Below are 56,524 nucleotides of genomic sequence, written 5' to 3'. Positions count from 1 at the left end.
ACGGCCGTGAGGGTGACGGTGCCTTCCAGCAGGTAGAACACCCTGTCCACCATGAGCTTGGTGCCGCGCGGAACGGCGATTTCCCGGCTGAAGCGCAGAAGATGGTTCCTGCATGTCTCCATGTCGGGGAGCGGCACCTTTGCGCCGCAGTCGGGCAGCGTGCCGAGGGGGCTTCTGCCGTTGGGGGAAGGTATGGTCATGGAAGCGCTCTTCATGATGCGGTGTCCTTTCCTCAGAGCATATGGCGTTTGAAAAGAGCTTTTTTTCAGGCGTTGCACAGACCATAGACGATGTGCACGCCGGGTTCTCCACGCCGCAGGCAGGTGCCTTTCTGCCGGGAATGCTCCGCCGGGCAGGTGCGGAATCCGGGAAAAGCGCTCGGAAGCAGCAGGAAGAGAACGATTCTTTCAAGGATTCCATCGGCGGGATATTTTGTCAATTGCCCGTTTTTTGTTGGGGCAAGGGCGTTTTCAGGCTTTTTTGCCGCGCTTTCGGCACAAAAAAAGGGCGGCTTTTATAAAAGCCGCCCTTTGTATCATGCGGGCCTACTTTTCGTCCCAGGCTTCTATGCCGCGCCTGTCGGGGAGCAGCGCGGGATGGAAGACGGGATCGGGCACGCCCGCCTTTTTCTGATCGGAGTAATCTTTAAGGGCGATGAAGGCGTTTCTGCCGAGCAGGGCGATGGCCACGAGGTTCACAATGGCCATGAGCGCCATGAACAGGTCCGCCAGGTTCCACACGAAGGGCAGGTCGGCCACGGAACCGAAGGCCACCATGGCCACCACGAGCACGCGGAACACAAGCAGCAGGCCGGGCCGGGTGCTGAAGAACTGGATGTTGCTTTCCCCGTAGTAGTAGTTGCCCGCAATGGAGCTGAAGGCGAAGAGGAAGACCATGAAGGAAAGCAGCACGCCCGCCACGCTGCCCATGTGGGAGGCAAGGGCCATCTGCACAAGTTCGATGCCGGTCTTGCCCGTGTCGGCATAGCCGTCGTACAGGAGCACGATGCAGGCCGAGGCCGTGCACACGAGCAGCGTATCCACGAACACGCCGAGAGCCTGCACAAGGCCCTGCTTCACGGGATGGGAGACAAAGGCCGTGGCCGCGGCGTTGGGCACGGAACCCATGCCCGCCTCATTGGAGAAGAGTCCGCGCTTGGCGCCGGTGAGTATGGCCGCGCCTATGCCGCCTATGGCCGCATCGGGGGAGAAGGCCTGGGAAACGATGGTGGCGAACATGGCGGGGATGGCGGTGATGTTCAGAATGACGATGATGAGGGCGATGAAGAGGTAGAGCGTGGCCATGACGGGCACAAGCCAGCTGCTCAGGTGGGCGATGCGCTTCAGCCCGCCGAAGATGACGATGGCGGAAAGGATGGTGATGCAGGCCCCGCCGAGGGCGCGGTCGAGCCCGAAGGTGGATTCAAGGGAAAGGGTGATGGTGTTGGCCTGCACGGAGTTGAAGCACAGGCCGAAGGTGACGGAAATGAGCACGGCGAACAGGGCCGCCGCACTTTTGCTGCCGAGGCAGTTGCGGATGTAGTAGGCGGGCCCGCCGCGGAAACCGAAGGTCCTGGGATCGCGCACCTTGTATATCTGGGCCAGGGTGCTTTCCACAAAGCCCGAGGCCGCGCCGATGACGGCGATGACCCACATCCAGAAGATGGCCCCCGGCCCGCCCGTGACGATGGCAATGGCAATGCCCGCAATGTTGCCCACGCCCACGCGCGAGGCCGTGCTGATGCAGAAGGCCTGGAAGGAGCTGATGTGCGCCTTGCCGCCCTCATGGCTCACGCCTTCCCTCAGCAGGCGCAGCATTTCCCCGAACAGGCGCAGCTGCACGAAGCCCGTGCGCAGGGAAAACCACAGCCCGAGGGCGATGAGCATGACAACGAGAACATAGGACCAGAGGATGTCGTTGGAAACGGTTATTGCTTTTGCCAGAAATTCCATGCGCGGGCCTTTGGTTTCGGGTGGAAGGGACGATGATTCGTGCAATGGTTCACGAAGGAGGGCAAAATGTCAACCTCCCTGCCCGAGACGGGGCGGAACACGCGCGTTTTTGTCTTTCCGGCCCGGGCTACAGGGCCATGAGGAGCGTGCCGAGGCTGATGAGCGCGGCCCCTGCGGCCGCCTTCATGGTGAGGTGCTCCTGCAGGAAGATGACGGCAAGCACGATGGTGAACACGATGCTCATCTTGTCCACAGGGGCCACCCTGGACACGTCGCCCATCTGCAGGGCCTTGAAGTAGCACAGCCACGAAGCTCCGGTGGCAAGGCCGGAGAGGATGAGAAATACCCATGTTCTGGCGCTCACGGCCGCGGGCGAGAACTTCGCCCCGCAGACAAAGGCCATGCCGCATGCCATGAAGAAGACCACCAGCGTGCGTATGGCGGTGCCGACATTGGAATCCACGCCTTCGATGCCGACTTTGGCCAGAAGCGAGGTGAGCGCCGCGAACACGGCGGAAAGGAGCGCGAGGATGAGCCACATGTTGTTTGTTTCCTTTCGCATGAGAATGCCCTGAGTGTTTTGCCCTGAGACAGGCCGGAAGGGGAGGCGTCCCATACGTTCGGGCTTCCTCAGCGGGGCGCGGGACGGAACAGGGAAAGACTTGCCCTGTGCCTTTGTTCTGTCAACCTTTTTCCGCCCCGCCGGGAAGCCGTCATGGTGAGGTTGCTCAGGCGCTCAGAGGGATACGGTTTCCTCCTCCTGCCCGGGGGCGAGGTTTTCCTCCCTGAGGGCTCCCTGGGTGAACATGTCGCTGGCAAGCTGATATTCGGCTATGGCCAGGTTCAGCCGCGTTTCGGCCTCTTCGCCGTGAAGTTCCGGCCCGAGGCCTTCTTTTTGCGTCCAGGCGCATGCGGAGGAGCGGCGCACGGGTTCGAGCACGGCGAGTCCCCCTTCATCGAGTCTGCCCAGGGCCTGATAGGTGCTGATCCAGGCCCGGCCTTCCTCGGGGCGCAGGGAAAGAATGCTGCGGCCGAAGAAGGGGGAGCGGTAGCTCCAGCCCAGAACATCGAAGAGCGTGGGGGCTATGTCGGCCTGACTGCACAGGGTGGTCACGGTTTCGGGCGCAATGTTGCCGGGGCTGTAGAGGAAGGCGGGGATGAGGTAGCGCTCCGGCGGAAGGTCGGTGTGGCCCGCCGCGCTTGAGGTGTGGTCGCCGCAGAGCACGAACACGGTGTTGCTGAACCACGGCCGCCTGGAGGCTTCCCGGAAGAATCTGCCGAGGGCGTAGTCGGTATAGGCCACGGCTCCGGCCCGGCCCGAACCGGAGGGCTGGGAAACCCTGCCTTCGGGGTAGGTGAAGGGGCGGTGATTGGAGGTGGTGAGCACGAACTGATAGAAGGGGCGGCCCTGCCGGTAGTCTTCGTCGGCCTCAAGCAGCGCGGTGCGGAAAAGGTCCTCGTCGCACACGCCCCAGGCGTTGGTGAAGGTGATGTCGTCGCTTTTCATGACGGCGCGGTCCACGATGCGGAAGCCGTTGCCGGAGAAGAAGGCGTTCATGTTGTCGAAGTAGCCGAATCCGCCGTAGATGAAGGCGGTGTCGTAGCCGTGGGCCCGGAAGACGGAACCTGTGGAGAACAGTCCTTCGCAGCCGGGGCGGCGCACGATGGAGGAACCGGGCGTGGGCGGCAGGGAAAGGGTGAGGGCCTCGATGCCGCGCACCGTGCGCGTGCCCGTGGCGTACAGGCGGGAGAAGAAGAGGCTCTGGCCGATGATGCGGTTCAGGTTCGGTGTGTTCTCTCCCAGAAGATTGCTTCCGAGACTCTCCACCGCGATCTGCACGACGTTGGGATGCCATGAAGGCCGGGTGGCGGCAATGTCGCGCACGATTCCCGTCTCTTCAGAAAAGTGCGCTCCGCCCGTTTCCCCGCGCACGAGAAGGGAGGCCTTTTCCGCATCCATGACGGGGTAGAATTCGCGGTAATCGAGGGCGTTGTGCCTGTAGGCGGAAAAAAGCGACCACACGCCGTTGGCGGCAAGTTCCCGTTCCACCCTGTCGGGGGAGGAAAGGGGCGCATAGAAGAACGTTGCGCAGGCCATGGCAAGGCAGCCTGCAAGAAGCGCGGGGGAACGCTGCGCGGGCCGGGCCGCCTTTTTCCACAGAAGGAGCATGGCGGGCACGGTGAGCACCGCGGCGCAGGCGGCCACGGCGGAGAGCAGGGGAATGACGGGGTAGGATTCTCTGATGTTCCGTATCACCTCCGTGGTATAGATGAGATAATCCACGGCAATGAAGTTGAAGCGACTGCTGAATTCCCCCCAGAACAGGGTTTCGGCCACGGCGGAGAAGAGAAAGAGGCAGGCGTACAGCCAGAAGGCGAGGGAGGCCAGCGTGCGGCCGACTCTTCCGCCGAACACGTTCTTTTTCAGGAAAATGAGCGCCGCAAGGGGCAGGGTGAGGAGAAAATAGGGGAAAAGGTCGTTGAGCGCGCCCTTGAAATACAGAACCGCCAGCGTTCCGGGTGCGAACGAGGCGTCGAGACTGCGGTGCGCCATGACGAGCAGCACGGTTCTGACGGCGGCATTGACGAGCAGCCAGAGCAGAAGCAGCAGGCCGAGGTAAGAGCCCCGGGCGTTTTTGCGGAAAACCATGGAAGACTCCTTGAAAGTTTTTGCAGCAAAAAAGTAAGGAAAAAACTGCTCCATGCGAAGTCCTGGCGGAGTAACAAAGCGTAACAGCGGGAAAATCGCGCTCCGTGTTCAGAAAATAGTACGCACAGGGAGGAAAAAACGGGCTTATTCTGCGGCATGAAAGAAAACGGTAGAAAATAAGCGCCGCTCTGTCACTGATTTTACATCCGCAGCTTCCTTTTTGTGATAAAACTTATACAGCCGTATCATGAAGAATGTGTAACGAAGCGTAACAGGCTCTGCGGCCGCGTTGCGGCCTCTGTTCCGGGATGTTACAGGAAGAGGAGCCGGAAAAAGAGCTTCCGGGGCGCATGCTGCCGGGAAGACGGCGCCGGCCCCGTGGCCCCCGCGCTTTGCTCAGAACCGTTTTCAGAGGGGGCGTTCTCATGTTTCAGATGCTGATTATCGACGATGACAAGGAGCTGTGCCAGCTTCTGGAGGATTATTTCCGGCCGGAGCACATCACCTGCCGTTTTGCCCACGACGGGCAGAGCGGCCTTGCGGCCATTCTTGAGGAGCGGCCGGACATGGTCATTCTCGACGTCATGCTTCCCGAGAAGAACGGTTTCGAGGTGTTGCGCGCCATACGCAGGGACACCCGTCTTTCCCGCCTGCCCGTCATCATGCTCACGGCGCGGGGTGATTTTTCCGACAGGGTGCGCGGGCTGGACGCCGGGGCGGATGACTACCTGCCCAAGCCCTTCAACCCGCGGGAGCTGCTTTCCCGCGTGCGCGCGGTGATGCGCCGCGCCCAGCCTTCCGCAGGAGAGGGCGGGGGCGACATACGCCTGGAGGAAGGTTCCATGAAGGCCTGGCGTGGGGATGAGGAAATTTCCCTGAGCGGGCAGGAATACCGGGTGCTGCGGGCGCTGCTTTCCTCGCCGGGCAAGGTGATCTCGCGCGATGCGCTGAGCCTTGCGGTGTTCGGGCGCGAGGCCATGCCCATGGAACGCGGGCTGGACATGCAGATAAGCCGCGTGCGCCGCAAGCTCGGGCCGTACCCCGACGGTTCCGAGCGCATACGCAGCATACGCGGCGTGGGCTACATGTATGCGGTGCGCGGGGAGGATCATTCATGAAAAAACTGCGCGGAACGCTTTCCGGCTTCTGGGATTCCCTGCCGCTTTTCCGCAAGATATACATCTGCGGCATCCTGTTCATAGGCTCCTTCGCCATGCTGGGCGAGTTCGGCGAATATGTGGCGAGCGACCTTCTGCAGAGCAGCGGCAATTCCTTCTCCTCCGCGCAGGAAGTGATACTCTGGATGGTGTTCACCTTCATCGTGGCCGCGCTGGAAGCCTATGTGCTCATTTCTTTTCTGAAGAACATCATCGGGCATTTCACCTCGGTGATACACCGCCTTTCCGGCGGCGACCTTGCGGCGCGCGTGTCCCCGGACATGGCGGACAGAAAGGACGAACTCGGCCTGCTGGCCCGGGCCTTCAACAGCATGGCCGAGCAGCGGGAAAAGGAAAGGGTGCGGGAAAGGGCGCTCATTGCCGACGTGTCCCACGAACTGCGTTCCCCGCTCACGCGCCTTTCCGTCACGGTGGAGCTGCTCCGGCGCGAGAATGTTTCCCCGCATCTTCTGGACAGGCTCTGCCTGGAGACCGAACGCATGGATGCGCTCATCGAAAGCATGCTTGCCTATTCCCGCATGGAGGCGCGGCTGCACTGTTCCTCCTTCGATCTGGCCGCACTGGTGCGCGACGTGGCGGAGGATGTGCGCTTCGAGGGCAGTGTGCGCGGCTGCGAGGTGGCGGAGATCATGCCGGAACACCTGCCCTTTGCCGGTGATGCGGAAATGCTCCGGCATGCCGTGGAAAACGTGCTCCGCAACGCGCTGCGCTACACGCCCGACGACGGGCGCATCGTCATCCGCCTCACCGCGCGCAGGCATAGCTGCCTTCTGGTGGTGGAGGACCGCGGCCCCGGCGTGCCGGAAGACGCGCTGGAGCGCATTTTCCGGCCCTTCTTCCGGGTGGATGCCTCGCGCAGAAGAGAAAGCGGCGGCACGGGCATGGGGCTTTCCCTGGCCGAGCGGGCCGCCCATGCCCACGGCGGCAGAATATGGGCGGAAAACAGGGAAGGCGGCGGCCTTGCCGTGAGCATGGAACTGCCGCTCAGGCAGAAACGCGAGGCCGAATGAGACTTTCCGGCCGTTCGGCCCTGCTTCAGAGCGCGGTGTGCCTGCTTCTTCTGGCCCTTTCCCTGTTTCTGGAAAGCGGTACAAATCTCGACATGCTCCTTCAGCGGCGCTGGTTCGACGCGGCAGCAGGCGCGTGGCTCATCGACCCGGCCGCCCATCAGGTGCTGCGCGTGTTCTTCTACGACGGCATGAAGCGGGCCGTGGCCTGCATCGGGCTTGGCTGTGCGGCGCTTTTTCTGTGGGGATATGCTTCCGGCAGAAGCGCATGGATGCGTGCGGGCCTGCTCATGGCCCTTTCCTGCGCGGCCACGCCGCTGCTGGTGGCCGCGCTCAAGGCGTTTACCGGCATACACTGCCCCCGGGAACTCATCGAATTCGGGGGAGCCTTTCCCTACCGGCATTTTTTTCCCCTCGGGGCCGGGACTTCTGGCGGCCGCTGCTTCCCCGGCGGGCATGCCTCCGGCGGCTTTGCCCTCACCATGGTGTTCTTCTGCGTTTCCGGCGGCAGAAAACGTGCGGCGGCGCTTCTTGCCGCCCTTGCCGCAGGCTGGGTCATGGGCCTTTATCAGATGCTGCGCGGCGAACACTTTCTTTCCCATACCGTGGTGAGCATGCTTCTTGCCTGGCAGATGAACATAGGCCTTGTGCTTCTGACCGACCGGCTGCTCATGCCCGCGCTGGAAAGGCGCAGGGCGCGCCGCGCAGGCGGGCCGGAGGCGCCGCCTTCTTGAAAGAGCGGCGCATACCGGTTATTCTGAAAAATGCCGCGCGGGCGTTTTGCCGCGCCTTTTCAAGGAAAGCATGAGGAGACAACATGAGCAAGGTGACGCTTATCTATTTTTCCCCCACGGGCAATACGGAAAAGAGCCTGAAGGCCATGGCCCGCGGGCTGGGCGCGGAAGCGGACATTGTGGACGTGACCGCCGTGACTGACCCCGAACCTGTTCTTTTCCATGCGTCCGACAGGGTGATCTTCGGCGCTCCCGTGTACGGCGGGCGCATTCCTTCCGTGGCGCGGGAACGCCTTTCCCGCTTCCGCGGGGTGCAGACGCCCTGCGTGGTGGTCGTGACCTACGGCAACCGCCATTACGACGACGCGCTTCTGGAACTTGCCGACATGGCCAGGGAACAGGGCTTCGTGGTGGTGGGGGCCGCCGCGCTGGTGGGCCGTCATACCTTCGGCGAAATTCAGGTGGAGCGCCCGGACGGGGCCGACCTTGCCGCCGACGGCGAATTTGCGGCCCGCGCCTTTGCTCTGGGCGCGGAAGTGAAGAACATTCCGGGCAACAGGCCCTACCGCGACGGCGGCAGCGGCGGCAGGTTCCGCCCGCTCACCTCCGAAGCGTGCGTGCACTGCGGCCTGTGCGTGAAGAACTGCCCCGTGCAGGCCATAGACAGGGACTGCGAAACCGTGGCCGACAGCTGCATTTCCTGCTTCCGCTGCATACGCCGCTGTCCGAAGGGCGCAAAGAACATGAATACCGGGGCCTACCTCTCCTTTGCCGCCTCCTTCAGCGAAAAACTGAAGGCCCGGCGCGAGAACGAGTATTACTGCTGAAGCGGCGGCTCGGAGCCGGCAGCTGCATGAAAAAAGGCCCCGCAGGGGGCCTTTTTCCGTGTTTGAGCCATGCCCGGGCCTCAGGCGGAAGCGCCGCCTTCCAGCTCCTTTTCCAGCTCTTCGAGAATATGGCGGAGAAGACGGGTCACGCTGAAGGCCGTGCCCGTTTCCGCATACAGGGAGGTGGCTGTTTTTTCCAGTTCCGGCGGAATGGCCGAAGAGGGCACGTTGACGTTGACCCCTATGCCCACCACGGCCCAGCGGAGTTCCGTATTGTGAAACATGCTCTCCACAAGAATGCCCGCCACCTTGCGGCCGTTGAGGAAAAGGTCGTTGGGCGCGCGCTTTTCCAGCCGTATGCCGCAGCTTTTCTTCACGGCCCGGGCGCAGGCCTCCATGGAGAGAATGGGCAGAAGCGCCAGTTTTTCCGGCGCAAGGGAAGGCCTTGTGATCACCGAGAAGCTGAGACTGCCCGGCAGGCACAGCCAGCGGCTTCCCCGGCTGCCCCGGCCCTCGTTCTGGCGGCGGGCCACCACCACCACGCCCTCGGGCGCGCCGCCCAGAGCCTCCAGCGCCGCCACCTGATTGGTGGAACCCGTTTCCTTGAGCCATATCCAGCTTCTGCGCCCCAGCACCCGGGTGCCGAGGTTTTCGCGCGCATCGTCCGCCGCCCAGGGGTCGGCCCGGGATATGAGCCGGTAGCCCCGGCGCGGCACGGAGGCAATGATGTTTCCCTCTTCGCGCAGAGAGGAAACATGCTTGCTCACCGCCGCCCTGCTGATATGAAACTCGCGGGAAAGCGCTTCCCCGGAAACCCAGCCTTCCTGCTCTTCGCGGGCAAGACTTTCCAGAATGCGGTCCCGCATGGGGATATCTTCCTGCCTCATGCCTGCTCCGTTGTGCTCGCGGTTAATTGTCAACCATATTTGTATAGTTTTAAGGTTGACATATTCTCTTTCTCCGGTGCAAGGTGGCCCTATACCCTACTGACCGGAGGATATGCATGGACACCCTGCTTGAAACCATACTTCGCCGTCTTCCCCAGGCCGGGGAGGGACCGCTTCTTTCCCGCGAAGAGGCGGAAGCGTTCATTTCCCTTCCTTCCTCCTCCACGCTGGACATGATTTCCGTGGCCGGAACGGTGCGCGCCATGCGTGCCCCCGGATTTTTCAACTGCGGCATCATCAACGCCAAATCCGGCCGCTGCCCGGAGAACTGCGCCTTCTGCGCACAGTCAGCACATCACGAAACAGGCTCGCCTGTCTATCCCTTTGTGGGGCGGGAGATACTGCTGCAGAAGGCCGCCGAGGCCGCGCGCCACGGCACGAAGCGTTTCAGCATCGTGGTGAGCGGCACCATGCTGGGCGAGGCGGACGTGGAGCCCTTGTGCCGCGCGGTGGAGAGCATCATTGAAGAAACGGGCATGGCGGTGTGCGGTTCGCTGGGCCTGCTCACGCCGGAGCGCGCCCGCATGTACCGCGAGGCGGGCATGACGCGCTATCACCACAATCTGGAAACGGCGGAGAGCTTTTTCCCGAACATCTGCACCACACACGCCTATGAAAAGGATGTGGCAAGCCTTGCCGCCGCGCGCGAGGCGGGCATGGAAGTGTGTTCCGGCGGCATCATGGGGCTTGGCGAAAGCCCGGTGCAGCGCGTGGAACTGGCCTGCACCCTGGCCGATGCGGGGGTGGATTCCATTCCCATCAATTTTCTCAACGCCATAAAAGGGACGCGCCTTGAGCACATGCCCCGCCTTTCGCCGGAAGAGGCCCTGCGGAGCATTGCGCTTTTCCGCGTCATGCATCCTTCCCGGGATATCCTCATCGCGGGCGGCCGCGGCCATGTGCTCGGCGAGTGGCAGAGCTGGCTGTACGCCGCCGGGGCCAACGGCATGATGACGGGGGACTACCTCACCACCTCCGGCGCGGCCTTTGAGTCCGACCTTGCCATGATGCGAACCCTGGGGGTGGCCTGATGCGCGCCTTCTTCGTCACCGGCACGGATACCGACGCAGGCAAGACGGCGGTGACGGCGGGGCTGCTTCTGGCCCTGTCCCGTCTGGGTACGGAGGCCTTTGCCGTGAAGCCGGTGCAGACGGGCTGCACGGAGAAGGGCGGCGTGCCCGAAGCGCCGGATGTGGCGGCCTGGCGCGCTGCCGGAGGCAGGGGCGAGGCGCTTTTTACCTTCCGCGTGCCCTGTTCCCCGCACCTTGCCGCCCGTCTTGAGGGCGCAAGACTTGAGGTCTCCACCCTTGCCCGGGCCTGCCGGGAGTGCCTTTCCCCCGGACGGGTGACGCTTTTTGAAGGCGCGGGAGGGCTGTATGTTCCCCTGAATGAGGAAGAAAGCATGCTCGACCTCATGCGGGAACTGCACCTGCCCGTGCTTCTGGTGGTGGGCAACCGTCTGGGCTGTCTGAACCACGCCCTGCTTTCTCTGGACGCGCTGGACATGGCCGGGCTTCCGGTGGCGGGCATGGTGCTCTGCCGCACCACGCCGCCTTCCCTTGCGGACGCGGGCACGTCGCCCGAGGCCGAAGCGCTCATTCTCGGCGACAATGCCGCCCGCCTTGCCGAAGAGGGGAAAAAGCGCGGCGTGCCCCTTCTGGCCGACATTCCCTACGACGCCTCCTTTTCTCCCGCCGATGCTGCGTGCATGGACGCGCTTGCCGCACGCCTTGAGGGCGCGGCGCGTCTTCTGGCGCAGGAAGAGGATCACGGGGAGGAGGAAAAGGAGCGGCTTGCCTTCGACCGGGCGCATCTCTGGCATCCCTATACTTCGGCCCTGAACCCTCTGCCCGTGCTCGACGTGGCGGGAGCCTCCGGCGCAAGGCTTTTGCTTGCCGACGGCAGGGAACTGGTCGACGGCATGTCCTCGTGGTGGTGCCGGGTGCACGGTTACGGCAACAGGCGCCTTGTGCAGGCCGTGCAGCGGCAGGCGGCGCGGCTTTCCCACGTCATGTTCGGGGGGCTGACCCATGCGCCTGCGGTGGAGCTGGGCCGCCGCCTGCTCCGGCTTCTTCCTCCGGGCATGGAACATATCTTTCTGGCCGATTCCGGCTCCGTGGCCGTGGAAGTGGCCGTGAAAATGGCCGTGCAGTTCCATCAGTCCGCCGGGCACGGGGAAAAATGCCGTTTTGCGGCCCTTCGCGGGGCCTATCACGGCGATACCCTGGGGGCCATGTCGCTCTGCGATCCCGTCACGGGCATGCACACGCTCTTTTCCGGCATACTGCCGAAGCAGCTTTTTGTGGAAAGGCCCTCCTGCCGCTTCCATGCGCCCTACGATCCTTCCTCCTTCGAGCCCATGGAACGCGCCCTCCGCACCCATGCCCATGAACTGGCGGCCGTGGTGGTGGAACCCGTGGTGCAGGGCGCAGGGGGCATGTGGTTCTACCATCCCTCCTATCTGCGCGATCTGCGCGCGCTGTGCGACGAACTCGGCATCCTGCTCATTGCCGACGAAATAGCCACGGGCTTCGGCCGCACGGGCAGAATGTTTGCCTGCGAATGGGCGGGCATATCGCCCGACATCATGTGCGTGGGCAAGGCGCTCACCGGCGGCATGATGACGCTTTCGGCCGTGGCCGCCACCGGCCGCGTGGCGGAGGGCATTTCCCGGGCCGACGCGGCCCGCGGGGGCGGCGTGTTCATGCACGGGCCCACCTTCATGGGCAACCCGCTGGCCTGCGCCGCCGCCTGCGCAAGTCTCGACGAACTTTGCGCCTCCCCCTGGCAGGATCGCGTACAGGCTCTGGAAAAGCGCCTTGCGCACGGGCTTGAGCCCTGCCGCTCCCTGCCCGGCGTTGCCGACGTGCGCGTGCTCGGGGCCATAGGCGTCATGGAAAGAGAAGAACCGGTGGATGTGGCCGCCTGGCAGGACTTTTTCACGGCAAGGGGCGTGTGGATACGGCCCTTCGGATACACCGTGTACGTCATGCCGCCCTTCATCGCCTCGGAAGAGGAGGTGGACACGCTCACGCGCGCCATGGTCGAGGCGGCGGCCTCTGCCGCCGCTCACGGCGGAACACCGACGCGAGGAGAGTAACGTGCTGATTTTCTGCCTCTATGCGGCGCTTCTTCTCGGTCTCGGCCTGCTGGACGCCCGCCGCAGACGCAGTGTGGCCGACTTTTTCGTCAACGGCCGCTCCTCCGGCGCATGGCATACCGGCTTTTCGCTCATCGCCTCCTGCATCGGCGGTTCGGCCACCATGGGCATGGCAGGGCTTGCGTGGCAGGTGGGCACTCCGGCCTTCTGGTGGCTCGGTTCGGGCGCGTGCGGCCTTGCGCTGCTCACGTTCTTTCTGGCGGAAAAGGTGCGCGCCTCCGGGGCCTACACCATGCCGGAAATGGTGGCCGCATGGCTCGGGCCGCGCGCCCGTACCCTGGTTTCCCTCATCATCGTGCCCGCATGGCTGGCCATTCTTGCGGCGCAGTTCACGGCCATGGGCAAGCTCACCGCGGCCCTGACCGGTCTTTCGCCGGATACGGCGCTCTGGGCGGGCGCGGCAGTCATCACGGCCTATTCCTGCCTCGGCGGGCAGGCTTCCGTCATACGCAGCGATCTTCCCCAGTGCCTGCTTCTGCTTCTGGGAACGGCCGTTGCCGCCGTATGGCTTTTTGTGCACGATGCCGCGCCCCTTTCGGGCCTGCGCATCGAACTTGTCAACGAAGCCTTCGGGCCGGGAAAATTTACCTATTTCATGCTCATCATGGGCGGCAGTTACCTTGTCTGCCCCATGCTCTTCGGCCGCATTCTGAGCGCGCGCGACGCAGGAAGCGCCACAGCCGGCGCCTGGCTTGCCGTGGGCGGCCTTGCCGCATCCGCCGCGCTCATCGTGGTTCTCGGCGTGCTGTGCCGGGGCCTGGTGCCCCATACCGTGGCCCCCGACGATGTGCTTTCCACGGCCATGACCCTCATGCCGCCGTGGGCGGGCATGCTGCTTCTGGTGGCGCTGCTCTCCGCCGTGCTTTCTTCCGCCGATTCGTGCGTGATCACGGCCTCCACCGTGCTCTGCAACGATATTCTGGGGCGGCGCGACGTGCGGCTCTGCCGCGTGGTCACGCTCTGCCTCGGCGCAGGGGGCCTTGCCCTTGCCACGCGCGGGCACGGCATACTCGACCTTCTGCTTATGGCCAACGACATCTATGTCTGCGGCGCGGTGCTGCCGGTGTTTCTGGCCATGCTCATGAAACGCGGCGCGGTGCGCCCCTCCTTTGCCCTGGCGGCCATGCTTGCGGGAGGTGCGGGCGGCCTTGCCTCGGCCATGAGCGGCGAAATAGCCTTCGGCTATGCGGGCATGGCGCTTTCCGTTCTTGCCATGCTCTGCGGGCGCTTCCTGCCCCTGCGTCCCGACGCTTCCCCGGCGCTTCGCTGAAAAAGTCCGTATATGAAAAAGGGCCGCTCCTTCCGGAGCGGCCCCGGGCTTTCATGAGGGCGTGCGGGAGAGAAAGCGCGCTACACGTCAAGCCCGGCGTGGTAGCCCTGATATACGGCGGTGGTGATGGTGGAGGGGCGCACCGCGTCACCGATGACGCGCACGAAGGGTGCGGCGTCGAGGAGCGCGTCATGGTTGCGCGAGCGCTGGCCCACGGCGCAGATCACCGTGCCTGCGGCAATGAGCGTTTCCCTGCCTTCCGCGTCGCGCACAAGGAGTCCTTCCTTCGTGACGGCAAGGCCCGTGCAGGAGGTGTGCACGGTGACGAGTTCCTTCAGCTTGCGCAGAAGGATGGGGCGGTGGCGGATGTTGGCGTCGGGCGCAACCTCGGGCCGCATTTCCACCAGCGTGACCTTTTTCCCTTCCTGCGCGAGGTGAATGGCGCATTCGCAGCCGGCAAGGCCGCCGCCGAGCACCGCCACGGTATCCGCGCATTCGGCGCTTCTTTTATAGTAGTCGTTCACAATGATGACGTTTCCGCCGTCCATGCCCGGAAGCGGCGGCACCACGGGTTCGGAACCGGTGGCGATGATGAGCGCGTCCGCGCCTTCCTTCTCCACATATTCGGGAGTGACAAGGGTGTTCAGGCGCACGTCCACGCCCTCTATTTCCATCTGCCGGGCCAGGGTGAGGCCGAGCTGATACATTTCATGCTTGAAGGGAATGGCCTGTTCGCTCTTCAGAATGCCGCCGAGTTCCGCATCCTTTTCACAGAGAATGACATGATGCCCGCGCTGTGCCGCGGTCACGGCGGCCTTCATGCCGCCGCAGCCGCCGCCGGCCACAATGACCTTCTTTGCACGGCGGGCGGGCAGGGCCGGGGCGTCCTGTTCGCGGCCTATCTGCGGGTTCACGGTGCAGCGGCGCGTGCCCGTGGTGGGGCGTTCGGCCATGCACACAAAGCAGCGCAGGCAGCGCACGATTTCATCGTCGCGCCCTTCCATGACCTTTTCGGGCAGTTCGGGGTCGGCAATGAGGGCGCGGGCCATTTCCACCACGTCCGCCTTGCCGGAGGCGATGATGTCTTCCATCTGCGCCGGGTCGTTCAGCGCGCCCACCGTGGCCACGGGCGTGGAAACGTGCTTCTTGATTTCGGCGGCAAGGTACACGTTGCAGCCGTGTTCGGAAAACATGGGCGGGTGCGTGTCGAAGAAGCCGAACTGGTAGGATCCGGCCGAAACGTGGATGAGGTCGGCTTTGCCGTCCAGAAGCTTTGCAATTTCCACGCCTTCTTCCAGCGTATAGCCGCCCTCGAAAAGCTCGGAACCGCTCATGCGCACCTCGATGGGGAAGCCCGGGCCCACGGCCTTGCGCACGCTGTCCATGACTTCCATGAGCAGGCGGGCGCGGCCTTCGAGACTGCCGCCGTATTCGTCGGTGCGCTTGTTGAAATAGGGCGAGAGAAACTGATTGATGAGCCAGCCGTGCCCGGCATGGATCATGACCATTTCAAAGCCCGCGCGTCTGGCCAGGGCGGCCTTTTCGCCGTAGGAAGCCACGATGGCGGCAATCTGTTCTCTGGTGAGCGCCTTCACCGGCCTGCCGTCGGGGCGCACGCCGTCGCACGGGCCGTACTGGGAAAGGGCGTTCTTCTTTTCCTTGTCCACCAGATAGGTGCCCGCATACTGGCCGGAATGGGAAAGTTCCACGCTGGGAATGGCTCCGTGGCGGCGTATGGCGTCGGCCGTCATGGTGAAGCTCGCCAGGGAACCGGGCGTCTGCAGTTCCAGATGCAGCATGTGCGAGGCGTCGGTTTCCGGGTGCACCACAAGTTCGCTCACCGTGACGTTGGCGCTTCCGCCCCTTGCCCTGTTTTCATAGAAGGCGCGGCTGCCCGGGCCTGCGCAGCAGTCCCAGGTGATGTCCGTGGCGCCGGTGGGCGCGGCGAACATGCGGTTGCGGAAGGTGACGCGGCCGAGCCGGATGGGAGCGGAAAGGTGCGGATATTTTCTTGTCATGATGTTCTCCAGCATGTTTCGCGGTGCGTTCTTGCGGCCTCCCGGAAGATCTGTGGCAGGGAAAAGCCGTGAAAATACTTTTTATCACAAAGGGGGGCTGTGTTGTAAAGTTGAAAACATTGCGCCTTCGTTCGACTACATTGAACATCTCCCCGGAAGGCGCGGCGATGTGCCGTTTTCCGGGGCACGGCCTGCCGGGCCTGAGCGGAGAGGGCAGAAGGCCTGCCCTCTGCCCGCCTCACCGGGAAAAAAGGGCCGCGCTTTTTTGGGAAGATAAGCCGGAAGAAGGGCAGAAACAGCGGAAAGTTCCCCGGGGTCGGAAGCGCACCTCCGCAAAGGCCTGCGCATACCTGTTCAGAATGCCCCCTTTTCGGGGAAAGACCGCCCCTCTCCGGTCAGGCGGCGCAGGGAAGGGAAAAAGGCTGTTTTATGTTGACAATGAAATTCATTTTCAATATAGAAACAAAAAAGGTCGTGTCGCCGCCCATGTCGTGCGGCAGGGCCTTTTTTCCGGCAGCCCCGGCCGTTTTTCTTGTTTCCGGGGGAAATTTTTCAGGAGTTTTCCGCGCCATGAGACCTTCGCACATCATTTCTTCCTTGAAAACGCTTCTTTCCATACGCAGGCCCGTGTTTCTCTGGGGCGCGCCCGGGGTGGGCAAAAGCGAGGTGGTGGCGGAAGTGGCCCGGTCCCTGGGCTATGAACTGCGCGACATACGCGCCGTGCTGCTCGACCCTGTGGATCTCCGGGGCATACCCCGCATCACGGCCGCGGGAGAAACCGAGTGGTGCCCGCCTTCCTTCCTGCCCGATGCACGGAGCGCGCAGAAGGGCATACTGTTTCTCGACGAACTGAACGCCGCGCCGCCTCTGGTGCAGGCCGCCTGCTATCAGCTCATTCTTGACCGGCGCATCGGTGAATACGTTCTGCCCGAAGGCTGGGTGGTGGTGGCTGCAGGCAACCGCGAAAAGGACAGGGCCGTCACCCACCGCATGCCCAGTGCGCTTTCCAACCGCATGGTGCATCTGGAATTCGACGTGAGCCCGGACGACTGGCTGGACTGGGCCTCCCGTGCGGGCATACGGCCGGAAGTGACGGCCTTTGTGCGCTTCCGTCCCGCGCTGCTGCACGATTTCGACCCGCAGCGCTCCTCCCGGGCCTTTGCCTCGCCGCGTTCATGGTCTTTTGTTTCCGACATTCTGAAGGCCGGGCCGGAGAAGGCCGTGGAATACGGTCTGGTGCGCGGGGCCGTGGGCGACGGCGCGGCGGCGGAGTTCATGGGCTTTCTTTCCGTATGGCGCGACCTGCCTTCGGTGGAGGAGGTGCTTGCCGCGCCGGAAACGGCCCGTGTTCCGGCGGAACCGGCGGCGCTCTATGCCGTGAGTGAGGCGCTGGCCTCCGTGCTTTCTTCTGCGGCCATGGAAAAGGCCGTCACCTACCTTGAGCGCCTGCCCGTGGAGTTCGGCGTGCTGTGCCTGCGTCAGGCCGTGTGCCGGGAACCCTCGCTGGTGGAAACGCCGTCCTTTGCCCGGTGGGCGCAGAACCATGCGGATGTGCTGCTGTGAACGGTGAAAGATGCCTTTCCCCTGCGGAGCGGGAAGAGCGTGCGCTCAAGGCGCTGGAAAAAGCCCGTTCCACGCTGGTGCTGGAACATCCGTTTTTCGGCTCCCTTGCGCTTCGCATGCGCCTGTGCTGTGACGGAAGCTGTGCGGATCTCTGGGCCGACGGCCGCACCCTGGCCTGCAATCCCGCCTATGCGCTTGCCGTTTCGGAAAAGGTGCTGCTGGGTTCCCTGACCCACGAGGTGCTGCACATCGCCCTCGGCCATCATGTACGGCGGAAGGGGCGCGACGAGCGGCTGTGGAACCGGGCCTGCAATTATGCGGTCAATGCGGTGCTGCTGGAAGCGGGCTTTTCTCTGCCGGACGGCGCGCTTTTCCGCCCGGAATACGCGGGCAGAAGCGCAGACGACATCTATTCATGGCTTGCCCGCCTTCAGGACGGCCCTTCCCACAGGGCAAAGGTCACGAAGGAGGAGGGGGACGAGATATCCCTTGCGGCGGAGGGCAGTCAGGGCCTCGGCGGGGAAAAGGGGAGGGAGAACAGGGCTTCTTCCGCCGCGCCCCGCAAAGGAGAAAAGGGGAGCGGCACGGAGAAGGGCGGAACCGGCCGGCGAAAGCCCGAAGGCCGGGAACGCGGGGCGGAAGGCTCCTTTTCCGGCGAGGTGCGCGACCATCCGCTGCTGAAGGAGGGGATGGGCGACGAAGCGCGGGAAAAGGCGGAGCAGGAAGCCGACACGGCTCTGGCTCAGGCCTCGCGCGAGGCGCTGCGCATGGGCGATATGCCCGCCTCCCTCACCCGGCTGGTGAAGAAGCGCCTGCATCCCGTGCTTTCGTGGCGGGACATGCTTGCCCGTTTTCTGGAACAGTGCAGCGACAACGACTACACCTGGGCGCAGCCCCACAGGCGCTATGTGCACGAAGGGCTGTACCTGCCCTCGCGCAGGGAGGCGCGCCTTGCGTCCGTGGCCCTTGCCGTGGATGCCTCCGGCTCCGTGGATGCGGAACTTCTCTCGCGCTTCTGCACGGAACTTTCCGGTCTGCTTTCCGATTTCGACGCCACGCTCTTCGTGCTGTATCACGATGTCAGGGTCAACGCCTGCGCCGTGTACACCAGAGCGGACATGCCCTTCACCCCCGTGCCCGTGGGCGGGGGCGGCACCGATTACCGCCCCGTGCCGGAACGGCTGGAGGAAGAGGGCATGCTGCCTTCCTGCCTTCTGTGGTTCACCGATCTGGAATGCGACCGTTTCCCCGAAGAGCCTCCGTATCCGGTGCTCTGGATTGTGCCGGAACAGCCCCGGGTGCTTCCGCCCTTCGGTGAAACGGTGGTCATGCCGCCCGCAGGGTTTCCGGCATGAAAGCCGCTTTTCCGGAAGCTTATTTTCGCGCACACTTCATCGCTTCAGGAGAGCCTATGCACATCACATGGAACATTACCAAGCAGCGGGGCAACCTCCGTCCCCTGCTCACCTACAGCGTGACGCTGGAAGAACATGAAAAGGCCCTGGCCCTGCCGCCCCTTCGCGTGCGCTCCTCCATTCCCGAACCGGAGGAGGCCTGGAGGGAATACTGCTATCCCGGAGAGCTGGAACGGGCGGAAGGCGCAGCCGCAACCTCCTGTTATGAGCTGGAAACGCCTTCCCACAAAGGCAGAACCTGGCCGCAGAGCCTGCGCCTGCCCTGGCGGGCCGACAACGCCTACCCGGAAGTGGAAGCCTCTTTCCTTGCCCTGCGCCGGGCCTTTGAAGCCGTGCTGGCCGAGGCCTGCCGGAGCGAACCCATGAAGGAGCAGGGCGCTCTTTCCTCCTCCGAAGCCTCCCGCTCCTTCGTGGCCCCCGGCGTGCTGGCCGACCGTTTCCTGCGCATGGCGGGAAAAAGTGCGGAACGTGCCGGTTTATAATTGACATTGAAATTCCTTTTCAATACATTCTTTCCGTTGTCCCGGAAAGAAGGGCGGATCTGCTCCCGACGGGGGATCTGCCGGAATGCGGCATAGGCCGCAAAAGAGAGGAGATACGGTATGAACGAGAATCTCAAGTACGGTCTGTTTTTTCTTGGCGGCGTGGCGCTCGGCGCCGTGGGCGCGGTGGCGGTGAGCCGCGGCAAGCTCGATCTGCGTCCCTTTGCCACCGAACTCATGAGCCGCGGCCTGGATGCCAGGGACGCCCTCATGGCCCGCGCCGAAGCCGTGCGTGAAAACGTGGAAGACATGGTGGCCGAGGCCCACGCCGTTTCCGAACAGCGCAAGGCCGAAGCCGGGGAAGCGTAGTGTTCTGAAAAAGGCAGTCCGGCCCGGCGCTTTTTCTGCGGAAAGGGCCGGGGCGTTTTTTTCGAGGGCGGCCGGAGGTCGCCCTTTGTCGCAGAAGCGCCGCCTTGTGTTTCAGGGCGGCGCATCGCCGGGCATGCGGCTGCTTGTGCGGCCGGAGCGTGCCCGCTCCATCCGGGAGATTGCATGAAGTTTGTTCTGGTCCATCGCATTCCGGGCCGCGCCAGGCTGCGCTGTGAGCAGCGTTTCGGGCCGCGCACGGCGGAGGCTCTGGCCGACGGTCTGGACGCCGTCGACGGCGTGGAGGGCGTGCGCGTCAACCCGCGCACCGGGAGCGTGCTGCTTGTCTACCGCGACGAGGGCACGCTTTCCCGTGCCTGCCTTTTTCTGAACGGCGCGCCCTGCACGGCGGAAAAACCCCTTGTCCGGGATACGGGCAGGGCGGAGGGCCGCCCCGGCCTGTTTCCCTTTTTCCGCTATCTTTTTCTGCGGCCGCTTCTGCCCGTGGCCGTGAACATGGTCACGGCCTTTTCCGGCGCGCTGCCCTACCTGCGGCGCTGCGTCGCCTCCCTTTCCCGCGGGAGAATGGATGTGGACGCGCTGGACGGGGCGGCCATTGCCGTTTCCCTGCTCCGGCGCGACTTCCGCACCGTGGGACTGCTCACGCTTCTTCTGGGCTTCGGCGATGCGCTGGAGCGCTATACGCAGAAGAAGTCGCTGGAAAATCTGGCCTCACACCTGGCGCTGCAGGTGGACAGGGTGTGGGTGCAGCGCGACGGGGAGGAGATGCTCATCCCCTTTTCCGAGCTGAAGGCCTCCGACCTTGTCACCGTGCGCGCCGGTTCCGCCGTTCCCGTGGACGGCGTGGTGGTCCGGGGCACGGCGCTCGTGAACGAATCCTCCATGACCGGGGAACCCATGGGCGTCATGCGCACGCAGGGCGCTTCCGTGTACGCGGGCACCGTGGTGGAGGACGGGGAAATCCATGTGCATCCCACGAGCATCGGCAAAGATACGCGCATGCAGCAGATCGTGCGCTTCATCGAAAACAGCGAACAGCTGAAGGCGGGCATACAGGGGCGCTTCGAGAAGCTGGCCGACAGGGCCGTGCCCTTCACCTTTGCGCTGGCGGGCCTGGTGTGGCTTTTCACGCGCAGTCTCACGCGGGCGGCCTCCGTGCTGCTGGTGGATTATTCCTGCGCCCTGCGCCTTGCCACGCCCCTTGCCATCCTTGCGGCCATGAACGAAGGCGTGAAGCACAAGGTCATGGTCAAGGGCGGGCGTTTTCTTGAGGCGCTTGCCTCCGTGGATACCGTGGTCTTCGACAAGACGGGCACGCTCACGCAGTCGCGGCCGGAAGTGGCCCGCGTGGTGCCCGCCCCGGGCTTCGAGGCCGATGAGGTGCTCCGCCTTTCCGCCTGTCTGGAGGAGCATTTCCCCCATCCCGTGGCGCGCGCCGTGGTGCACGGTGCGGAAAAGCGCAACCTGCGCCACGCGGAGGAGCATACCGAGGTGGAATATGTGGTGGCCCACGGCATAGCCTCCCAGTGGAGGGGCAGGCGCGTGCTTCTGGGCAGCCGCCACTATATCGCCCAGGATGAAGGGGTGGATCTTACCCCCATGGAGGAGCATATCGCCGCGCTTTCCCGCGAAGGGTATTCGCTGCTCTATCTTGCCGTGGACGGCGGCATTGCGGGCATCATTGCCATGGAGGACCCCATACGGCCGGAAAGTCCGGAACTTGTCCGGCGCCTGCGCGACATGGGCATTGCCCATGTGCTCATGCTCACCGGCGACGATGTGCGCACCGCCTCCGTAGTGGCGGCAGGGCTCGGCATCACCGAATTCCGCGCCCAGGTGCTCCCGGAGGACAAGGCCCGCGTGGTGCGGGAACTCCGGCAGTCCGGCCGCACCGTGCTCATGCTGGGCGACGGCATCAACGATTCCCCGGCCCTTTCCTCGGCCGATGTGGGCGTCACCCTGCGCGACGGGGCCGACCTGGCCCGCGAAGTGGCCGACGTGGTGCTCATGGGCGGTTCCCTGAAGGAACTCGTCACGGCTCTGGAACTCGGCAGGGGAGCCATGCGCCGCATCCACGTCAATTTCACGGCCACCATGGTCCTGAATTCCGTCTTTTTGTTCGGCGGGCTTACCGGCCTGCTCCGGCCCGGACTTTCGGCGGTATTCCACAATCTCACCACGCTGGGCGTGTCCCTCAACGCCATGCGCCCGGCCCTGCCCGGAGGGAAATGATATGCTTTCCGTCACCGACTGCATCACAAGTTTCATCGACGGCCGCGTGCGGCTCCGCCATCCTGCGCTGAAGAATGCCGCCCTTGCGGAAACGGTTTCCGCCTTTGTCCGCGGCGTGGAGGGGGTGGAGAACGTTTCCGCCAACCCCGTGACAGGTTCCCTGCTTATTGTCTATGATACGGAAAAGCTGAGCCGTGAGGATCTTCTGGAACTGGCGCAGCAGGGTGCGGCCCTGCTGCCCGTGAAGGACGGGAAAAAGAACGGGGCGGAGGGCGTCCGCTCTCTGGCGGACATGCTGCTTTCCCGCCGCGCCTCGCGCCTTGCAGGGCGCGTCATGCTGGTTTCCCTTCCTCTTTCCCTTGCCGGGGCCGTTTCCGGCATGGGGGCCCTGCACCGCATAAGCGGCGCGGTCTTTACGCTGGCCTCGCTCCAGCACATGGCCGCGCACAGAAAAATGCTGTGGTAGACTATGGAAAAGATGCGTGAATTTTCCGTCCGGCTGGGGCGTTCCCTTGCCCTTGTGCTCTGCGCGGTGCTGGCCGTTGCGCTTCTGTGCATGGCTTTTGCCGTGCTCGTGCAGGCCTTTGCCCTGATGGGGCTGACCATGCTCTTTGCCGTGCTGCTCTTCCCCCGGCCGCTGAAATGGTACGCCGCGCAGGCGGCGGAAGCCGTGCGCACCTTTGCGGCCGTGCTCTTTGCGCCTCCTGCGGGGCAGAACGGGGAGAAAGAGGCGGATGTTTCCCATAAGGAACGGAAGGACTGACGTTCTGCACGCCGTCAGGTACGGAAAGCGCCTTTTCTGATATGACGCATAAAAAAAGCCCCGGATTTCTCCGGGGCTTTTTCTTTCAGCGGGGGAAGGCTCAGTCGATGACGGCCTTCTTGATGATGACAGGTTCCACCGGCACATCCTGATGCGGATAGTGAGAGGTGGTGGGCACCTTGGCGATGGCATCCACCACATCCTGGCCCTTCACCACCTTGCCGAACACGGCATAGCCCCAGCCCTGCATGGTGGGAGCGGTGAAGTTGAGGAAGCTGTTGTTGGCCACGTTGATGAAGAACTGCGCCGTGGCGGAATGGGGGGCCTGGGTGCGGGCCATGGCGATGGTGTAGGTGTCGTTCTTCAGGCCGTTGTTGGCTTCGTTTTCAATGGGTTCGCGGGTGCTCTTCTGCACCATGTTCTTGTCGAAGCCGCCGCCCTGAATCATGAAGCCGGGAATGACGCGGTGGAAGATGGTGCCGTCGTAGAAGCCGGACTTCACATATTCCAGAAAGTTCCTGGTGGTGTTGGGAGCCTTTTCGGCATCGAGTTCCAGGACGATGTCGCCCTTGGTGGTCTGAAGCGTGACCATGGTTTTTCCTCCAGCTTGAGCCTGGCAGGCGGGGCCGAACACGAGGGCGGCCGCGAGCAGCAGGCAGGATATAAGAAGTTTGCGCATAACATGTCTCCCGTTTCCGCACGCCGTTGCCACGGCATGACATGCCGCGGGGAAGGGGCGCGGGAAAAGAATTTCATTGCCTTCCGCCCATGTCAATGCCTTTCCCCGGGGGGGCGGCGCAGAGAAGGACGATGCGCCCTTCTTGTATAGGAAGCCGCGCGCCTTGGCAATGCCGCGCCTCGCGCCGCACCCCGGGGGAGGGCTTACGTCCTGGCGTTATTTATGGTATGCAGAAACACCTGACCGGAGGAAACATGATAGGTACCATAGTCAATACGGCGGCCATACTTTGCGGAAGTGTGCTCGGAAGCGTGCTCCGCAAGGGCATCAAGGAAAAATATCAGCATGCGCTTTTCGATGCCATGGGCTTTTCCGCCGTGGCCATAGGCGTGAACGCCGTGGTCTCCAACATGCCCAACAGCCATTATCCGGTGCTTTTCATCCTGAGCATGGCGCTCGGGAGTTTTCTCGGTGCAGTGTGGGACTGGGACGGCAAGTTCCAGAACTTTGCCCGGCGCATGGGCAGTTCCGATCTCGGGCGCGGCCTTGCCACGGCCATACTGCTTTTCTGCATAGGCACACTGTCCATTCTCGGCCCCATAGAGAGCGCGGTGCACAACAATCACACCTTCCTCTTCACCAACGCCACGCTGGATTTCGTCACTTCCATGGTGCTGGCCTCCACCTACGGCCTGGGCATAGCCTTTGCCGCGCCGGTGCTCTTCTGCTGGCAGGGTTCCTTATACCTTCTCGGGCTGTGGCTCGGTTCCTTCGTGCCGCGCGATCTTCTCACCGAAGTTTCCATCGTGGGCGGCATACTCATCCTTGTTTCCGGCGTGTCCATGCTGCGCATCAAAGACTGCAAAACGCTGAACATGCTGCCCGCGCTCTTTGTCAGCGTGATTCTCTACGGCCTTGCGGTCACGTTTCTGTAGGCCGCGTTTCTTCATCCCAAGGGAGTACTTGCCATGAATATCGCCGTGTTTGAAGTCAGCAGCGATGAACGGGCGGAGCTTGACCGCCTTTCCCGCACCCTCGACGTGAACCTCCGCCTGGTGGAAGGCAACCTTTCCATGGACACCCTTTCCTCTGCCGAAGGGTGCGAGGCCGTGTCCACCCTGGGCCGCAGCCGTCTTGACCGGGAGCTTCTGAACGCGCTCCGGGCCATGGGCGTGGGCTATGTGTCCACCCGCACCATAGGCGTGGACCATATCGACCTTGCCGCGGCAAAGGAAGCGGGCATACGCGTGAGCCACGCCTCCTATCCGCCCGACGCCGTGGCCGACTTCACCATCATGCTCATGCTCATGGTGCTCCGCCGCTACAAGCCCGCCATGTGGCGGCAGCAGGTGAACGACTATTCCCTTTACGGACTCATGGGCCGCAGCCTGCGCCGGCAGACCGTGGGCGTGGTGGGCACGGGCAGCATCGGCGCCGCCGTCATCCGTGCCCTTGCCGGTTTCGGATGCCGCATTCTGGCCTACAACCTTGTGGAGTGCGAAAATCTGCGCCCCTATGCCACCTTTGTGGATCTCGACACCCTGTACCGGGAAAGCGACATCATCACCTTCCATGTGCCCGCCACGCCGGAAACCCGGCGCATGGTGAACCGCGAAAGTCTTTCCCGCATGAAGGACGGCGTCATTCTCATCAACACCGCCCGGGGTGAACTCATGGACATCGACGCCGTGACCGAGGGCATTGAAACGGAAAAGATAGGCTCTCTGGCCATGGACGTGTTCGTGAACGAGCAGGGCATCTATCACGCCGACAGAAAGACCGACATTCTCAGAAACAAGGACATGGTGTATCTGCGTCAGTTCCCCAACGTGGTGCTTACCCAGCACATGGCCTTCTATACGGAAGAATCCATTGTGAGCATGGTGGACTGCGGCATTGAAAGCCTTCTGGACATGAAGGCCGGCAGACCCACCCGGCTTGAGGTTTCCGCATAACCGGCAGGGCGCCGCGCGCTTTGCCCCGGCATAGAGGAGAGCCCCGGAAGGGGGCGGGTATGGAAGAATTTTTACCACAAGGAACGCAGATGGAGACGCAAGGAAAGAAACCATCGCTTTGGTGGGCAACGCTGTCGCTGGTGCTGCCTGTAGCCATGATCCTGTACGGCACCCTCGTGGTGGGCGTGAGGCCCCCGGTGCTGCCCCTGCTCGGCGCCGTGGCCCTGGCTTCGGTCATGGCCATGAAGACGGGCTACAGGTGGGAGGACCTTCAGGACGGCATGTTCGAGGCCCTCGGCCGCATACAGATAGCCATTGCCATTCTGGCCATGGTGGGCATGATCATCGCCGCATGGCTGGCCTCGGGCACCATCCCCGCCATCATCTACTGGGGCCTCAAGCTCATCGCTCCCGAACACTTCCTGCTTTCGGCCATGGTGCTCTGTTCCGTGGCCTCGGTGGCCACGGGCACATCCTTCGGCACCATGGGCACCATAGGCGTGGCGCTTCTCGGCGTGGGGCAGGCTCTGGATTACCCTGCGTACATGACCGTGGGCGCCATTGTCTCCGGCGCGTATCTCGGCGACAAGATGTCCCCCGTGTCCGACTCCACCAACATCACCGCCTCGGTGTGTGAAGTGCCGCTCTTCTCCCACGTCATGTCCATGCTCTGGACCACCATTCCGGCCTTCATCTTGGCGGGCGTGGCCTACACCGTGCTCGGCAGTTCCGTGGCGGCGCAGCAGAGCGCCTCTCTGGACAGCCTGAACGCCATCCTCACCGGCCTTGAGGCCAACTTCAGCCTCGGCCCGGTGGCCTTCATTCCCCCGGTGCTCATGATCGTGCTGGCCTACCGCCGTTACCCCGTGCTTCCCGTCATGCTGGTGTGCCTGCTCGCGGCCATGGTCATTGCCGTTGCCGAAGGCGTGCCCTTCAACAAGCTGGCCACCATGCTCACCTCGGGCTATGTGTCCAAGACCGGCATTGCCGACCTCGATCCGCTGCTTTCCCGCGGCGGACTCATGAGCATCATGCCCACCGTGCTGCTGCTCTGCTCCGGCATGGCCTTCGGCGGCATTCTGGAACGCTCCCGCGTGCTCGAAGTGCTGCTCGAAGCCATTCTCAAGGGCGCCAGATCCGCCCTGCGTCTGGTGGCCTCCGCCCTGGCCGCCGCGTATCTCATCAACTTCGGCACCGGCAGTCAGATGCTGGCCGTCATCGTGCCCGGCCGCGCCTTCCTCGATTCCTTCAAGAATGCCGACATCAGCCCCCTGGTGCTTTCCCGTACCTGCGAGGACGCGGGCACCATCGGCTGCCCCCTGGTGCCGTGGAGCGTGCACGCCTTCTACATTGCTGGCGTGCTCGGCGTGAGCGCCTATGACTTCGTGCCCTATGCCTTCTTCAACTGGTTCGTGCCCATCTTCTCCCTGGTCTGCGCCATCACCGGCTTCGGTATCTGGCGCATGGACGGCACGCCCGTCCGCAAGGCCGGAAAGGCCGCGTAACTTCCCTGAAGCAACATGAAAAACGCGCCGGAGCAATCCGGCGCGTTTTTTGTATCTTCGGCCCGTTGCGGGCGTACCGGGACGGCGTTGCCGCGTCAGGCCTTTTCCGTGCCTTCGGGCAGACGCATGGCGGCGATGAACCCGGGCAGGCCGAGAAGGGCGGTCGGGTGCGGAAACGGCGCGTCGCGAAGCGGCCCGGGCGGCATACTCCCGCCGCAGGACTGCCGGAAGGCGGGGCCATGGCCTAGGTTTTTTCCACGATCTTCACATGGCGCTTGCCCAGAAGCACCCCGCGTTTTTTCCACGCCTTGATTTTCCGGAACAGGGTGCTTCTGTCCATGTCCAGGTGCCGCGCCGCGTCGCTTACCGAGGAAAAGGCGCAGAGCACCTCGTCGAGCAGCTTTTTTTCATACTCTTCCATGGCCTCCTTGTAGGTGCGGGAAAGCAGTATCCGGCCGGGCTCGTCGTCCCTGTCCTTTTCCGCCCGGGCGACAAAGGGCAGATCCTCCGCCTCAATGGTTTTTCCGTCCGTGCATACCGAGAGGCCGTGTATCATGTTCCTGAGCTCCCGCACGTTTCCCGGCCAGGAGTAGCAGAGCAGGGCCTTGTCGGCATCCTTGGAAAAGTTCAGCTCGCGGCGGTATTTTCTGCCGTAGTAGTTCAGAAAGGCGTGGGCCATGGGGATGATCTCGCTTTTTCTGTCCCGCAGGGGCGGCAGTTCGATGCCGATGAACTTCAGCCGGTAATACAGATCCCGGCGGAATTCTCCCGCCTGTACGGCTTCCTCAAGGTTGCGGTTGGTGGCGGCAACAATGCGCACGTCGACCTTCTTGGGCGATATGGAACCGATGCGCAGGATTTCCCCGTCCTGAAGCACGCGCAGAAGCTTGGTCTGCATGGACAGGGGCAGTTCCCCTATCTCGTCCAGAAAGAGCGTGCCGTGGGAGGCGGCTTCAATAAGCCCCATCTTTCCCTTGTGCAGGGCGCCGGAAAAGGCCCCGCCCTCATAGCCGAAAAGCTCCGATTCAATGAGCGAAGGCGTGATGCTTCCGCAGTCCACCTTGATGAAGGGGCCGCTTTGCCGGCTGCTCAGATGATGAATGTGCCTTGCAACGACGTCCTTGCCCGTTCCCGTTTCTCCCAGAATGAGTACCGGGATGTCCGACAGCGCGATGCGCGAGATCTTTTTGTAGATGTTCCGCATGGCCGTACTCTGGACGATTTCCATGGGTTCATTGTCTGCGCCGACTTTTTCCACATCGAGCTTGGAGAAGGTCTCTATGATTTCCTTCTGTCTGAGCAGTGTGGCCTGAAGATTCGCCATGCATGATTCATCACGCACAAAGGTAAGGCACATGACGGCCCGGCCCGTTTCGTCGAAAACGGGATGTCCTTCAAGAAGCAGGCGTCTTCCCGTGTCCGTATCCTGGACACGGGTCACTTTTTCCTGCGTCTGAATGACTTCAGGATTGACGATGATGTTGAGAACCCCCTGATGAACGAAGTCCTGAGCGTTTTTTCCGAGCATGACATCCCGGGAAATGGATGAGATTTCCTCGTAACGCCTGTTGAGATAGATGATGACGCCCCGAACGTCGGTAATGCAGATGCCCTCGTCAAGAAGGTCGAGGATCTGATCCAGATAATCATAGAGCAGAGATTTGAACTCAGCCATGTCACGCTCCTTCCTGTTGAATGCAGGGGTGAATGATGAAGACGGCATGATACTGTCATGACGGCAGGCAGCATGACGGCCGGGGAACGTTGCCATGATTCATGGCCGGGCATGGTGCTTTTGATGAGAAACGACATGTCATGATCATGCTGCAGGCAAAGAGTACGTTTCGGGGCGTGAGGCGGCAGGCACGCCATGGGTGAAGAAAAAAGGTTGCCGCGTTCGCCGGCGTGAAGGCCGGGCATGGAGCAGGGAGAGAACGGGGAAAGGACGATGTTCCGCCGTGTTCTGCCGCATCGTGAAAAGAGGGTGCCCTTCTCCTTCCGGCGGAGGAGGAAGGCGTTTTGATATCGTAAGCCGTCATGCTCCAGCGTGCGGAGGAAACGTTGCGCTTTTTTGCACCGGGGCGTTTCATCTGGCACGTTCGGGAAGGCACGGAGAGGGGCATGGCGCTTCATGCGGCGGGATATTCCTTTATTCCTCTATTCAAATGGACACGATTCCGATCCGGAGTTTCACAAAAGCATGAAAATCCTCCTGCGTTTCCGCAAGGCAGAAGTCCTGTTCAAAGCAACGCGATGCCGTTCTCTGACGCTGATAAAGAGAGTTTTCCTCCAGACTTGTCGTGCAAGTGCCGGGGCGCTCCGTTAAGGACGGAGACGGCCTTCAGCATACATGAGGGAAAATGTCATGACAATGTGTTGCAAAATGGATACGCATTCTTGCGTCGTTTCCTCCAAAAAGCCTGGTACTGGGAAGAAAAGCGGAGCGATGCAATATGGTCACATCTTCTCGTTGTGTTGCATATACGCATCGCATAGCTTTCATCTATGGGAAATTATTGATGAAATATGATGCAAACACATTTTTTCTCCGCATGGTTTCTTTGCATTTGGATAAATATTTCACATGGTTGAATCGTCCCTTTTCGTCCCCCGAAATTCCGCCTTCCCGGAAGAAAAAATAAAAAATTCAATAATGAAAGTGTATTATTGCTATTTTTTTGTCTGGCACGCTTTTTGCTAGAGAGCAGGTAATGTTTTAGCCTCAAGGAGGGAACCATGAAACTGAATCTGGCAGGAAAAGTCGTTGTGATTACCGGGGGAACCGCAGGGATAGGAAAGGCCTGCGTGAATGCTTTTCTTGAAGAAGGATGCAAAGTTGCCATCTGTGCCAGGTCCGAGGAGAAGCTGGAAGCGTTCCGCAAGGAGTATGAGGGGCAAAGCGTCCTGACTCTGCGCGCGGATGTTTCCTGTCCTTCCGATATGGAACAGTTTGCGGCGAAAGTGGCGGAGCAGTTCGGCGGCATTGATGTGTGGGTCAATAATGCAGGCATTTACCCCAAGGGATATCTGACCGAAATGCCGCTTGATCTGTGGCAGAAGACCTTCGATATCAATGTGAGCGGCGTATTGTACGGGGCGCGTGCGGCCGTACCGTGGATGAAAAAAAGAGGGGGCGGCGTCATCATCAACGCTGCGTCGTTCGCCACCATGATGCCCACGGCCGGACGCGGTGCCTACGGCATCACCAAGGCGGCCGTAGGCCACCTGACCAAGGTGCTCGGTGCGGAACTGGCTCCCGACAATATCCGGGTTACGGCGTATATGCCGGGATTTGTGGCAACGGAACTGACGGCGCCTGTGGTAGGCGAGTACGAAGGCGACGCCATAAAAAGGCAGGTTGCCCAGCATCGGTACGGTACGCCGGAAGAAATCGCGCCTCTGGTGGTGTTTCTCGCTTCCGATGCCGCCAGCTTCATCACGGGCAGCGGAGTGGAAATCAGCGGTGGAAAGTATTGTGTTCAGAATCCGTATGCCGCGTGGGAACGCGCCTGATACTTCAAGGAGTAAGCCATGCTTTACGGACTGTCCCGTTTTTTCACCATGCTGGTGAAGCGTTTTCTTCCGGACGCCTATATTCTGGTTATCCTCCTGACGCTTGTGAGTTTTATCACCGCGTTCATCTTTACGGAGTCCTCCTGCATTGACCTCATCAATGCATGGGGCAAGGGCTTTTCCAGCCTGCTGATGTTCACCATACAGTCGGCTCTTATTTATACCACCGGGCATGCACTGGCGAGCACGCACGCCGTCCGCCGTCTGCTTGATTCCGTTGCAGGTATCCCCCGCACGCCGTTTCAGGCCGCGCTCATGACCTTTTACGTCACGGCCTTCGGTTCATTGTTCAACTGGGGCTTCGGACTCGTGGTGGGGGGACTCATTGCCCGTGAAATGGCGCGAAGAGTGCCGAACATCGACTACGGCTTTACCGTGGCCGCAGGCTATTCCGGCTTTGTAGTGTGGCACGGCGGTTTTTCGAGCGCCGTCGCGGCCGATCTCGCCACCTCTGGAGGCGTATTGTCCAAAGCTCTGGCGGCCCGCGGCCTGCCGGATATGGTTATTCCCTTCAGCGATTCCATCCTGTCCGCATCAAACATCACCATCACGGCGGTCATGCTCATCGTGCTGCCGTTCATGCTGAAGGCCATCCATCCTCATCCCGATGAAGTGGTTCCCGTTGACCCTGCGCTGTTCGGAGAGGAGAAGGATCTTGCCGTTCCTCCGCTGGAAGATTCCCCTGCGTCCCGGCTGGAGCACAGTCGTGCCCTGAGTCTCCTGTTCAGTGCGCTGGGTTTTGCATACCTGGGATATCATTTCTGGACCAGGGGCATGGACATCAACCTGAACATTCTCATCATCATTTTCATGTGGCTGGGAATTTTCCTGCACGGCACTCCCATCCGCTATGTGGTGGCGCTGAAGGAAGCCGTGGCCGGGGCAAGCGGCATCATCACCCAGTTCCCTCTGTACGGCGGCATACAGGGCATCATGGTGGCTTCCGGTCTCGCCTCCATGATAGCAAGCGGCGTCATGTCCATTGCGACTGCAAAAACGCTGCCTCTGCTGACCTTCATTTCCGCCGGCATCATCAACATCTTCATTCCTTCCGGCGGCGGGCAATGGATTGTGCAGGCTCCCATTTCCATTCCTCCGGCCATTGATATGGGCGCCAATGTGGGTTTGACCGGCATGGCCGTGGCCTACGGCGATCAGTGGACGAACATGATCCAGCCTTTCTGGGCTCTGCCCATGCTGGCCATCGCCGGACTCGGTATCCGGGACATCATGGGGCCGTGCGTGATGACGCTTATTTTCAGCGGCATCATCATGGGCGCCGGCCTGTACTTCTTCGCCTGAGAAAACGTCTGCTTCCGCCCCAATCTCCGGGCGGAAGCAGATTTTGAGATACGGGCTGGTCAACCCCGGCAAACCTGTTCTTGAGTTCTTTACACGCGCCTTTTCCCGTCCTTCGCCTTCTTGTCATAAGCTCCAGAGCAGGGCAGCCTTTCCGGGCATGAGGCCGGCAGGACTCTGCAGGATCGGCGGACGCTTGCCCTGAAAGTTCAACCATGGCGGGCAGGGTTTTCCGCCTCGTCCTGCCTGCCGACGGGGTCGCATATTGTGCGGAAGCATGTTTCACGAGCTTTTTTCAGAAGGCTCAGGTGTCGATTAACACAAATGAACACAGAAGGAGAACGTGTTATGAAGCTTTTCACCTGTTGTGGCGTCGCCTTGCTTGCCGTTCTTTTTTCCGTCAACGGCGTCAGTGCCGTTGAATACCAGAAAATGCACATCCGCGGGGCCACCGCCAACCCTGCGGGGGATGAGATTCAGGCCGTGGCCCTTGATAAGTTCAAGGAGATTCTGGAAAAGGAATCCAACGGCAACATCAAGGTCACCATTTATTACGGCGGCTCCATGGGGGATGAGCAGGCGAACGTGAAGCAGTGCCGCGACGGGGAGCTTCAGTTTGCGCAGATGTCCACGGGCAACCTTACGCCGTTTGCTCCGGCGGCCGGTCTTTTTTATCTGCCTTATATCTTCCCCACCATGGAAGATGCGGAAAAGGTGTTTTCCAACCGGGACTTCGTCAAAAAGCTTGCGGACATCTGTGCCAGACAGAGCTATACCCGTCCGCTGGCCTGGCTGCACGGCGACTACCGCATGATCACCAACTCCAAAAAGCCCATCCACACCATTGACGACCTCAAGGGTCTGAAGATCCGCGTGCCCGCCGTGGAACTGCAGCTTGCCGCGTTTCGCGCATGGGGCGTGGAGCCTCATCCCCTGGCCTGGACGGAAACCTTCAACGGGCTTCAGCAGGGCGTGATCGACGGGCAGGAGAATCCTCATTCCGTGAACCGCGCGCAGAAGTTCTGGGAAGTGCAGAAGTACATTACGCCCGTGCATTATCTTGTGTGGACGGGGCCCATTCTGGTCAGCGAAAAGTGGTACCGCAAGCTGGACGACAACACCCGCGCTCTGGTGGACAGGGCGGCCCAGCAGGCCGTGGAGCATGAATGGAAGTGGGCTGCGGAACAGGAGGCGAAGGCCTGTCAGCAGTGCCTCGATCACGGCATGGTCATCGTTCCGCTCAAGGATGAAAAGGTATGGATGGAAAAAGCCCGCGCCATCTGGCCGGAGTTTTATGACAAGGTCGGCGGCAAGGAACTGGTGGATGAAGTGCTTGCCATCATTGCCGACAAATAGGAACGGAGCAACAGGGCAGGGCTGCGCCGGGCATGGCGTTGCATGAACGGTGTTTTCCGGCTCCTGCCTGCGTGAGACGGCCCCGCTGCACAAAAGTGCCTGCAGCGGGGCCGTCATGGTTTCTGAATTTTCCGGGCCGCGTGCAGGCATGCGTTCCGGGAAGAAGCGCTCCGCAGGGGCGCCTGCGGGCACGAAAAAACGGAGCCTCCCCGTGGGAGACTCCGTTTTTTTTTACAGGTGGCGGATAAGCCTACAGGCAGCGCAGCTGCGTTTCCGGATCGAACACATGGCCGTGGCCCTGGCGGGCCGTGAGGCGTATCACGTCGCCGGAGGCGGGGCGCTGGGCGCCCTGGAGGCGCACGATGATGGTTTCATCCTTCTTCACCGCGGCATCCTTGCCCATGGGGTGACAGTAGGCCAGGGTGTCGGAGCCCAGGGCTTCCACAATGTCCACGGTGACGCGGATATTGCCGTCCGGGTCGAAGAGCAGATCCTCGCTGCGCAGTCCGAGCAGCACGTCGCCCTTTCTGCCGGAAAGGTTGATGTCCTTTGCCTGCACGCCGGAAAGGCGCGTGCCGTCGGCCAGAATGATGTCTCCCCCGTCAGCGGTGGCGTGTACGATGTTCATGGAAGGCGAACCCATGAACTGGGCCACGAACACGGAGGCCGGGCGCAGGTACACGTCGTCGGGCGTGCCGTACTGTTCGATGTGTCCGGCGCGCAGCACGAGGATTTTTTCGGCCAGGGTCATGGCCTCCACCTGATCGTGGGTGACGTAGATGCTGGTGGTGGCAAGGCGCTGGTGCAGGCGGCGCAGTTCGATGCGCATCTGGTTGCGGAGATTGGCATCGAGGTTGGAGAGCGGTTCGTCGAAGAGGAACACGCTGGGTTCGCGCACGATGGCGCGGCCCATGGCCACTCTCTGGCGCTGACCGCCGGAAAGCTGCCGGGGCATGCGGGTGAGCAGGCCGTCGAGTCCGAGGAGCTTTGCGGCCTCCTCGGCGCGGCGTTTGCGTTCTTCGGCGGGAATGCCGCGCACCTTCAGGCCGTAGGTGATGTTGTCATACACGTTCATGTGCGGGTAGAGCGCGTAGTTCTGGAACACCATGGCGATGTTGCGGTCCTTGGGTTCCATGTGCGTCACGTCCCTGTCGCCGATGTAGATGGAACCGGAGGTCACTTCCTCCAGGCCGGCGATGCAGCGCAGGGCGGTGGACTTGCCGCAGCCCGAGGGGCCCACCATGACCATGAAGGAACCGTCCGGAACTTCGAGGTTGAGGCCGGAAAGCACCTTGTTCTTATTGAAGGTCTTGTCGATATCGCAAAGACGAACGTTTGCCATTGTCTCTTCCTTGTACGGGTTACTTCTCGGTTTCCACAAGTCCGCGGACGAAGAGCTTCTGCATGCCGAGCACCACGAGAAGCGGGGGCAGCATGCCCAGAAGCGCCACGGCCATGATGAGGTTCCATTCCGGCACGGCGTCGGGAATGTTCACCATGCGCTGAATGCCCATGACCACGGTGTACATGCTTTCCTGGTTGGTGACGAGCAGGGGCCACAGGTACTGGTTCCAGCCGTAGATGAACAGCACCACGAAGAGCGCCGCGGTGTTGGTGCGGGAAAGGGGAAGCACCACGTCCACGAAGAAGCGCCAGGGGCCGGCGCCGTCGATGCGCGCGGCTTCGAGCAGTTCCTGCGGAATGGTCATGAACATCTGCCGGTACAGGAAGGTGGCCGTGGCCGAGGCGATGAGCGGCAGGATGAGCCCGGCGTAGCTGTCGATGAAGTTCAGGTTCGCCGCCACCTGGAAGGTGGGCACGATGCGCACTTCCACGGGCATCATGAGGGTGATGAAGATGAGCACGAAGCACAGCTCGCGCCCGGGGAAGCGGAAGTACACGATGGCGTAGGCGGCGGTGATGGAAATGGCGATCTTGCCGAGGGCAATGCCGAGCGCCATGATGAGGCTGTTGCTCATCATGACCCATACGGGGATGCCGCCTGCGGCCTTGAGGCCCTGGGTGAGCACGGTGGTGAAGTTCTTGATGAGTTCCCCGCCGAACCACAGCGGGGTGGAGCCTATGAGCACGTCGTAACTGTGGGATGTGGCCACGAGCGCCACATACAGGGGAAAGAGCACGATGGCCGCGCCGAAGAGCAGCACGGCATGGCTCAGCGCCCTTCCCAGTCCTTTCTTTTCTACCATAACGAATCCCTTTTCCTGTTGCGGCTAGTAGTTGACCTTGCGCTCGATGTAACGGAACTGAAGGAACGTCAGGATCATGACGATGAACATGAGGACCACGGACTGGGCGGAGGAACCGCCGAAGTCAAGCCCGATGAAGCCGTCATTGAACACCTTGTAGATGAGCGTTTCCGTGGCGCGGGAGGGCCCGCCCTGGGTGACGGCGTGCACGATGCCGAAGGTCTCGAACAGGGTGTAGATGGTGTTGACCACCAGCAGGAAGAAGGTTGTGGGCGAAAGCAGGGGGAAGATGATGTTGCGGAATCTCTGCCAGGGGCTGGCGCCGTCGATGGCGGCCGCTTCTATGAGAGAACGGGGAATGGCCTGCAGGCCTGCGAGGAAGAAGAGGAAGTTGTAGGAAATCTGCTTCCACGAGGCGGAGATGATGAGCAAAAGCAGGGCCTGATTGCCGTTGAGTTTGTGGTTCCAGGTATAGCCCAGTCCGTCGAGGAATGTGGAGAGCACGCCCACGGAGGGGTTGAAGAGGAAGAGCCAGAGCACGCCCGCAAGAGGCGGCGCCACGGCGTAGGGAATGATGAGCATCGATTTGTAGAGCGTGCCGCCGGTATGCACCTGGTCGGCCACGACGGCCATGAGCAGGGAAACGCCCATGGTGAGGGTGATGGTGGCGATGCTGAAGATGAAGGTGAGGTACAGGGTTTCCAGATAGCCCGGGTCGGAGAAGAGCACGACGAAGTTGTCCAGTCCGACGAATTCCCGGGACAGTCCGAAGGAATCCTCCATATATACCGACCCCAGCAGAGCTTCGCCGGCGGGGTAGAAGAAAAACACCACCGTGATGACGAGCTGGGGCAGCAGGAAGAGTATGGGCAGTATCAGATGCTTCTTGCCCCGGAACGCATAACGCTCATCCTGCATTGTGAACTCCTTTTGTGTGCGGGTGAGGGGGAGGGGCCGGAGCCCCTCCCGGATGAGCGTGCCTAGCGGTTGGCCCTTTCAAAGCGGCGCAGTTCCTGGTTTCCGCGCTTCACGGCGGAATCGAGGGCGTCCTTGGCGTTCTTCTTGCCGGACCAGACGGCTTCGAGTTCTTCGTCGATGATGTTGCGGATCTGGACGAAGTTGCCGAGGCGCAGGCCCAGGGTATTGATGGTGGGCTTCTTGTCGGAGAGAGCCTTCACGGCCACGTCGGTGCCGGGGTTCTTGTCGTAGAAGCCCTGCTGCTTGGTGAGTTCATAGCCTTCGAGGGTCACGGGCACATAGCCGGTGGCCTGATGGAAGGCGGCCTGCACTTCAGGCTTGAGCACATAGTTCAGGAAGGCGGCCACGCCGTTTTCCGAATCCTTGGAATGACCGGCCATGGCCCACACGGCCGCGCCGCCGATCACGGTGTTCTGGGGAGCGCCTTCCACGTCGGGCCAGTAGGGCAGAACCATCACGCCCCAGTTGAACTTTGCGCCGGCCTTGACGGCGGCGTAGGAACCGGAGGAGTTCATGAGAATGCCCGCTTCACCGGCGGTGAAGGTGTTGATGGCTTCGGACTTGCGGCCCACATATACGGAAACGCCTTCCTTGTTCAGCTGGGAGAGGAAGTCGATGTGCTTGACCTGCAGGGGACCGTTGAACAGAAGTTCGGTGTCGAGTCCGTCGAAGCCGTTGTTGTTGGAGGCGAAGGGAACGTTGTGCCAGGCGGAGAAGCTTTCAAGCTGCACCCAGGACTGCCAGCCGCTGGTCATGCCGTACTTGCACGCGCCGGAAGATTTGATCTTGCGGGCGAGGTCGGCCACTTCGGGCCAGGTGCGGGGGAAGTTTTCCGGATCGCCCCCGGCCTTCTTCACGGCGTCCTTGTTGTAATACAGAACGGTGGTGGAGGCGTTGAAGGGCATGGCGATGAGCTTGCCGTCGCTCGTGGAGTAGTAGCTCGTCACGGAGGGCAGGAACTTGGACATGTCAAGCGGCGTGCCCGCGTTTTCCATGATTTCCCAGATGGGTCGCACGGCGCCCTTGGCGGCCATCATGCTGGCGGTGCCCACTTCGAAGATCTGGATGATGTTGGGGTGCTGTTTGGCGCGGAAGGCGGCGATGGCGGCCGTCATGGCCTCGTCGTAGTTGCCCTTGTACACGCCTTTGACTTCGTACTTGTCCTGGGAAGCGTTGAAGTCGTTGATGATGTTGTCGGTGATTTCACCGAGTTCACCACCCATGCCATGCCAGAAGGTGATGGTGGTTTTGGCCTGCGCAGGGGCGGCCACAAGCATGAGACTGATGGCCAGCATGGCCACGGATCGGAAGGAACGCATACGTTCTCCTGCCTTGCGGACGTTTTCGTCCGGTTGGGGTTCCCGGGGGAATCCCGGATGGGATGCTCCGCGCTGGGGAAAGCCCCGCGCGGAGGGCCGGCATGCCTAGCCTCTGCCGAGGGCAGTGCGGCAGGCGGCCGGAAAATCGGTAATGATGCCGCTTGCTCCGTGGGCGACCAGGTCCTTTGCCTCATCCATGTCGTTCACGGTCCAGACGTTGACGGCAAAGCCTGCGTCGCGCAGCGCTTCAAGGTCTCCGGGGGCAAGGATGAGCCTGTCGGGGTGATAGGCGTTCACGCCGAGGCGGCGGCAGAGCGCCACGGGGTCGGCCGGGCGCGTCCTTTCCACAAGAGCGCCGGTGGCCATTTCGGGGCACAGAACGCGGCATTCTTCCAGGTAGCGGTGCTGGAAAGAGGAAATGATGATCTGATCCACCATGTCGAGGCGGCGTATCAGGTCTAACACATCTTTTGTGACGGTATTATGACCGATGAGGTGTTCGTGGTTTTTTATTTCCACATTCACATACCAGTCGAAGCGCTTTGTAAGAAGCAGCGCTTCTTCCAGCGTGGGGATGCGGAGTCCCTTGAAGGAGGCGAGAGCTTCCGCACTTACTTCCCCTGCGGCCACGCGGCCGAACTGATCGCGTCCTTCATACCAGGAACCTGCGTCCAGCCGGGAAAGTTCCTCCAGCGTGAAGTCGCACACTCGGTAGGAATTTCTGCCGGGATAGACTTCTTCCACGTTGGTGGTACGCACGAGCGTATCGTCGTGCACGACCACCATTTTGTAATCCTTGGTGTAGTTGACATCGAGTTCCCAGAGGTCGGCCCCGACGCTGTGGCCGAGTTCGGCCGAGGTGAGCGTGTTTTCCGGGGCATGTCCCCGTGCGCCGCGGTGGGCGATGACGAGGGGCATGGGAGCACGGGCATGCAGTTCAACGGTGCTTTTCATGGCAGATATCCCATTCCATGAGGGGTTTCCCGCAGGCGGACGCCTGTGGGAGCGCGGGCGGAAATGCCTGCGAAACATGAGGGGACGCGGCCCCGGAAAGAGAAGACAGGTTCTGTACGTCAGGGATAACGGCACAAGGGATGCAATGTCGCCCTAATAGTCAGGGTTTCCTGTAATTATCTTAAATCATGTTCTTTATCAAGAGTGTTCCTTTTTCCTCTTTGCCTTCTTTTCGATTTTTTCTGCGGCAGGGGGCGGAAGTTGTGCATGCCGCCCTGCCTTTTTTCCGGCAGGAGGGGCTTTGTTGAAAGGCCGAGGGCGCATGAGAGAGATGAGGTGCATTTTGCGCCCTTCAGGGTGAGGGGGAACATGCTTTCCGGCCTCTGCCCTGCGGCATGGCCTTTTTTGCGGGCCTGCCTTGCATGGCGGCAGGCGGAAGGGCGCGGCTTGTCGGCCGCCCTCCGCCGTGGGGCCTTGCCGGAGGGGGAAAGGTTCCATCCTTAAAAGAAGGCCCGGGAGATGCGGGGAAGGCGTGCTGCATGAAGTTGCCGGCATATTCCAGCCGTCGGAAGGCCCGGGCGCACGGGCGAAAAAAAGCCCGGCGCAGCGCACGCTGCACCGGGCCGTTCACGGCATGGGTTCTCTGCTAGGCCCGGGCCGTCGCCTGCCTTGCCTGGGCATGGCGGCGCTTGTGCATGTGGCGGACGATGCAGGAAAGCGAGAAGTTGATGATGAAGTAGATGAGCGCGGCAAAGCCGAAGATGACGGCCACCTGCGCGATGCCCACGGTCTGGCCCGTGTAGCGGGGCAGCAGCGCCAGGGCGTTGCGGGAACGGAACATGAGTTCCGCCACGGCCACCATGGAAAGGAAGGAGGTGTCCTTCACCACGGTGATGACCTGACTGAGCAGCGTGGGCACGATGTTCTGGAAGCACTGGGGCAGAATGATGTAGATGAGCGTCTGCACGAAGCTGAAGCCCTGGGAGGAGGCCGCTTCGAACTGCCCGCGGGGAATGGAGTTCAGCCCGCCGCGGATGATTTCCGCGATGGTCGCCGAGGTGAAGAGCACGAAGGCGAATGCGCAGCGCAGAAAGGCCGTGGGCAGGGGGGCGTACACATAGCAGATGAGCACCCACATGAGGTTCGGGGTGTTGCGGAAGATTTCGATGTACACACCCGCCAGTCTGCCGAGGATGAACTTGTCGTAGCTTCGCAGCAGCGCCAGAATAAGGCCGAAGAAAATACTGCATATCACGATGACGACGGAAAGCTCGATGACAAGCCATGCGCCGCCCAGAAGATAGGTGAGTATTTCGGGCGTAAAGGTACGGGTAATGACCTCGATCACGACAGTTCTTCCTCTATTTTTCTGAGCTCTTCGCCGGCATGGCTGTCCTTTTTCTTCAGCTTTTCCTCATAACGCCGCCCCCAGGTGGACAGGGGGAAGCACAGAAGAAAGTACAGCACGCCGCATACCAGGAAGGGGGGCCCGTAGATGCTGGCCCCGCTGGTGGCCCAGTCGTTGGTGCGGTTCATGAGATCCGTGCCGCCGATGAGGGCGATGACGGAGGTGTTCTTGATGAGGTTCACCATCTGGTTCACCAGAGGCGGGAGAATGATTTTCACCGTCTGGGGGAGTATCACCCAGCGCATGGTCTGCACATAGGTGAAGCCCTGGGAGGCGGCGGCCTCCGACTGCCCGCGCGGAATGGACTGTATGCCCGCGCGCACCACCTCGGCGATGTAGGCTCCGTGGTAGATGCCCACGGCAAAGATGCCCACGCTCACCTGGCCCATCATCACCCCGATGTAGGGGAGGGCGAGGTAGAACACATAGGCCTGCAGCACCAGCGGGGTGTTCTGGATGGCTTCCACATAGGCGCGGGCCACGTTGCGCGGCAGAAGAAAGTGCGACGTGGACATGACGCCGAAAACGACGCCGAGGGCCAGGGCCAGCGCCAGGGCGGCGATGGACACCATGACGGTGACGCCGAAGGCCTGAAGGAACAGGTGCCAGTCGGCCAGAAAGACGAGCCAGCAGGCGGGGGACAGTATTTGTTCGATCACGGTTCAAACCTGCTTAGAGCGGCGCGGCTTCTGCCGCGCCGTGAAAATCCTATTTCTTGAAGGAAGGAGCGACGTTGTGGGCGGCGATGATCTTGTCGATGGTGCCGTCGGAAAGCCACTTGGTGATGTTCTCTTCCACAAAGGCGGCCAGGCCCTTGTTGGAAAGCTTGGTGGCCACACCGTATTCCTGCGGCGCAAAGCGGACGGTGGTGAGGATTTCCGTGCTCGGGTCGAGGTAGCCGGAAAGGATGGAACCGTCCACGCAGAAGGCCTGCACCTGACCGGCGTCGAGGGCGGCCTTGATGGAGGGATAGTCGGGGAAGGTCTGGATGTTGTCGGTGTCGTTCAGGGTGACGCCGTTTGCCTTGGCCGCGGCGATGAGGGCATCCTTGGAGGTGGAGCCTTCCGCCACGCCCACGAGCTTGTTCACAAGGTCGGCGTAGCCCTTGATGCCGCCGTTCTTCTTCACCAGCAGGGAAACCGCGTCGGTGTAGTAGGCGGAGGAGAAGTTCCAGATGTTCTTGCGTTCGGCGGTGATGGTGAAGGTGGCGAGCACCATGTCGATGTCGCCGGTATCCAGAAGCTGACCGCGAGTCTTGGCCGTCACGGCGGTGAAGGATACCTTGTCGGGCTTGAGGCCCATGGCTTCGGCGAGCTTTTTCGCCAGATCCACTTCCATGCCTGCGTATTCACCGGAAAGATCCTGCATGCTGAAGCCCGGCACGTCGGATTTTACGCCCACACGGAGTTCGCCGCGTTTGACGATGGCCTGAACGTCGTCCGGCAGCGTCGCGGCGGAAGCGCTGGCGGCCAGCCCCAGAACGGCGATGGCGGAAAGCAGGAACTTGCCTATGTTGTGCAGTTTTCTCATCGTTTCCTTCTCCTTGAAGGTTATGCCGAATGGCGTTTTTTTGAAAAAGCTTCCTAGTGCAGGATCTTGCCCAGGAACTGCCTTGTCCTTTCATGGGTGGGGCTTACGAAAAAGTGCTCGGGCGTGCCTTCTTCCAGAATGGTGCCGTCGTCCATGAAGATCACCCTGTCCGCCACCTCACGGGCAAAGCCCATTTCGTGGGTCACGATGACCATGGTGATGTTTTTTTCTCCCGCCAGCTTGACCATGACGTTCAGCACTTCCTGCACGGTTTCCGGGTCAAGGGCGGAGGTGGGTTCGTCGAAAAGAATGATCTTCGTCTGGCTGCACAGGGCGCGGGCGATGGCCACGCGCTGCTGCTGGCCGCCGGAAAGCGTGGCAGGGTAGGCATGGGCCTTTTCCTCAAGGCCCACCACCTCAAGGTAGTGCCGGGCGATGTCCTGCGCCTCGCTCTTCGACTTGCCGAAGAGCTTCACGGGCGCGAGGGTGAGATTGCCCATCACCGTGAGATGCGGGTAGAGGTTGAACTGCTGGAACACCATGGAAGAGGTGTTGCGCACAAGCTCGATGCGGTTTTTTCTGGTCAGTTCCACGTTGTCGATGAACACATGGCCCGAGGTGGGGATTTCCAGGCCGTTCATGCAGCGTACCGTGGTGGACTTCCCGGAGCCGGAAGGCCCGATGATGACGAGTTTTTCCCCTTCCCGCACTTCCAGGTTCACGCCCTTGAGCACTTCATGGGAGCCGAAGGATTTATGGACATTGGAAAGCCTGATCACGTTTTTCTCCCCGGGGCAGGCAGGTGTATATTGCGTAGCCCTCTGTTTTCCTTTGTTTTTTTCTTAAGTGCCGTAATGTTGATTAACAATAATGTAAAAAAGATACCAGCTGGTTCAATATTTGTCAATAATGTTTTCCCTTTTGCTCTTCTTCTTTTAAACTGTATGTTCATAAGGTAATGACAATACAATGTCCTGTTGTTTTCTTTCATTTTTTTTCAGTGAAAGTGAAGTTGCAGAGAAAATAAGCCGCTCATCAGACGGAGCAGAGGAGGATGAAGCGTGATGAGAAGGGCGTTTTTCCTGGAATCAATAGCCTATTTTTATTGAAAAAATAATAGTGGAAGGATTTTTTCGAAAGGCGGGAAGCATCATTTCCGAGCGAAAAGGAAGGAATTGACAAAAAAGAGATTTTTCATGTCTTTGTGCTTTTTCACCCACACGGCGCATGCCGCGGATGCTTCGCCGGAGGCAGAAAAGGGCGTCGGCAGGCATGCTCCGTCCTTTCGGGGAAGTTGCGGCTTTTCTGAAGAAAAAGCCCGGATGGGGAGGGATGTTCCGGTGCATCCGGTCCCTTGCCCGGGGGCGCATTCTCTGTCATGACAGGGAAAGAGAAGGAGAAAGGCCGCCCTGCAACGGATGCGCCGGAGAATGTTCCTGCAGAAAGGCGGAAAGCGCGCTTTCCCCGGAGGCAGCGAAGGCGGCGCGCCCTTCCGCCCGGCGGAGCAGCAAGGTGCCCGGCACCGGTACGGAGAATGTGATGTCCCTGCGTTTCGGCAACAACGAGTTTCATGAGCGTTTCGACTGGTACGCCTGGTCCGCCCCCGTGTACGAGGGGGCGGATGCCGTGCTGGAAGCGCTGTATGCCCGGGATTTCAGGAAAAAGCGGCTGAAGGGCGTGCGCGTCGTGGGTGCGGCACGGAACATGACGCGCGAGGCCTTCCGCGAATATGAAAAAAGGTCCGGACACGACCGGGGGCCAGACGGGGCGGCACGGGAGAGCGACTTTCGTCGTTTTCTGAACATTCCCCACAGCGTCATGCTGTGCGAACCCTTCATACTGGATTTCGACGACGGCACGGCTCTGGAATTTCACCCCGGGGAGGGGCTTTCCGCCCGGATGGGATGGAATCTCATTCCTCCATCCTGCACGGAAGGGCTGAACCGTCCCAATTTCCGCCCAGAGCTGCTTTTTACGCCGTACCTTGCGGGGCGGAGCCTGCAGCGCATCTTCCTGAGGGAGGAATCCTCCGCCGTGCGGCAGTATGTCTGTTCCGGCGGCCGTGTGGAATCTTCCCAGAAGGAAGGGAGCGTGGTGAGGTATGTGTTCTGTTTTTCCCCGGATGAGACGCTGACGGCAACGTCGGACGGTTCGGGCTGGTATGAGCTTGCTTTCGGCACGGGCGGGGCGACGGCCTTGCTGCCGTATCGGCATGTTTTATCAGCATCCCTCGGTGTGGATCAGCCTCTGCTCTGCCACGGATGGTGCGGGGAAGACGACGGCTTTCTGATCTGCGGGGAAGATCCTGAAGATGCCGGCGTGTCGCGGAACGCGGCGTTTTCCATGGATGAGAACGTGCTGGAAGCGTATTTTCTGCCTTTTTGGGAACGCCGTTTCGAGCCGGAACGCAACGCGCGTGAAGGATGGGAGGCGAAGGGCTTTGATTTCTACGGCCGCAACGATTACGGCAGAAGCGCCGTGCAGGCCATGCTTTCCGACATCCGCACCGCCATCTCAGCCCTGCGCGCCGGGCAGCAGATACCGTTGCGCAAAAGGCTCCTTGAGCAGGCACGGAGAGGGGAGCTTCCGCCCGGTGCGCCTCCTGCGGAAGCGGAGCTTCCTGCCGGAGCCGTGAATGTCTACGAACGCTTTCTCACGCGCATGGAGGGCCTGCTGAAGGCTCTCCCCGAAAACTGCATCATCCATGTCACAGGACCGTGAGGACGCGGCAAGAGGGGCCGTAACGCTGCAAAACAGCCCGCAGCGCCCTTCCTTATAGAGGCTTTTTTTGCCGCAGGGATGTTTCGGGCGAAATAAAAGCGCCGTGCCAAAAAGCACGGCGCTTTTGTCTCATGCGGGAGGACGGAGAAGCGCCTTCCGGTGTTTTGGCACCGGGGCGGCTTCGGGTATCGGCGGCACAAGGGCGAAGCGTTTTTTCTCTGCGCGGGGATGCCTTACTTTTCCTTGCGCCACTTCCACGGCGGAGTGGGATCTTTTTCCTCCCAGAGTCCGGCGCGCTTCTGCTGGGCCTGCTTCTGCAGCTTCTGCCAGTTCTTGCAGGTCTTGGCCCTGCAGTACCGGGAATACACCCAGGCCTGCCCGGCTTCCACCATGCGGGCGTTGATGCAGCTTCCGTCCGCCATGATGATGGCCACGGTTCTGCCGTACCTGTCCACATCCTGCGGGATGAGTTCCACGGAACTGCCTTCCGGCAGCAGGCGGCGCAGCAGGGTGGTGGAGTCCAGCCCGCCTTTCTGCTTTGTTTCCGGCGCGTCGATGCCGTAGAGGCGGATGACGATGGGGGTGGAGGTGTCGCCGCAGGGCGCCACGGTGACGATATCGCCGTCATGCACGGAAATGATGGAAGCAGGCCAGGCCGAAGCGGCGGCGGGAACAAGGGCAAGAAGCAGCGTCAACACGATACTGCGCGGAAAGAGCATGGAAAACCTCCGGAAGGCTGGGAAAGAACCGGCGCCGGCCCGGCCGTATGCGGCCATGTGCCGCAGGGCCGTATCCGCCAGATATGACTGCCGTTTTTTCCGGCCTGTTGCGGCAGGCCCGGCAGAGGCAGAAGGGCGTATTTTATCACGTTGCGGGCGGGCGCGGCAAGAGGAAGCTCTCCGCCCGGCCGGGGGAATGCGGAAGGGGGAAGGCCGGAAAGGCAGGGGGCGGCATCATGCAGGGCGGCTGATGCTTATACGCCCTGGATTTTCTTGTGACCCGGAGTTATCCTCAAGAGGGCTTCCTTACAGGGGGATATTCGGAAGAGATGCCCCCTGCGGGGTGAGAGTTTTGTCCCCTCCCTGCTGCATTCTGCTGGACATTTATTTTAACCAGTTGAATATAATATAAAAAATTAAGACATGTCGGGATTTTTTATCTGATATCATAATGGTAGAAAAAACTTTCTTACTCGCTCTTGACAATTTAATCGGATATGAGCATACTGGTTCCGACGGCTGGAAGAGAAGGCTGTTAAAATTTTTTTATGCGGACATATTTTTGTACTCGGTACTCTTTTGGTAGGATGGTCAAACTATGAAAATGACAAGACACATATCCCAGAGGATGAACCAGCGGGGCATCAACAGGAATATGCTCGACATGGCTCTGGAATTCGGCACGCCCCACAACAACCGTTACTCCCTGAACAAAAAGGAGGCCGAGCAGGCTGTTGCACGCTTGCAAAGAATGCTGACCGACCTGAAGAAAATCGCCGACAAGGGCGGAATCACCGTTGTTGTGGAAAATGATACCTGTATCACTGCCTGGAATAAATTCTGAGAGTCATATCACCATAAAGGAATCTGCCATGCTGCACGCCAACGATCTTTCTCCCATACTGCCTGCCATTCTGACCAGTCTTCTGGATGCTGACAAGGACATCGTGCACGTCGTCAGTCCGCACTATTCGGGGCTGACTTCGGCGTTTATCAGCCAGGGATTCCGGGGATGTTTTGAGGGGACAGCCGACGACATTCCCGCTCCTGAGCGTGCGGAAGAGTGTTCTGTTTTTGTGGGAATAGTTCCCCCTCCCGGCGCAAGGAAAGAGGAAGAGGCCATTGTCTCCTTCATCCGGCGGAGCCTGGCCTCTTCCGTGCACAAGCTGTACCTTGTTGTTTTTCACAATGTACTTTTTTCCAACCGGATTGAGCTGCGCAGCTACCGTAAGGAACTGTTGAGAAAGAACGCTGTCGAGGCATCCATCATGCTCCCTGAACGGCTTCTTCCATATACGGCACTGGGGGTGTCGATTCTTGTCCTGGATAATGACCGGAGCTCCGCAAGCCATGACTGCATGGTGAACTTCATCGATGCCAGTGGCCTTGACGGGAAAGAGGTACAGGCACTGGTTCGGGCTGGGAAGCGTGAAAAACTGCGGGACTATGTCAGACAAGCCCTCAACTATACGAATCCCGACTGTGTTTCCGTGGACGCCCGTGATCTGATACTACAGGATGCAAGCCTGCTTGCCTCTGCGCACTGCCTGACCGATGCGCAGAAGAAAGCCAGATCTCTTCTGGAGAACTTTCATACCGTGAAGCTTGGCGATGTCGTGCATTTCTTCCGTCCGCTGCTTTCCAATAAGGATAGGAAGGGGGAAAAGCTGAATGTGCTGAACGTAGCGCAGTTCTCATCTTTCGGCTATACGAAGCCTGAGCCGCAGGCGGAGGCCTATGTGGAACATGGGGGAAAGACGGATCAGCTCATTCAGCCCGGTGACGTGCTTTTGTGCATACGCGGTTCGCTCGGCAAGGTGGCGATCGCTTCGGATGCGTTTTCGACGGATGATCCGTGGATAGCCAGTTCTGCATCCATTATTCTGCGACCTGCGAGAAAAGAGTATGACCCGCGTCTTCTTTTTCTCTATCTTCGGTCGGAACTTGGGCAGGAGCTTCTGAAAAAGCTGGCCTGCGGAGCCACGGTTCCCATGGTGCAGATGAAGGACCTGAAACAGCTGGAGGTCGTGATTCCCCCTCTGGCAGAAGCGGAATCCATGCTCAGGGACTTTGAAGAGGAAGTTGCGCTCTCGGAACAGATGGAAAAGCTGGAAAGAAAGCGCAGGGAGCTGGCCGCTCGTCACTGGTCGCTCAGTCATTGACGGCCTGTTTCCGAGAGATTTTTCCGGAAATTTCCGGCACGGAAAACATTATGTGTTCTGTTCGTTGGAAATTTCCGGCTGTTTCTCAGCTTTCTTCTGTGACTCGTTGTGCTGCCGTATTTTTGTTCGTACACTGGCTGAAGAGATTTTTATAGAAAAGGATAGAAGCCATGCCCAGAAAAGCTGCTGAAAAGGCTGCTCCCGCAACCCCCGGAAAGCCCGGAAAAACCAGAACCCCCAAGACTCCCAAGGAAGAGAGGCTGGAAGATATACTCATGGCGTGCCGCAACGATCTGCGTGGGCGTGCCGCCATGACGGACAAGCGGGATCTTCTGCTGACGCTTGTCTTTCTCAAGTTCATCGGCGACAGATTTGTGGAACGCCGCGCAGCGCTGGAAGAGCAACATAAGGGAGAGCCGGCTGAGCTCATTGCCATGATCGTATCCCAGGCGAGTTTTTACGGGCAGGAAGGCATTTTTTATCTGCCTGATGAATGTCTCTGGGAAAAGCTGATACAGGTAAATCCTTCCGAAATGGCAGTGGCCTTCGACAATGCCATTGCCCGGCTGGAGCGGGATCAGAAATCGCTCAAGAATGCGCTTCCCCAGCAGATTTTTACCAAGGTGGCGCTGGAGGCAAAAGACCTCAAGGCCGTCGTGGACGACATCAATAAAATCGATCCGAAGCGTTTCCAGGATAAGGATCTTATCGGGCGTGTGTATGAATACTACCTTCAGGCGTTTTCCATCAATGCCGATAAGGAGGAGGGGGAATTCTACACGCCCCACAGTATTGTGGAATTGATAGCGTCGCTCATAGAGCCGTATGACGGAACCATATACGACCCGTGCTGCGGTTCCGGCGGCATGTTCATTCAGAGTGCGAAGCTGGTGGCTGCCCGAGGCGGCAACACCAGAAACATCAGCGTATATGGTCAGGAATCGGAGCCGTCGACGTTCCGGCTGGCCAAGATGAACCTTGCTGTACGGGGCATTTCCGCGCATCTGGGGGACAAGCCGGCATCCACATTCAGCAACGACCAGCACCCCGACAGAAAAATGACCTACATCATGGCCAACCCTCCCTTCAATCTCAAGAAGTGGCGCGGAGCTGACGAACTGAAGGACGATCCCCGCTGGAAGGGTTACGGCGTGCCGCCGGAGAGCAATGCCAACTATGCCTGGATTCTGCATATTCTTTCCAAACTGGATGTTTCCCGCGGCATTGCCGGTTTCCTTCTGGCCAACGGAGCGCTTGAAGACAGCGATACGTTGGAGATCCGTAAGAGGCTCATTGAAAATGACAAGGTGGAAGCCATTATCGTGCTGCCCCGCGAAATGTTCTATTCCACGGACATCAGCGTGACGCTCTGGATTCTGAACAACAACAAGAAGGGAGGAATCCGCAACGGCCGCACGCTCAGGGACCGCAGCAACGAGCTTCTTTTTGTGGATTTGCGCACCTGGAACAGTAATGTTTACGAAAAAAAATATGTGCAGTTCAGCCATGAGCAGATAGAAGCCGTGTGCGGCATCTATTTTGACTGGCAGACGAAGCCTGAAGCTGCGGAAGGCTGGGCGAAGCCCGAATTGTATTATGCAGCGAAAAAAGAGGAAATAGCGGCCAACAGGTACAGCCTTGTGCCCAGCCGGTACATCGAGTTTGTGGACAGGGATACCGAGCTTGATTACCAAACGGCCCTTGCAACCGCCGGAGCGAAGGTGCGGGAGCTTGTCGAGCGTCAGCAGGAAAATCAGAAGAATCTTCTCGAAGCGTTCAAGGTGCTGGGCTATGGCAAAGACTGATGTTCAGGTGGTGACGCTGGGGGATTATATTGAGCGAGTGGAGCGTCGTAACTGGAACTTAAAATTTGGTCTGAAAGATGTTCGTGGGGTAACCTGTCAAAAGGTGTTTATTCCATCACGAGCGAATCTTGAAGGACGATCCTTGGAAAAATTTTTAATTGTTGAACATAATGAGTTTGTTTTTAATAGACGTACTAATCGGCATGGCGATCGGCTTTGTATAGGCTTCAATACATCAGATCAACCGTATATTCTTACGGAAGATTATGTGTGTTTTCGCGTTCGGTCGGATAAGGCTGCCATATTGTCGAGCTGGTATCTGTATTTAATTTTTTTGTGTGATGAATTTGACCGTTATGTCCGCTGGGATTCCTGGGGCAGTGCCACCGAGTTTTTTAACTGGGAAAACATGTGCCGGGTCAGGATTCCCCTGCCTTCGTTGAAGGAACAGGAAAAACTTGTCGCTGCATGGAAAGCACTTCGCACTATGAAGGAACAGAACGAGGCCTTGGCCGAACCGCTGTTTGCCTTGTGCCGCAGTCGCTTGCATGAAATGAAAAAGGAGTATGAAGCAGTAGCAATAGGGGATTATATTGAGCAGAGTGATGATAGAAATAGACAAAATAATTATTTAATAGATGCTGTTATGGGCATTAGTATTGAAAAAAAATTTATCGAAACTAAAGCTGATATGACAGGAGTATCTCTTGAGCCATATAAACTTGTAAAACCTCAATATTTTGGATTTGTTACAGTAACTTCCAGAAATGGAGAAAAAATTTCTTTAGCCTATAATGAAACAAATAAAACTTACATTGTTTCTTCCTCCTATGAAGTTTTTAGGGTAACTAATACAGAGAAATTATTACCAGAATTTTTATTTCTTATTTTTCAGCAAAAAGAATTTGACCGTTATGCACGTTTTAATTCCTGGGGAAGTGCACGTGAAACTTTCAATTTTGATGAAATGTGCCGTGTCAGTATTCCCCTTCCGCCGTTGTCTGTTCAGAAGGCGCTGGTCGAGGTTTATCGTTGCGCTGCGGAAGCAAAGCGCATAGCGGAGGAGGCCGACAGGCTGAGCAGGGAAATTTGTCCTGCATTGATTCAGTACGCAGCAAGAGGAGGCGACTGAGATGAACGGCGGCAAGCTGTATGAAAGCGAATTCGAGCAGGCGCTTGTGGATATGCTTCAGCAGGAAGGCTGGTCGTATACCTCCGGGGACGGGCTGCACCGGAAAGTGACGGAAGCCCTGCTGGAAGACGATCTCAGGGATTTTCTTACCGCAAAGTACGTTTCCACCGGAAGGCTGCCTGCCGATGACCTCTCTGCCGTCATCGCCAATATTCGCAACGTCGGCGGCGCTACCGACTATCACAGCTTCTGCAACGCCGTCCGGCTTTATCAGAACGGCTGTGACGTCACGCCATCCAACGGCCTGCCGCCTTTTCATCTGCATTACATTGATTTTGAACATCCCGAAGAAAATATTTTTCGGGTCGTCAATCAGTTCGACATGGTTCAGGGAACAGCGCATCGCATTCCCGATGTGCTTCTTTTCGTCAACGGCATTCCGCTCTGCATCATGGAGCTGAAGAATCCCACCGACGAGAACGCCACCCTTTACACTGCACACACGCAGATTACTGTACGCTACCGCAGGGATATTCCCGAACTGCTCAAATACTGCGCCGTGGCCTGCATCAGCGATGCCGGTCGATCCCGCATCGGTACTATCACGTCCCCGTTTGAATACTTTTATGCGTGGAAGAAGGTGGAGAACGAGGACGAGGCGGGGCAGGGGCTGCATGAACTTGAAACTCTTGTGCAGGGTGCCTTGTCTCCCGCGCGACTCCTTGAAATAGTCCGCGACTATGTGTACCTGCCGGACGTATCACAGAATGAGCTGGCCGTGGTATGTCGCTATCCGCAGTTCTTTGCCACACGCAAGCTCAGAGACCATATCGTTGAACATCTGCGCAGTCATGGCGGCGACGGCAAGGGGGGAACGTATTTTGGCGCAACGGGTTGTGGAAAGACCTTTACCATGCTTTTTCTGGCTCGACAGCTCATGCTGCGCTGTCGTTCCATGCTGGAAAGTCCGACGATTCTTATCATCGTTGACAGAGAAGATCTTGAAACACAGGCCGGAAAGCTTTTTTGCAATGCCAAGAAGTTCTTGCTGGACGACGCCGTTCAGGTTTTTGAAAGCCGTGAAGATCTCCAGAAGGAAATGGCTCTGCGGAAAAGCGGCGGGCTGTATGTAACGACCATTCAAAAATTTACCGAAAGCACAGGACTTCTGAGCGACCGTTCCAACATCATCTGCATGAGTGACGAGGCGCACAGAACGCAGAATAACCTCGGCAGCAAGCTCAAGTTCCGAAATGGCGACAAAGAAAAAGGAGCGTTTTTTTCCTATGGTTTTGCCCGCCATCTTCGTCAGGCATTGCCGCAGGCTACCTACGTCGGCTTTACGGGAACCCCCATTGACGAGACCGTCCATGTGTTCGGGCAGATCGTTGACATGTACACCATGAAGCAGTCGCAGGAAGACGGCATTACCGTGCCTATCATCTATGATCCCAGGCTGCCGCGCGTCTTCATGAACGATGAGCAGGCCAGGCAGATCGAAGAATACTACCGCCAGTGCGAAACCGAGGGCGCAACGCAGGAGGATGTGGACAAGAGCAAGCGGGCCATGAGCGGCATGAAGGTCATTCTTGGCGACGAAGGGCGGCTGCGGCGCTTGGCGTCGGACGTTATTGCCGACTATGAAAAGCGTTGTGAAGATGCCCCCGATAGAGTCCTCAAGGCCATGATAACCTGTTACGACCGAGAAATAGCCTACAAGCTCTACATTATCATGAAAGAACTGCGGCCGGACTGGTGCAGACCTCTGAAGGCTCTCGATGAAACAAGGCTTTCCCCGGAAGAACTGGAAAAAAGAAAGCCGGTCTGTTTTCTCAATATGGTGGCCACGCGGGGAAAGGATGATCCCAAGGACATGTATGCCCTGCTGGGCGATGCCTCCCACCGCCGGGAACTGGATACCGCTTTCAAGGATGACAAGTCCAATTTTCATGTGGCCATTGTTGTCGACATGTGGATAACGGGCTTTGATGCACCGCCGCTTACTGTTCTCTATAACGACAAGCCGTTGCAGAAGCATACCCTTATTCAGACCATCAGCCGTGTGAACAGGCGCTACAGGGATAAGGAATACGGCTATATTGTAGATTATTTCGGTATTCGCGGAAATATGAAGAGTGCGATGAAGCAGTATTCCGGACAAGAAAACCAGAAGGACGATCTGGAAGAAGCTCATGCAGTGTTGAAGAACGAGCTTCAAATACTCCGTGATCTCACGCCGGCGTTGAACTTTGCACCGTTTTTCCAGGGAACGCCCATTGCACGCCTTCAGTTTCTTCAGAACGGAGCTGAATACCTGCTGGCCAGAGATATTCCGGTAAAAGGTAAGCCTTCGTATCTGACCAGGTTCAGAGGGCATGTCAAACGTCTCCACAGCGCCTTTGATATCTGCAATCCTGCGGGACTTCTGAGTCAGGAAGAGGCAGAGTGGTCCCAGTGCTTCATGGGACTATGTACTTTCGTCAATAAAATGACGGCGTCCGTGCATGATGTGACGTCCATGAATAAAGCTGTTGAACAGATGGTGAAGGAGGCCATTAACTGTTCAGGTGTGGAGAATGTTTTTGAATCCCAGGGCGAGGAAGATATTTTTGGTGAAGACTTCCTGACGGAGCTTTCCGATGTGAAACTTCCGTTCACAAAGTTCCAGCTTATGGTCAAACTGCTCAAACAGGCCATACGCGAGTATGGAAAGACCAATAAGGTCAGGGCAGATTATTTTGATCATCTGCTTCAGAAAACCATAAACGACTACAACACCCGCGATAACCTTTCTTTCGCCAATGACGTTGCCAAAGATGCCGTCAATTCCATCAGTCAGGTCGTGACCGATAAAGTAAATTCGCTCACGGATGAACTTTTAAAGCTGTTTCAGCATATTAAGGAAGACGGTCAGAAGTTCAGGGATCTGGGGATTTCCTTTGAGGAAAAAGCTTTCTATGATGTATTGTGTGATACGAGAGACCGGCATGGTTTCGAGTATCCCGATGAGAAATGTATTGAACTTGCAAAACAGATCAAAACGTGTGTTGACGAGACATCCGTATATGCCGACTGGCAGAATAACGACAACCTGAAAAGCAAGCTGTCCAGTGAGCTGCTTATACTTCTTTATAAAAATGGCTATCCCCCGGAATGGAAGGAAGAGGTGTATGAGCGGGTACTTGAACAGGTTCAGAACTTCAAGGCGCATCAGGCATAGGCGTGTGCCCCATGCGCGCAAAAAAATGACTACCGGTCAAAGAAAGGAAGAGCATGGAGCACTCGTTCACTGCTGCTTGATACATGTATCCTGATAAGCAGAGAAGCAATACGGAACAGATATGGGCAGACTATATCTTGAAGCTTTTCGACAGGGAGCTGATCCGGTTCTCCGCCGAGGAGAACGGAGATAGTCCCCCGAAGTTTTCATAACGTATGCGGATCAGGATACACTGTCGCTGCTGTCGTTTGGTATGGAAGCGACGGACAGCGGTCTTGCCCGTTGGCTGAACACAGATTCCCCAAAACAGAGCCTACGTTCATTCGCTTCTGGCAAAGGCCGGGTTATCCACGAACAGCACAATGGCCATCATTGAGGTCAGCAGAGGGCTTTCGCTCAACGACAGCTGCTGGGTCGTCAAGGAAGGATTCACAAAAATCTTTGCCCAGTGCAATCTCAACGACAGCAGGTTCAGTGAGATTCTGGCCAGCATAGCCTTTACCGGCTATGGAAGCTCCGTCCGTACATCTGTGGCATTCAGCCCTGAGTTCACGACGAACGGTATGCTTCCGAAGTGCTGGCGGCGTCAGTCCGGCAGGATTTACCTTTATAAAGGCGGAACGGAAGGGGCGTCCGAGGCAGGCAACGAGCTTTGTTTCGGGAGTATGCATGGCAGGACGCTCAGGTGGAAGAGTAAGCGCCACCCCATGCACGATTACCAGATGGAAATCGGGAACGTGCTCCAAGTGTGAGCTGTTTACCGACAGGAATTTCTTGTCTGTTTCCTCTCCTCACGTTTTTTGCGGGAGAGTTGCCTGTAGCTCAGCTGTGAAAAAGGCGCTCCATGTCGCCGTATCCGTAGAATGGGGAGTTTAATTCTGAGGCGCAGGGGTGGAAGGTGCCGTTGCACCCGCTCATGGACACGGGGAGTCCTTCCAGAACTCCGCTTCGGAAGCATCCACGGTGATGCTTGACGCATTTGTCGCAACGGGGGGGCCGGACATCAGGCGAAAGCTGCAGGGCGTTGCGGGAAAGCTCCCAGCCCCTGTGATTCGAGACGATTTTTCCGTTTCTTTCATGATGCCGATCCGGACCATCGGGCCAGATGCGATGTCGCAGGGCTGCAGGCATTCCGATGTGCCCATACCGAAGGATGAAGAACAAAGGTACTCCGTGATGCTGGAATGCAGCTGAGAGGAAAGAGCGGAAGGGCGTATCGCACTTCTACGTCTTTTTTAATCTCTGCGGATTTCTACCGGGGGAAGCAATGCCGGTGCAAGGCTTGTCCTGAGAACAAGGCGAAGAGCTGTCATTCCTGGCATGGGGCTGTTGTATGGCATTCTCCAGCGTATTCTCTCTTTTGAAATAAAGAGATTCATCCTCGGCCTGTCTGCTCCCGTGACAGATGGCGTTCCCGTCGTTTTTTGCAGGGGAGCTTATATGGCGTTCGTGGAAGGGTTCACATGACGAAGCTCTTTGCCATCGCTTGTGGCAGCGGCAGGGGGACGGGCCGTTCAATTGTGGAATGCAAGGAATCTCCCTTACGCTCAACAGCTGCAAAGCATCGTTCGCGCCCGTTTCAAGACGGAACGCAGAGCACGGCCAGGGAATGGAGACGTTATTTCAACGCGGTAACGTAGCCGAACTGTTCGAAGTCATCAAGAAATTCATCGCACAGCTCGTCATGGATCAGTTCAGGATTATCGCGATATTCCTTCGGCATAGCTTCTATGTCCAGCCCGTAGAAACTGTCAATGGCCTCCGCTTCCATAGCCTCGTCAACGGTGGCGTACTCCGCATTGGGTTCAAACTCTTCCAGGGGAAGCAGGCGTACCCACGAATCGTCGATTTCGCAACGCTTATACATCACCCAGATGATATGAAACTTATCAAGGTCGAAGTTCTCGATTTCGTCTTCGTCCACGGCGAGAATGTGGTTCACGCCCGTTTCTACTTCCATGTGGAAGGAGTCTTCTCCGAAAACTTCGCTCGCCGACGCTTCTATCTCGGACAGAACGTCGGCCGTCTCATTAACGGAATAGTAGGCAATCTCTTTGAGGTGGTCGGCGACATTATCAAAGTATGTTCTGGCAGCCTCAGCGAGGGCATCCTGGCCTATGAGAAGCTGACCGTTGATATCAGATTGATAGTAATTCAGCTCCGAAGGATCGTCCACGTCATCTTCGCTCACGGCATACTGCCAGAAGCCTATGCCGCCGTTGATATGAGCCATTTCTATGCAGGGACTTCCTCCGGTTTCCTCCATATAGTTTTCGTCGTGGAAGTCTTCGATTTGATGTTCGCCACCGTCTATACAAAAATATCGCGCATAGAGATATGCCATTATAACCACCTGTTATAATTAATATTTAAATTTTTTATAGAGTATACCGATAACCTGCAGCTGTCAACAGCTATAATGAAAAAAGTCTGCATATATGCATGTACACGGTACGTTCCGGGATAAGATGGTTGTATATTCCTCTGTTTTTGATGGATGCCATGTCATTAATTTTAGCAACTCATTGCATATATTGAATATGATTTTTTCTGCAAAAGCCAGAATAGCCCGTAAAACGGGTGGATTGTCCAGCCCCGCAAGAGCTTGTTACCTGCTCGCGCCTTAGGATCCGGCTTGAATTACACAGGCCTGCGCCCTGTCCTTGTTTCCAAGGTGCAAGACAGCCCGTGTCATCTGGCTCGTAGCCTGCTCCTGAAGAAGCTTTTCCTGGCTCGCGTTGGACGGATTTGGGGGACGCTCTCTTATCGAGCATGATATCCTCTCCATCCTGCTCCCTTCCTATATTTCTGATTGTCGCTTCGTTCAAGTCTGCTGTTGTCATGCCCCATGCTCAAGGAGCTTCTATGGCCATGCTTCTATTTCAGCGGGGAAAATCCGTCAAAAATCATCCGGGAACTTTTACCCCCCATATACCCATGACTGATGATGTCGCATACTTCGGCATCATCAGTCATGGGTATATGGACATGATCCGTCGTCATGCATCCTTCAATTTTCAATGCGCCATAAAAAACACCTTTTCGATGAGGCCGGGGGCATGAATAACGCCGTCTTATCGAAAAGGTGTTTTGTCAGCTATAACCGTTTTGGGGGCCACCCGCCTGGCGGGCTGTTTTGCTCGCTTCTGCTCTCTCGACGGATGGAAGGCCATAACGAAAAAGGGTTATAAGCTCATCACTTATAACCCCTTGAAATATCTGGAGCGGGCAACGGGATTTGAACCCGCAACGTTCAGCTTGGGAAGCTGACACTCTACCGTTGAGTTATGCCCGCAATATGAAAAAAGGCTTACTGCGTGGTAAGCCTTTTTTAAGTTCGTGGAGCGGGAGACGGGATTTGAACCCGCGACTTCAACCTTGGCAAGGTTGCACTCTACCACTGAGTTACTCCCGCGT

Annotated in this window: 49 protein-coding genes and 2 tRNA genes (1 of these 51 cut by a window edge); 29 read left to right on the top strand and 22 right to left on the bottom strand. The window is 59.4% G+C overall.

Translation table 11 applies throughout. The annotated features are described in order from the left end of the window. Positions 1-215: the start of a Crp/Fnr family transcriptional regulator gene (locus Q0K07_RS04760; protein WP_294557169.1), read on the bottom strand. Its footprint begins 568 nt before the window's first position; only the first 215 of its 783 coding nucleotides appear in the window; the start codon lies at positions 213-215; its stop codon lies off the left edge, out of view. Positions 216-241: 26 nt separating this feature from the next. Here Q0K07_RS04760 and Q0K07_RS04755 point away from each other — a divergent pair, with 26 nt between their 5' ends. Further along, positions 242-520 (top strand): hypothetical protein, encoded by a 279-nt coding sequence (locus Q0K07_RS04755; RefSeq protein WP_294557166.1) that lies wholly within the window; start codon positions 242-244, stop codon positions 518-520. A 25-nt stretch (positions 521-545) separates the two neighbouring features. On the opposite strand, the gene Q0K07_RS04750 is transcribed toward Q0K07_RS04755, so the two are convergent. The 3 genes from Q0K07_RS04750 to Q0K07_RS04740 all read right to left on the bottom strand — a co-directional run bounded on the left by Q0K07_RS04750 (position 546) and on the right by Q0K07_RS04740 (position 4,602). Continuing rightward, positions 546-1,952 (bottom strand): sodium:alanine symporter family protein, encoded by a 1,407-nt coding sequence (locus Q0K07_RS04750; protein ID WP_294557164.1) that lies wholly within the window; start codon positions 1,950-1,952, stop codon positions 546-548. A gap of 127 nt (positions 1,953-2,079) precedes the next feature. After that, positions 2,080-2,493, bottom strand: a complete 414-nt coding sequence (locus Q0K07_RS04745) for an EamA family transporter (RefSeq protein WP_294557162.1) — start codon at positions 2,491-2,493, stop codon at positions 2,080-2,082. 195 nt (positions 2,494-2,688) lie between these two features. Further along, positions 2,689-4,602 (bottom strand): LTA synthase family protein, encoded by a 1,914-nt coding sequence (locus Q0K07_RS04740; RefSeq protein WP_294557160.1) that lies wholly within the window; start codon positions 4,600-4,602, stop codon positions 2,689-2,691. 425 nt (positions 4,603-5,027) lie between these two features. Here Q0K07_RS04740 and Q0K07_RS04735 point away from each other — a divergent pair, with 425 nt between their 5' ends. From Q0K07_RS04735 to Q0K07_RS04720, 4 genes are all read left to right on the top strand, one after another. Next, a complete protein-coding gene (locus Q0K07_RS04735) occupies positions 5,028-5,720 on the top strand; it encodes a response regulator transcription factor (RefSeq protein WP_294557158.1) in 693 nt (230 codons plus the stop codon). After that, a complete protein-coding gene (locus Q0K07_RS04730) occupies positions 5,717-6,790 on the top strand; it encodes an ATP-binding protein (protein WP_294557154.1) in 1,074 nt (357 codons plus the stop codon). Before Q0K07_RS04735 ends, Q0K07_RS04730 begins: the two co-directional genes overlap by 4 nt. Continuing rightward, positions 6,787-7,521, top strand: coding sequence for a phosphatase PAP2 family protein (locus tag Q0K07_RS04725; protein ID WP_294557152.1), 735 nt, complete (start codon positions 6,787-6,789; stop codon positions 7,519-7,521). The genes Q0K07_RS04730 and Q0K07_RS04725 overlap by 4 nt, the downstream gene beginning before the upstream one ends. Before the next feature lie 83 nt (positions 7,522-7,604). After that, positions 7,605-8,348 carry a flavodoxin domain-containing protein gene (locus Q0K07_RS04720; protein ID WP_294557150.1) on the top strand — a complete coding sequence of 248 codons (744 nt, stop codon included), beginning with the start codon at positions 7,605-7,607 and terminating at the stop codon, positions 8,346-8,348. A gap of 80 nt (positions 8,349-8,428) precedes the next feature. Here Q0K07_RS04720 and Q0K07_RS04715 read toward each other — a convergent pair whose 3' ends face one another. Next, positions 8,429-9,235, bottom strand: a complete 807-nt coding sequence (locus tag Q0K07_RS04715; protein WP_294557148.1) for a biotin--[acetyl-CoA-carboxylase] ligase — start codon at positions 9,233-9,235, stop codon at positions 8,429-8,431. 116 nt (positions 9,236-9,351) lie between these two features. Here Q0K07_RS04715 and bioB point away from each other — a divergent pair, with 116 nt between their 5' ends. The 3 genes from bioB to Q0K07_RS04700 are packed head-to-tail and all read left to right on the top strand — an operon-like array spanning position 9,352 to position 13,725. Further along, positions 9,352-10,326, top strand: coding sequence for a biotin synthase BioB (bioB, locus tag Q0K07_RS04710; protein WP_294557146.1), 975 nt, complete (start codon positions 9,352-9,354; stop codon positions 10,324-10,326). Continuing rightward, positions 10,326-12,395, top strand: coding sequence for an adenosylmethionine--8-amino-7-oxononanoate transaminase (bioA, locus tag Q0K07_RS04705; protein ID WP_294557144.1), 2,070 nt, complete (start codon positions 10,326-10,328; stop codon positions 12,393-12,395). The genes bioB and bioA overlap by 1 nt, the downstream gene beginning before the upstream one ends. 1 nt (position 12,396) lies before the next feature. Continuing rightward, positions 12,397-13,725, top strand: coding sequence for a hypothetical protein (locus tag Q0K07_RS04700; RefSeq protein WP_294557141.1), 1,329 nt, complete (start codon positions 12,397-12,399; stop codon positions 13,723-13,725). Between the two features lie 80 nt (positions 13,726-13,805). Here Q0K07_RS04700 and Q0K07_RS04695 read toward each other — a convergent pair whose 3' ends face one another. Further along, on the bottom strand, positions 13,806-15,743 hold the full coding sequence (locus Q0K07_RS04695; RefSeq protein ID WP_294557139.1) for an NAD(P)/FAD-dependent oxidoreductase: 1,938 nt from the start codon (positions 15,741-15,743) through the stop codon (positions 13,806-13,808). 570 nt (positions 15,744-16,313) lie between these two features. Here Q0K07_RS04695 and Q0K07_RS04690 point away from each other — a divergent pair. The 7 genes from Q0K07_RS04690 (at position 16,314) to Q0K07_RS04660 (ending at position 22,585) form a co-directional block, all read left to right on the top strand. Then, positions 16,314-17,306, top strand: coding sequence for a MoxR family ATPase (locus Q0K07_RS04690; protein WP_294557137.1), 993 nt, complete (start codon positions 16,314-16,316; stop codon positions 17,304-17,306). Then, positions 17,303-18,661: a VWA-like domain-containing protein gene (locus Q0K07_RS04685; RefSeq protein ID WP_294557135.1), complete on the top strand. Its 1,359-nt coding sequence runs from the start codon at positions 17,303-17,305 to the stop codon at positions 18,659-18,661. Before Q0K07_RS04690 ends, Q0K07_RS04685 begins: the two co-directional genes overlap by 4 nt. A gap of 56 nt (positions 18,662-18,717) precedes the next feature. Further along, entirely contained in the window at positions 18,718-19,203 is a 486-nt protein-coding gene (locus Q0K07_RS04680) for a hypothetical protein (protein ID WP_294557133.1), read from the top strand. Positions 19,204-19,323: 120 nt separating this feature from the next. Continuing rightward, the gene (locus tag Q0K07_RS04675) at positions 19,324-19,572 is read left to right on the top strand and encodes a DUF6110 family protein (protein WP_294557130.1); all 249 of its coding nucleotides are present in this window, start codon (positions 19,324-19,326) and stop codon (positions 19,570-19,572) included. Positions 19,573-19,755: 183 nt separating this feature from the next. Beyond that, a complete protein-coding gene (locus Q0K07_RS04670; RefSeq protein WP_294557127.1) occupies positions 19,756-21,822 on the top strand; it encodes a heavy metal translocating P-type ATPase in 2,067 nt (688 codons plus the stop codon). Position 21,823: 1 nt separating this feature from the next. Then, a complete protein-coding gene (locus Q0K07_RS04665; RefSeq protein WP_294557124.1) occupies positions 21,824-22,288 on the top strand; it encodes an HMA2 domain-containing protein in 465 nt (154 codons plus the stop codon). A gap of 12 nt (positions 22,289-22,300) precedes the next feature. Then, the gene (locus tag Q0K07_RS04660; protein WP_294557121.1) at positions 22,301-22,585 is read left to right on the top strand and encodes a hypothetical protein; all 285 of its coding nucleotides are present in this window, start codon (positions 22,301-22,303) and stop codon (positions 22,583-22,585) included. A gap of 100 nt (positions 22,586-22,685) precedes the next feature. Here Q0K07_RS04660 and Q0K07_RS04655 read toward each other — a convergent pair whose 3' ends face one another. Beyond that, positions 22,686-23,264 (bottom strand): peptidylprolyl isomerase, encoded by a 579-nt coding sequence (locus Q0K07_RS04655; RefSeq protein ID WP_294557117.1) that lies wholly within the window; start codon positions 23,262-23,264, stop codon positions 22,686-22,688. A 254-nt stretch (positions 23,265-23,518) separates the two neighbouring features. Here Q0K07_RS04655 and Q0K07_RS04650 point away from each other — a divergent pair, with 254 nt between their 5' ends. The 3 genes from Q0K07_RS04650 to nhaC all read left to right on the top strand — a co-directional run bounded on the left by Q0K07_RS04650 (position 23,519) and on the right by nhaC (position 26,724). After that, on the top strand, positions 23,519-24,199 hold the full coding sequence (locus Q0K07_RS04650) for a DUF554 domain-containing protein (protein WP_294557114.1): 681 nt from the start codon (positions 23,519-23,521) through the stop codon (positions 24,197-24,199). Between the two features lie 33 nt (positions 24,200-24,232). Beyond that, positions 24,233-25,219 carry a D-isomer specific 2-hydroxyacid dehydrogenase family protein gene (locus Q0K07_RS04645; protein ID WP_294557111.1) on the top strand — a complete coding sequence of 329 codons (987 nt, stop codon included), beginning with the start codon at positions 24,233-24,235 and terminating at the stop codon, positions 25,217-25,219. An 89-nt stretch (positions 25,220-25,308) separates the two neighbouring features. Continuing rightward, positions 25,309-26,724, top strand: a complete 1,416-nt coding sequence (gene nhaC, locus Q0K07_RS04640) for a Na+/H+ antiporter NhaC (RefSeq protein ID WP_294557108.1) — start codon at positions 25,309-25,311, stop codon at positions 26,722-26,724. Between the two features lie 244 nt (positions 26,725-26,968). On the opposite strand, the gene Q0K07_RS04635 is transcribed toward nhaC, so the two are convergent. Next, positions 26,969-28,399: a sigma 54-interacting transcriptional regulator gene (locus tag Q0K07_RS04635; RefSeq protein ID WP_294557105.1), complete on the bottom strand. Its 1,431-nt coding sequence runs from the start codon at positions 28,397-28,399 to the stop codon at positions 26,969-26,971. 1,061 nt (positions 28,400-29,460) lie between these two features. Between Q0K07_RS04635 and Q0K07_RS04630 the strand changes: the two genes are divergently transcribed. The 3 genes from Q0K07_RS04630 to Q0K07_RS04620 all read left to right on the top strand — a co-directional run bounded on the left by Q0K07_RS04630 (position 29,461) and on the right by Q0K07_RS04620 (position 32,952). After that, positions 29,461-30,237, top strand: coding sequence for an SDR family NAD(P)-dependent oxidoreductase (locus tag Q0K07_RS04630; RefSeq protein ID WP_294557102.1), 777 nt, complete (start codon positions 29,461-29,463; stop codon positions 30,235-30,237). Between the two features lie 18 nt (positions 30,238-30,255). Then, a complete protein-coding gene (locus tag Q0K07_RS04625; protein ID WP_077073434.1) occupies positions 30,256-31,599 on the top strand; it encodes a TIGR00366 family protein in 1,344 nt (447 codons plus the stop codon). Between the two features lie 345 nt (positions 31,600-31,944). Then, a complete protein-coding gene (locus tag Q0K07_RS04620) occupies positions 31,945-32,952 on the top strand; it encodes a TRAP transporter substrate-binding protein (RefSeq protein ID WP_294557098.1) in 1,008 nt (335 codons plus the stop codon). A 250-nt stretch (positions 32,953-33,202) separates the two neighbouring features. On the opposite strand, the gene Q0K07_RS04615 is transcribed toward Q0K07_RS04620, so the two are convergent. The 10 genes from Q0K07_RS04615 to Q0K07_RS04570 form a co-directional block, all read right to left on the bottom strand. Beyond that, positions 33,203-34,294 (bottom strand): ABC transporter ATP-binding protein, encoded by a 1,092-nt coding sequence (locus Q0K07_RS04615; protein WP_294557096.1) that lies wholly within the window; start codon positions 34,292-34,294, stop codon positions 33,203-33,205. Positions 34,295-34,313: 19 nt separating this feature from the next. Continuing rightward, entirely contained in the window at positions 34,314-35,159 is an 846-nt protein-coding gene (ugpE, locus tag Q0K07_RS04610; protein ID WP_294557094.1) for a sn-glycerol-3-phosphate ABC transporter permease UgpE, read from the bottom strand. A gap of 24 nt (positions 35,160-35,183) precedes the next feature. After that, entirely contained in the window at positions 35,184-36,077 is an 894-nt protein-coding gene (gene ugpA / locus Q0K07_RS04605; protein WP_294557091.1) for a sn-glycerol-3-phosphate ABC transporter permease UgpA, read from the bottom strand. A gap of 62 nt (positions 36,078-36,139) precedes the next feature. Next, the gene (gene ugpB, locus Q0K07_RS04600) at positions 36,140-37,456 is read right to left on the bottom strand and encodes a sn-glycerol-3-phosphate ABC transporter substrate-binding protein UgpB (protein WP_294557088.1); all 1,317 of its coding nucleotides are present in this window, start codon (positions 37,454-37,456) and stop codon (positions 36,140-36,142) included. A gap of 105 nt (positions 37,457-37,561) precedes the next feature. Beyond that, the gene (locus Q0K07_RS04595) at positions 37,562-38,410 is read right to left on the bottom strand and encodes a glycerophosphodiester phosphodiesterase family protein (protein ID WP_294557085.1); all 849 of its coding nucleotides are present in this window, start codon (positions 38,408-38,410) and stop codon (positions 37,562-37,564) included. 646 nt (positions 38,411-39,056) lie between these two features. Then, positions 39,057-39,758, bottom strand: coding sequence for an amino acid ABC transporter permease (locus tag Q0K07_RS04590; protein WP_294557083.1), 702 nt, complete (start codon positions 39,756-39,758; stop codon positions 39,057-39,059). Next, positions 39,755-40,477 (bottom strand): amino acid ABC transporter permease, encoded by a 723-nt coding sequence (locus Q0K07_RS04585; protein ID WP_294557080.1) that lies wholly within the window; start codon positions 40,475-40,477, stop codon positions 39,755-39,757. Before Q0K07_RS04585 ends, Q0K07_RS04590 begins: the two co-directional genes overlap by 4 nt. Positions 40,478-40,526: 49 nt before the next feature. Beyond that, positions 40,527-41,348: a transporter substrate-binding domain-containing protein gene (locus tag Q0K07_RS04580; protein ID WP_294557077.1), complete on the bottom strand. Its 822-nt coding sequence runs from the start codon at positions 41,346-41,348 to the stop codon at positions 40,527-40,529. Between the two features lie 53 nt (positions 41,349-41,401). Further along, entirely contained in the window at positions 41,402-42,127 is a 726-nt protein-coding gene (locus Q0K07_RS04575) for an amino acid ABC transporter ATP-binding protein (protein ID WP_294557074.1), read from the bottom strand. 309 nt (positions 42,128-42,436) lie between these two features. Next, the gene (locus tag Q0K07_RS04570) at positions 42,437-42,622 is read right to left on the bottom strand and encodes a hypothetical protein (protein ID WP_294557071.1); all 186 of its coding nucleotides are present in this window, start codon (positions 42,620-42,622) and stop codon (positions 42,437-42,439) included. A gap of 265 nt (positions 42,623-42,887) precedes the next feature. Here Q0K07_RS04570 and Q0K07_RS04565 point away from each other — a divergent pair, with 265 nt between their 5' ends. Continuing rightward, positions 42,888-44,069, top strand: a complete 1,182-nt coding sequence (locus Q0K07_RS04565; protein ID WP_294557069.1) for a hypothetical protein — start codon at positions 42,888-42,890, stop codon at positions 44,067-44,069. A gap of 233 nt (positions 44,070-44,302) precedes the next feature. Here the strand turns inward: Q0K07_RS04565 and Q0K07_RS04560 are convergent, their stop codons facing one another. Further along, a complete protein-coding gene (locus Q0K07_RS04560) occupies positions 44,303-44,788 on the bottom strand; it encodes a thermonuclease family protein (RefSeq protein ID WP_294557066.1) in 486 nt (161 codons plus the stop codon). Positions 44,789-45,452: 664 nt separating this feature from the next. On the opposite strand from Q0K07_RS04560, the gene Q0K07_RS04555 reads away from it, so the two are divergent. From Q0K07_RS04555 to Q0K07_RS04530, 6 genes are all read left to right on the top strand, one after another. Next, positions 45,453-45,632: a hypothetical protein gene (locus tag Q0K07_RS04555; protein WP_367178866.1), complete on the top strand. Its 180-nt coding sequence runs from the start codon at positions 45,453-45,455 to the stop codon at positions 45,630-45,632. A gap of 28 nt (positions 45,633-45,660) precedes the next feature. Next, positions 45,661-46,950, top strand: a complete 1,290-nt coding sequence (locus Q0K07_RS04550) for a type I restriction-modification system subunit M/S (RefSeq protein ID WP_294557063.1) — start codon at positions 45,661-45,663, stop codon at positions 46,948-46,950. A 170-nt stretch (positions 46,951-47,120) separates the two neighbouring features. Continuing rightward, on the top strand, positions 47,121-48,755 hold the full coding sequence (locus Q0K07_RS04545; RefSeq protein WP_294557060.1) for an N-6 DNA methylase: 1,635 nt from the start codon (positions 47,121-47,123) through the stop codon (positions 48,753-48,755). Further along, entirely contained in the window at positions 48,742-49,887 is a 1,146-nt protein-coding gene (locus Q0K07_RS04540; RefSeq protein WP_294557057.1) for a restriction endonuclease subunit S, read from the top strand. Before Q0K07_RS04545 ends, Q0K07_RS04540 begins: the two co-directional genes overlap by 14 nt. Before the next feature lies 1 nt (position 49,888). Beyond that, a complete protein-coding gene (locus Q0K07_RS04535) occupies positions 49,889-53,107 on the top strand; it encodes an HsdR family type I site-specific deoxyribonuclease (protein ID WP_294557054.1) in 3,219 nt (1,072 codons plus the stop codon). A 362-nt stretch (positions 53,108-53,469) separates the two neighbouring features. Next, a complete protein-coding gene (locus Q0K07_RS04530; RefSeq protein WP_294557051.1) occupies positions 53,470-53,859 on the top strand; it encodes a hypothetical protein in 390 nt (129 codons plus the stop codon). An 866-nt stretch (positions 53,860-54,725) separates the two neighbouring features. Here the strand turns inward: Q0K07_RS04530 and Q0K07_RS04525 are convergent. After that, positions 54,726-55,451 (bottom strand): hypothetical protein, encoded by a 726-nt coding sequence (locus tag Q0K07_RS04525; RefSeq protein ID WP_294557048.1) that lies wholly within the window; start codon positions 55,449-55,451, stop codon positions 54,726-54,728. Between the two features lie 521 nt (positions 55,452-55,972). Between Q0K07_RS04525 and Q0K07_RS04520 the strand changes: the two genes are divergently transcribed. Then, positions 55,973-56,170, top strand: coding sequence for a hypothetical protein (locus Q0K07_RS04520; protein ID WP_294557045.1), 198 nt, complete (start codon positions 55,973-55,975; stop codon positions 56,168-56,170). A 157-nt stretch (positions 56,171-56,327) separates the two neighbouring features. On the opposite strand, the gene Q0K07_RS04515 is transcribed toward Q0K07_RS04520, so the two are convergent. Together Q0K07_RS04515 and Q0K07_RS04510 are read right to left on the bottom strand one after the other, a co-directional pair. Next, positions 56,328-56,402, bottom strand: a tRNA-Gly gene (locus Q0K07_RS04515). 45 nt (positions 56,403-56,447) lie between these two features. Continuing rightward, positions 56,448-56,522 (bottom strand) — tRNA-Gly (locus Q0K07_RS04510). Positions 56,523-56,524: the final 2 nt, after the last annotated feature.

Source organism: uncultured Mailhella sp. (assembly GCF_944324615.1).
Lineage (GTDB): Bacteria > Desulfobacterota > Desulfovibrionia > Desulfovibrionales > Desulfovibrionaceae > Mailhella.
The sequence above is the reverse complement of the archived record's forward strand: the minus strand, read 5'-3'. Positions and strand labels throughout refer to the sequence as shown.

What these genes read in the sequence shown, in the direction of transcription:
- Q0K07_RS04755 (WP_294557166.1), top strand. Translation starts at nt 242, where the DNA reads ATGGCGTTTGAAAAGAGCTTTTTTTCAGGCGTTGCACAGACCATAGAC.
- Q0K07_RS04750 (WP_294557164.1), bottom strand. Translation starts at nt 1,952, where the DNA reads ATGGAATTTCTGGCAAAAGCAATAACCGTTTCCAACGACATCCTCTGG.
- Q0K07_RS04745 (WP_294557162.1), bottom strand. Translation starts at nt 2,493, where the DNA reads ATGTGGCTCATCCTCGCGCTCCTTTCCGCCGTGTTCGCGGCGCTCACC.
- Q0K07_RS04740 (WP_294557160.1), bottom strand. Translation starts at nt 4,602, where the DNA reads ATGGTTTTCCGCAAAAACGCCCGGGGCTCTTACCTCGGCCTGCTGCTT.
- Q0K07_RS04735 (WP_294557158.1), top strand. Translation starts at nt 5,028, where the DNA reads ATGTTTCAGATGCTGATTATCGACGATGACAAGGAGCTGTGCCAGCTT.
- Q0K07_RS04730 (WP_294557154.1), top strand. Translation starts at nt 5,717, where the DNA reads ATGAAAAAACTGCGCGGAACGCTTTCCGGCTTCTGGGATTCCCTGCCG.
- Q0K07_RS04725 (WP_294557152.1), top strand. Translation starts at nt 6,787, where the DNA reads ATGAGACTTTCCGGCCGTTCGGCCCTGCTTCAGAGCGCGGTGTGCCTG.
- Q0K07_RS04720 (WP_294557150.1), top strand. Translation starts at nt 7,605, where the DNA reads ATGAGCAAGGTGACGCTTATCTATTTTTCCCCCACGGGCAATACGGAA.
- Q0K07_RS04715 (WP_294557148.1), bottom strand. Translation starts at nt 9,235, where the DNA reads ATGAGGCAGGAAGATATCCCCATGCGGGACCGCATTCTGGAAAGTCTT.
- bioB (WP_294557146.1), top strand. Translation starts at nt 9,352, where the DNA reads ATGGACACCCTGCTTGAAACCATACTTCGCCGTCTTCCCCAGGCCGGG.
- bioA (WP_294557144.1), top strand. Translation starts at nt 10,326, where the DNA reads ATGCGCGCCTTCTTCGTCACCGGCACGGATACCGACGCAGGCAAGACG.
- Q0K07_RS04695 (WP_294557139.1), bottom strand. Translation starts at nt 15,743, where the DNA reads ATGACAAGAAAATATCCGCACCTTTCCGCTCCCATCCGGCTCGGCCGC.
- Q0K07_RS04690 (WP_294557137.1), top strand. Translation starts at nt 16,314, where the DNA reads ATGAGACCTTCGCACATCATTTCTTCCTTGAAAACGCTTCTTTCCATA.
- Q0K07_RS04680 (WP_294557133.1), top strand. Translation starts at nt 18,718, where the DNA reads ATGCACATCACATGGAACATTACCAAGCAGCGGGGCAACCTCCGTCCC.
- Q0K07_RS04675 (WP_294557130.1), top strand. Translation starts at nt 19,324, where the DNA reads ATGAACGAGAATCTCAAGTACGGTCTGTTTTTTCTTGGCGGCGTGGCG.
- Q0K07_RS04670 (WP_294557127.1), top strand. Translation starts at nt 19,756, where the DNA reads ATGAAGTTTGTTCTGGTCCATCGCATTCCGGGCCGCGCCAGGCTGCGC.
- Q0K07_RS04665 (WP_294557124.1), top strand. Translation starts at nt 21,824, where the DNA reads ATGCTTTCCGTCACCGACTGCATCACAAGTTTCATCGACGGCCGCGTG.
- Q0K07_RS04660 (WP_294557121.1), top strand. Translation starts at nt 22,301, where the DNA reads ATGCGTGAATTTTCCGTCCGGCTGGGGCGTTCCCTTGCCCTTGTGCTC.
- Q0K07_RS04655 (WP_294557117.1), bottom strand. Translation starts at nt 23,264, where the DNA reads ATGCGCAAACTTCTTATATCCTGCCTGCTGCTCGCGGCCGCCCTCGTG.
- Q0K07_RS04650 (WP_294557114.1), top strand. Translation starts at nt 23,519, where the DNA reads ATGATAGGTACCATAGTCAATACGGCGGCCATACTTTGCGGAAGTGTG.
- Q0K07_RS04645 (WP_294557111.1), top strand. Translation starts at nt 24,233, where the DNA reads ATGAATATCGCCGTGTTTGAAGTCAGCAGCGATGAACGGGCGGAGCTT.
- nhaC (WP_294557108.1), top strand. Translation starts at nt 25,309, where the DNA reads ATGGAGACGCAAGGAAAGAAACCATCGCTTTGGTGGGCAACGCTGTCG.
- Q0K07_RS04635 (WP_294557105.1), bottom strand. Translation starts at nt 28,399, where the DNA reads ATGGCTGAGTTCAAATCTCTGCTCTATGATTATCTGGATCAGATCCTC.
- Q0K07_RS04630 (WP_294557102.1), top strand. Translation starts at nt 29,461, where the DNA reads ATGAAACTGAATCTGGCAGGAAAAGTCGTTGTGATTACCGGGGGAACC.
- Q0K07_RS04625 (WP_077073434.1), top strand. Translation starts at nt 30,256, where the DNA reads ATGCTTTACGGACTGTCCCGTTTTTTCACCATGCTGGTGAAGCGTTTT.
- Q0K07_RS04620 (WP_294557098.1), top strand. Translation starts at nt 31,945, where the DNA reads ATGAAGCTTTTCACCTGTTGTGGCGTCGCCTTGCTTGCCGTTCTTTTT.
- Q0K07_RS04615 (WP_294557096.1), bottom strand. Translation starts at nt 34,294, where the DNA reads ATGGCAAACGTTCGTCTTTGCGATATCGACAAGACCTTCAATAAGAAC.
- ugpE (WP_294557094.1), bottom strand. Translation starts at nt 35,159, where the DNA reads ATGGTAGAAAAGAAAGGACTGGGAAGGGCGCTGAGCCATGCCGTGCTG.
- ugpA (WP_294557091.1), bottom strand. Translation starts at nt 36,077, where the DNA reads ATGCAGGATGAGCGTTATGCGTTCCGGGGCAAGAAGCATCTGATACTG.
- ugpB (WP_294557088.1), bottom strand. Translation starts at nt 37,456, where the DNA reads ATGCGTTCCTTCCGATCCGTGGCCATGCTGGCCATCAGTCTCATGCTT.
- Q0K07_RS04595 (WP_294557085.1), bottom strand. Translation starts at nt 38,410, where the DNA reads ATGAAAAGCACCGTTGAACTGCATGCCCGTGCTCCCATGCCCCTCGTC.
- Q0K07_RS04580 (WP_294557077.1), bottom strand. Translation starts at nt 41,348, where the DNA reads ATGAGAAAACTGCACAACATAGGCAAGTTCCTGCTTTCCGCCATCGCC.
- Q0K07_RS04570 (WP_294557071.1), bottom strand. Translation starts at nt 42,622, where the DNA reads ATGCCTGCCGACGCCCTTTTCTGCCTCCGGCGAAGCATCCGCGGCATG.
- Q0K07_RS04565 (WP_294557069.1), top strand. Translation starts at nt 42,888, where the DNA reads ATGTCCCTGCGTTTCGGCAACAACGAGTTTCATGAGCGTTTCGACTGG.
- Q0K07_RS04560 (WP_294557066.1), bottom strand. Translation starts at nt 44,788, where the DNA reads ATGCTCTTTCCGCGCAGTATCGTGTTGACGCTGCTTCTTGCCCTTGTT.
- Q0K07_RS04555 (WP_367178866.1), top strand. Translation starts at nt 45,453, where the DNA reads ATGGCTCTGGAATTCGGCACGCCCCACAACAACCGTTACTCCCTGAAC.
- Q0K07_RS04550 (WP_294557063.1), top strand. Translation starts at nt 45,661, where the DNA reads ATGCTGCACGCCAACGATCTTTCTCCCATACTGCCTGCCATTCTGACC.
- Q0K07_RS04545 (WP_294557060.1), top strand. Translation starts at nt 47,121, where the DNA reads ATGCCCAGAAAAGCTGCTGAAAAGGCTGCTCCCGCAACCCCCGGAAAG.
- Q0K07_RS04540 (WP_294557057.1), top strand. Translation starts at nt 48,742, where the DNA reads ATGGCAAAGACTGATGTTCAGGTGGTGACGCTGGGGGATTATATTGAG.
- Q0K07_RS04535 (WP_294557054.1), top strand. Translation starts at nt 49,889, where the DNA reads ATGAACGGCGGCAAGCTGTATGAAAGCGAATTCGAGCAGGCGCTTGTG.
- Q0K07_RS04530 (WP_294557051.1), top strand. Translation starts at nt 53,470, where the DNA reads ATGGCCATCATTGAGGTCAGCAGAGGGCTTTCGCTCAACGACAGCTGC.
- Q0K07_RS04525 (WP_294557048.1), bottom strand. Translation starts at nt 55,451, where the DNA reads ATGGCATATCTCTATGCGCGATATTTTTGTATAGACGGTGGCGAACAT.
- Q0K07_RS04520 (WP_294557045.1), top strand. Translation starts at nt 55,973, where the DNA reads ATGGCCATGCTTCTATTTCAGCGGGGAAAATCCGTCAAAAATCATCCG.